Source organism: Aestuariibaculum sediminum, assembly GCF_014596945.1.
Taxonomy (GTDB): domain Bacteria; phylum Bacteroidota; class Bacteroidia; order Flavobacteriales; family Flavobacteriaceae; genus Aestuariibaculum; species Aestuariibaculum sediminum.
This window is the reverse complement of sequence record NZ_JACVXB010000001.1, coordinates 346029-403699: the sequence shown is the minus strand read 5'-3', so window position 1 is coordinate 403699 and position 57671 is coordinate 346029. Positions and strand designations below refer to the sequence as shown.

47 protein-coding genes and 1 tRNA gene (2 of these 48 cut by a window edge) are annotated in these 57671 nt (G+C 34.6%); 17 read left to right on the top strand and 31 right to left on the bottom strand.

Going from position 1 to position 57671, the window contains the following annotated elements; genetic code table 11:
* From ICJ83_RS01870 to ICJ83_RS01805, 14 genes are all read right to left on the bottom strand, one after another.
* Positions 1-154 carry the 5' portion of a YybH family protein gene (locus ICJ83_RS01870; RefSeq protein WP_188228655.1) on the bottom strand. It extends 278 nt beyond the left edge of the window, so only the first 154 of its 432 coding nucleotides appear in the window; it begins with the start codon at positions 152-154; the stop codon falls past the left edge of the window.
* A gap of 70 nt (positions 155-224) precedes the next feature.
* Positions 225-1325, bottom strand: a complete 1101-nt coding sequence (locus tag ICJ83_RS01865; RefSeq protein WP_188228654.1) for a DUF4407 domain-containing protein — start codon at positions 1323-1325, stop codon at positions 225-227.
* Between the two features lie 130 nt (positions 1326-1455).
* Positions 1456-3264, bottom strand: a complete 1809-nt coding sequence (locus tag ICJ83_RS01860; RefSeq protein ID WP_188228653.1) for a M56 family metallopeptidase — start codon at positions 3262-3264, stop codon at positions 1456-1458.
* 1 nt (position 3265) lies between these two features.
* The gene (locus tag ICJ83_RS01855) at positions 3266-3631 is read right to left on the bottom strand and encodes a BlaI/MecI/CopY family transcriptional regulator (protein ID WP_188228652.1); all 366 of its coding nucleotides are present in this window, start codon (positions 3629-3631) and stop codon (positions 3266-3268) included.
* Between the two features lie 219 nt (positions 3632-3850).
* On the bottom strand, positions 3851-5275 hold the full coding sequence (locus ICJ83_RS01850) for a T9SS type A sorting domain-containing protein (protein WP_188228651.1): 1425 nt from the start codon (positions 5273-5275) through the stop codon (positions 3851-3853).
* A gap of 32 nt (positions 5276-5307) precedes the next feature.
* Positions 5308-6453, bottom strand: coding sequence for a cytochrome-c peroxidase (locus ICJ83_RS01845; RefSeq protein ID WP_188228650.1), 1146 nt, complete (start codon positions 6451-6453; stop codon positions 5308-5310).
* 1 nt (position 6454) lies between these two features.
* Positions 6455-7933 carry a hypothetical protein gene (locus ICJ83_RS01840; protein ID WP_188228649.1) on the bottom strand — a complete coding sequence of 493 codons (1479 nt, stop codon included), beginning with the start codon at positions 7931-7933 and terminating at the stop codon, positions 6455-6457.
* Positions 7920-9428 carry a RagB/SusD family nutrient uptake outer membrane protein gene (locus ICJ83_RS01835; protein ID WP_223154565.1) on the bottom strand — a complete coding sequence of 503 codons (1509 nt, stop codon included), beginning with the start codon at positions 9426-9428 and terminating at the stop codon, positions 7920-7922. The genes ICJ83_RS01840 and ICJ83_RS01835 overlap by 14 nt, the downstream gene beginning before the upstream one ends.
* 4 nt (positions 9429-9432) lie before the next feature.
* A complete protein-coding gene (locus ICJ83_RS01830) occupies positions 9433-12768 on the bottom strand; it encodes a SusC/RagA family TonB-linked outer membrane protein (protein ID WP_188228647.1) in 3336 nt (1111 codons plus the stop codon).
* A gap of 22 nt (positions 12769-12790) precedes the next feature.
* The gene (locus ICJ83_RS01825; RefSeq protein ID WP_188228646.1) at positions 12791-13891 is read right to left on the bottom strand and encodes a FecR family protein; all 1101 of its coding nucleotides are present in this window, start codon (positions 13889-13891) and stop codon (positions 12791-12793) included.
* The gene (locus tag ICJ83_RS01820; RefSeq protein ID WP_188228645.1) at positions 13884-14327 is read right to left on the bottom strand and encodes a doxx family protein; all 444 of its coding nucleotides are present in this window, start codon (positions 14325-14327) and stop codon (positions 13884-13886) included. The genes ICJ83_RS01825 and ICJ83_RS01820 overlap by 8 nt, the downstream gene beginning before the upstream one ends.
* Positions 14328-14429: 102 nt before the next feature.
* Positions 14430-15029, bottom strand: a complete 600-nt coding sequence (locus ICJ83_RS01815; protein ID WP_188228644.1) for an RNA polymerase sigma-70 factor — start codon at positions 15027-15029, stop codon at positions 14430-14432.
* A 115-nt stretch (positions 15030-15144) separates the two neighbouring features.
* Positions 15145-16005: a DMT family transporter gene (locus tag ICJ83_RS01810; RefSeq protein ID WP_188228643.1), complete on the bottom strand. Its 861-nt coding sequence runs from the start codon at positions 16003-16005 to the stop codon at positions 15145-15147.
* A gap of 125 nt (positions 16006-16130) precedes the next feature.
* Positions 16131-17519: a dipeptidase gene (locus ICJ83_RS01805; RefSeq protein WP_188228642.1), complete on the bottom strand. Its 1389-nt coding sequence runs from the start codon at positions 17517-17519 to the stop codon at positions 16131-16133.
* A gap of 101 nt (positions 17520-17620) precedes the next feature.
* Here ICJ83_RS01805 and ICJ83_RS01800 point away from each other — a divergent pair.
* The 14 genes from ICJ83_RS01800 (at position 17621) to ICJ83_RS01735 (ending at position 30430) form a co-directional block, all read left to right on the top strand.
* Positions 17621-17702: transfer RNA gene (locus tag ICJ83_RS01800), tRNA-Leu, on the top strand.
* Positions 17703-17881: 179 nt separating this feature from the next.
* A complete protein-coding gene (locus tag ICJ83_RS01795; protein WP_188228641.1) occupies positions 17882-18208 on the top strand; it encodes a YtxH domain-containing protein in 327 nt (108 codons plus the stop codon).
* Position 18209: 1 nt separating this feature from the next.
* On the top strand, positions 18210-18575 hold the full coding sequence (locus ICJ83_RS01790; RefSeq protein ID WP_188228640.1) for a hypothetical protein: 366 nt from the start codon (positions 18210-18212) through the stop codon (positions 18573-18575).
* Positions 18565-18774: a hypothetical protein gene (locus ICJ83_RS01785; protein WP_188228639.1), complete on the top strand. Its 210-nt coding sequence runs from the start codon at positions 18565-18567 to the stop codon at positions 18772-18774. The genes ICJ83_RS01790 and ICJ83_RS01785 overlap by 11 nt, the downstream gene beginning before the upstream one ends.
* Positions 18775-18978: 204 nt before the next feature.
* Positions 18979-20610 carry a beta-N-acetylhexosaminidase gene (locus ICJ83_RS01780; RefSeq protein ID WP_188228638.1) on the top strand — a complete coding sequence of 544 codons (1632 nt, stop codon included), beginning with the start codon at positions 18979-18981 and terminating at the stop codon, positions 20608-20610.
* Positions 20611-20972: 362 nt separating this feature from the next.
* Positions 20973-21758 (top strand): gluconate 5-dehydrogenase, encoded by a 786-nt coding sequence (locus ICJ83_RS01775; protein ID WP_188228637.1) that lies wholly within the window; start codon positions 20973-20975, stop codon positions 21756-21758.
* Positions 21759-21772: 14 nt separating this feature from the next.
* Positions 21773-23173 (top strand): glucuronate isomerase, encoded by a 1401-nt coding sequence (gene uxaC, locus ICJ83_RS01770; RefSeq protein WP_188228636.1) that lies wholly within the window; start codon positions 21773-21775, stop codon positions 23171-23173.
* 102 nt (positions 23174-23275) lie between these two features.
* Positions 23276-24253: a TRAP transporter substrate-binding protein gene (locus tag ICJ83_RS01765; RefSeq protein ID WP_188228635.1), complete on the top strand. Its 978-nt coding sequence runs from the start codon at positions 23276-23278 to the stop codon at positions 24251-24253.
* A gap of 61 nt (positions 24254-24314) precedes the next feature.
* A complete protein-coding gene (locus tag ICJ83_RS01760) occupies positions 24315-24773 on the top strand; it encodes a TRAP transporter small permease (protein WP_188228634.1) in 459 nt (152 codons plus the stop codon).
* 6 nt (positions 24774-24779) lie between these two features.
* A complete protein-coding gene (locus tag ICJ83_RS01755) occupies positions 24780-26081 on the top strand; it encodes a TRAP transporter large permease (RefSeq protein WP_188228633.1) in 1302 nt (433 codons plus the stop codon).
* Positions 26082-26102: 21 nt separating this feature from the next.
* Positions 26103-27548, top strand: coding sequence for a tagaturonate reductase (locus ICJ83_RS01750; protein ID WP_188228632.1), 1446 nt, complete (start codon positions 26103-26105; stop codon positions 27546-27548).
* Positions 27549-27576: 28 nt separating this feature from the next.
* Positions 27577-29184 carry a UxaA family hydrolase gene (locus tag ICJ83_RS01745; protein ID WP_188228631.1) on the top strand — a complete coding sequence of 536 codons (1608 nt, stop codon included), beginning with the start codon at positions 27577-27579 and terminating at the stop codon, positions 29182-29184.
* Between the two features lie 435 nt (positions 29185-29619).
* Positions 29620-30051: a hypothetical protein gene (locus ICJ83_RS01740; protein ID WP_188228630.1), complete on the top strand. Its 432-nt coding sequence runs from the start codon at positions 29620-29622 to the stop codon at positions 30049-30051.
* Positions 30052-30220: 169 nt separating this feature from the next.
* Positions 30221-30430: a hypothetical protein gene (locus tag ICJ83_RS01735; RefSeq protein WP_188228629.1), complete on the top strand. Its 210-nt coding sequence runs from the start codon at positions 30221-30223 to the stop codon at positions 30428-30430.
* A gap of 81 nt (positions 30431-30511) precedes the next feature.
* On the opposite strand, the gene ICJ83_RS01730 is transcribed toward ICJ83_RS01735, so the two are convergent.
* Positions 30512-31546, bottom strand: coding sequence for a LacI family DNA-binding transcriptional regulator (locus tag ICJ83_RS01730; RefSeq protein ID WP_188228628.1), 1035 nt, complete (start codon positions 31544-31546; stop codon positions 30512-30514).
* Between the two features lie 625 nt (positions 31547-32171).
* Between ICJ83_RS01730 and pelA the strand changes: the two genes are divergently transcribed.
* Positions 32172-33788, top strand: coding sequence for a pectate lyase (pelA, locus tag ICJ83_RS01725; RefSeq protein WP_188228627.1), 1617 nt, complete (start codon positions 32172-32174; stop codon positions 33786-33788).
* A 49-nt stretch (positions 33789-33837) separates the two neighbouring features.
* Here the strand turns inward: pelA and ICJ83_RS01720 are convergent, their stop codons facing one another.
* From ICJ83_RS01720 to ICJ83_RS01645, 16 genes are all read right to left on the bottom strand, one after another.
* Positions 33838-34812: a pectinesterase family protein gene (locus tag ICJ83_RS01720; RefSeq protein ID WP_188228626.1), complete on the bottom strand. Its 975-nt coding sequence runs from the start codon at positions 34810-34812 to the stop codon at positions 33838-33840.
* A gap of 290 nt (positions 34813-35102) precedes the next feature.
* Positions 35103-35303 (bottom strand): hypothetical protein, encoded by a 201-nt coding sequence (locus tag ICJ83_RS01715; protein WP_317173256.1) that lies wholly within the window; start codon positions 35301-35303, stop codon positions 35103-35105.
* A 93-nt stretch (positions 35304-35396) separates the two neighbouring features.
* Positions 35397-36167, bottom strand: coding sequence for a rhamnogalacturonan acetylesterase (locus ICJ83_RS01710; RefSeq protein WP_188228624.1), 771 nt, complete (start codon positions 36165-36167; stop codon positions 35397-35399).
* The gene (locus ICJ83_RS01705; protein ID WP_188228623.1) at positions 36154-37125 is read right to left on the bottom strand and encodes an alpha/beta hydrolase; all 972 of its coding nucleotides are present in this window, start codon (positions 37123-37125) and stop codon (positions 36154-36156) included. The genes ICJ83_RS01710 and ICJ83_RS01705 overlap by 14 nt, the downstream gene beginning before the upstream one ends.
* Before the next feature lie 5 nt (positions 37126-37130).
* On the bottom strand, positions 37131-37976 hold the full coding sequence (locus tag ICJ83_RS01700) for a rhamnogalacturonan acetylesterase (protein ID WP_188228622.1): 846 nt from the start codon (positions 37974-37976) through the stop codon (positions 37131-37133).
* A 97-nt stretch (positions 37977-38073) separates the two neighbouring features.
* On the bottom strand, positions 38074-38211 hold the full coding sequence (locus ICJ83_RS01695) for a hypothetical protein (RefSeq protein ID WP_188228621.1): 138 nt from the start codon (positions 38209-38211) through the stop codon (positions 38074-38076).
* 23 nt (positions 38212-38234) lie between these two features.
* Positions 38235-39143: an alpha/beta hydrolase gene (locus ICJ83_RS01690; protein ID WP_188228620.1), complete on the bottom strand. Its 909-nt coding sequence runs from the start codon at positions 39141-39143 to the stop codon at positions 38235-38237.
* Positions 39144-39148: 5 nt separating this feature from the next.
* Positions 39149-40846: a glycoside hydrolase family 28 protein gene (locus tag ICJ83_RS01685; protein WP_188228619.1), complete on the bottom strand. Its 1698-nt coding sequence runs from the start codon at positions 40844-40846 to the stop codon at positions 39149-39151.
* Positions 40846-42474: a glycoside hydrolase family 43 protein gene (locus ICJ83_RS01680; RefSeq protein WP_188228618.1), complete on the bottom strand. Its 1629-nt coding sequence runs from the start codon at positions 42472-42474 to the stop codon at positions 40846-40848. The genes ICJ83_RS01685 and ICJ83_RS01680 overlap by 1 nt, the downstream gene beginning before the upstream one ends.
* 18 nt (positions 42475-42492) lie before the next feature.
* Positions 42493-43737, bottom strand: a complete 1245-nt coding sequence (locus tag ICJ83_RS01675; RefSeq protein WP_188228617.1) for a glycoside hydrolase family 88/105 protein — start codon at positions 43735-43737, stop codon at positions 42493-42495.
* A gap of 4 nt (positions 43738-43741) precedes the next feature.
* Complete coding sequence (locus ICJ83_RS01670; RefSeq protein ID WP_188228616.1) at positions 43742-44758, bottom strand: DUF4861 family protein; 1017 nt, start codon at positions 44756-44758, stop codon at positions 43742-43744.
* A gap of 22 nt (positions 44759-44780) precedes the next feature.
* Positions 44781-46217, bottom strand: a complete 1437-nt coding sequence (locus tag ICJ83_RS01665) for a glycoside hydrolase family 28 protein (protein ID WP_188228615.1) — start codon at positions 46215-46217, stop codon at positions 44781-44783.
* 113 nt (positions 46218-46330) lie between these two features.
* A complete protein-coding gene (locus ICJ83_RS01660) occupies positions 46331-48541 on the bottom strand; it encodes a pectinesterase family protein (protein WP_223154564.1) in 2211 nt (736 codons plus the stop codon).
* Positions 48542-48665: 124 nt separating this feature from the next.
* Positions 48666-50330, bottom strand: coding sequence for a DUF4957 domain-containing protein (locus tag ICJ83_RS01655; protein WP_188228613.1), 1665 nt, complete (start codon positions 50328-50330; stop codon positions 48666-48668).
* 12 nt (positions 50331-50342) lie between these two features.
* Positions 50343-52157, bottom strand: coding sequence for a RagB/SusD family nutrient uptake outer membrane protein (locus tag ICJ83_RS01650; RefSeq protein WP_188228612.1), 1815 nt, complete (start codon positions 52155-52157; stop codon positions 50343-50345).
* 13 nt (positions 52158-52170) lie between these two features.
* Positions 52171-55554, bottom strand: a complete 3384-nt coding sequence (locus tag ICJ83_RS01645; RefSeq protein ID WP_223154563.1) for a SusC/RagA family TonB-linked outer membrane protein — start codon at positions 55552-55554, stop codon at positions 52171-52173.
* Between the two features lie 478 nt (positions 55555-56032).
* Here ICJ83_RS01645 and ICJ83_RS01640 point away from each other — a divergent pair, with 478 nt between their 5' ends.
* Positions 56033-57037, top strand: a complete 1005-nt coding sequence (locus tag ICJ83_RS01640) for a pectinesterase family protein (RefSeq protein WP_188228611.1) — start codon at positions 56033-56035, stop codon at positions 57035-57037.
* Between the two features lie 62 nt (positions 57038-57099).
* A protein-coding gene (locus ICJ83_RS01635; RefSeq protein WP_223154562.1) for a rhamnogalacturonan acetylesterase crosses the window boundary here: on the top strand, positions 57100-57671 show its 5' portion. Its footprint extends 115 nt past the window's final position; only the first 572 of its 687 coding nucleotides appear in the window; its start codon is at positions 57100-57102; its stop codon lies beyond the right edge, outside the window.

The window sequence follows — 57671 nt, the reverse complement described above, 5'->3', positions numbered from 1 at the left end:
AACCTTCCATGTATTCATCGATGTTATTTTTAGACCAGGCCAAGCGCTGTGCTTTTAAAACCGACTGTATCTCTTTTATATCATCTTCAGTACTAGATTGAGCAAAGGTGTTAAGGGTGAAAGATAAAACAAGAAAAAGAATAAATTGCTTCATGATAAATTAAGTTGTGTATTCTTAGGGAATGATGTAAAAATACACAAACTCCATTTAATAATCGTGCTACTTATAATATATTCTTTTGATGATTAAAAAAAGTATCAGCCTGTAATTGTAATAGTTCCCGGGCTTTTTTACGTTTATAATTATATAGCTCGTCTTCGGTTTCTATATCTTTATATACTCGATCGTTTATGGCAAATTCGGTTTTTAATAGAGCCTCTCTCTGATTTTTATTTTGAAGCACATTTGTTTTGATGGCCGTTTCCTCGTTTTCTAATCTAAAATCGTAGGCGCTTTTTGGTGATAGTAGTTTTGCAAAAATAGGAGAGGTTTCAATGGCTAAAAAAAGTAAGAATATAAAAAATGAAGGGAGCCAAGGTAATTTTGATAATGCATTCACACGAGCCATGAGTCCATCAAAATCATTAATAATAGGTTGCGACGAGGTAACCTGATTGTTATAATCACTTTGAAGTTTTGAAATCTCGCTTTCAATAATATTTATTTTATCCTGGTTGTTTTGTTTTAGTTGTTGTAATTCCTCTAAAGCGGCATCATGTTTGTCACGCTTTTCTTTGTAAACAGGACCTTTGCCCAATAATTTTGTCCCTGCTGTTCCTTCGGCTTCCGAAATGTAAGTGTTGTAAAGCGCGTTAACTTCAGCTTCTTTTGTTGCAATTTCATTTTGCAGTTCGGTTATAGTTTGTCGTAAAGTTTCAATTTGTGGGGTAAACTGTTCGGCTATTTGATTCTTATTTGCGAGGGTATATTCATTTTTTTGTTCCAGTAAAACACGGTCAATTTCTTTCTCAAAAATCTTTAATTCTAATGGTTTCGAAATAACAACGGCAATAATAACAGCAAGAATAATTCGGGGTGTAGCTTGAATCATTTCATCGGCAAAATGGCCTGTTTTTTTTAGGGTCGATACAATGTAGCGATCCAGATTAAAAATGAGTAAACCCCAAATAAACCCGAAACCTACAGCGATAAAGGCATTGTCGAAAACGGTAAATAATGCATAACTTGCCGCAATAAAAGCCATTAAGGCTGTAAAGAATACAGTAGCACCTATGCCAGCATATTTGTTTTGTTCGCCCTTAGAGCAGTCGTTTAAAATATTGGTGTCTGCACCCGAGCAGATAATAAAAAATTGCTTTAACATACTAATCGATTTTTTGATTGATGATTGGTTATTAGAACGTTAAAACTCGGTTTTTGTTACATTTTTGAATAAAAAAAGACTTATAAGATATTGATTCTTATAAGTCTAAGTTGTGTTTTCGAGTGTTTATTTACTGTTTAATTTCTTTGGACAATGAGAGTCCAATTACTTTAGAGGCTTGTTTAGCTATTTTTGAATCTGTATTTGGGCTTTTTATAGGATATGGTTGTGAGTCAATTTTTTGCTCATCAGTCATTTTTGAATAAAGTTCAGTAATTTTTTTAATGTCTTTTAGTTTGAAGATACCTTCGGGATTGTCATTAATTTTTTTAGCTAAGCTATTGTAGTTTTTTAACTCTTCATCAGAAACCCCTTGTTTAGTTGCTAATTGATAATTAATTTTTACAATATTGTTATCTCTTAAGGTTTTTGTTACTTGATTAATAGTTTCTTTAGGCGTGTTTTTAAAAGTGTTTAGGTTAACAATTAATTGTTCTTTTTCTTCTTCTGTTAAGGCATTCATTAAGTTTAATAAAATGTCATTTAATGAATCTGGGTTAATACTGAAATAGTTTATGAGTATATTATTTTCTTCGGTTATAAGGATGTTAAGAATTCCTTGTTTTAAGCTATTTTGTTCGTCGTTTTTAATCTTGTAATATGATTCTGCTTTTCTTTTAGTTGTTGTTTTTTTAGGGATTGAAATCCCTTGGATTATTTCTCCTTTTTTTTTGGTAAAATGTAAAGAATCCGCTGTAAATATTATGCCTTTAAACGAATTCCCGTATTTGTCAGTTTCATTAAGCGTTATATAATTGGCTTTAACTTCTTTGATAAAAAGGTTTGCCTTTTCTACTTCTTTTTTAAGTTTATAGAGATAGGTGTTTGATAGTGTTCCTTCTGCTTGAATATAAACTAAAGGATTAGAACTCTTATGTTTTTTAATTGTCTCAAGTTTACTTGAAAGATTTTCAAGAAGTACAATTTTATCGTTGATACTAATAATCCTGTTCCTGTCTATATGTAATGTTATTTTATCTGTATCTGTCGTTTGTTCTGTAAATTGAGAATTAGTAGTTTTTTCGACTATAACTTTACTGCTAAAGCTAAAAATGAGAATTGCCAAAATGGGAAAAATCAATAAGTTTTTAAGCCAGATAGTTTTTTTTGATGTTTTTGTGTTCATAACTGTAAATCGTTTTTTAATTAATGAATAATTTATGGCATTTGCCAAAGTTGAATATGATGCATTTGATGAGAATGCTAACAACGTATTTTGATAAGTTGACAGGGATGAGCCGTGTTTTATAACGGCTTGATCTGCCAAAAATTCATGATTTAACTTAATCGCTTTTTTTATGATGTATACCAAAGGGTTAAACCAGAATGCTATTTGTAATATTTCTATAAATAAAATATCTATACTATGCTTTTGTTTGGCATGTGTTTGTTCGTGTATTATAACCTCCTTTGGGACTTCATTCAATTCATATTTCGTTTTATTAAAAAATATAAAATTGAAAAAGGTATGTGGTGGAGTATAATCGTTTAATAAAACATGAATGAAGCTTTTATCTTTATGTTTTATGTTGGTTTTAATTTTCTTGTATAGGTTGAATAAGCTATTTAAAAATCGTAAACAAAATATAAGAACTCCTAAAGCGTAAACACTCCATAGAATAATGGGCGTATAATTTGTTGAATTAGATGTTTCTTGTGCTTTAGTGTAAATGAAATTACTGTGGCTTTCTAAAGGCTCAATAGCGGGGATTTCTATGTATTCTGTATAGGTTATAAACGGAATGCCTATAGAAAGTAATATTACAACAATAAGATAGAAACGTTTAAAAGTATGAGCACTTGTGTTTTCTAAAAACAACTTGTAAAATGTGAGAAATACGGTAAGACAAACGCTGGATTTAAAGATAAGTAACCACATATTATTTCTTTTTGATTTCGCTGTCTATTAAAGCTTTTAACTCTTCTAATTCTTTTTTGCTAAGATTAGTTTCCTTTGTGAAAAAGGAGGCAAACTGCGAGGCGCTATCATTAAAAAAGTTTTTAATAAGGGCGTTTACATGTTTAGAAAAATAGTCTTTCTTTTTAACCAACGGATAATACTCTCTAGACTTTCCGTAAAGTTTATAAGCTATAAAGCCTTTGTCTGCCATCCGTTTTAACAAGGTGGCAATGGTTGTTGTGGCTGGTTTAGGCTCAGGATAAATATCTAATATATCCTTCATGAAAGCTTTCTCAAGTTTCCATAAGTAATTCATTAATTCTTCTTCAGTTTTTGTTAGTTTCATGTTCTACATGCTTAGAGTTTGCTCTACAAATGTAGATTAAATTATTTGATTCTACAAATGTAGAATGTTGTAATTTGTTTTTCAATAAATACTTTTAGATACAATTAAAGGTTTTCTAGCGCATATATCACAAGACCATATTAGTTCTATAAGTAACCTTGTTAAAACTAAAAAAGACTGCCTTTTAGCAGTCTTTTTGTTTTCTGGAAATACTTGAAATTATTTCACAACAATCTTTTTCGTTACAGAACTCAATTCCGTTTCAATTTTAAATAAATACATGCCACTTGTTAAATTAAAATTAATGGTGTCAGAATCTATTTTACCTTGTTTTAATGTTTTTCCTGATAGGTCTAAAATGCTATAATTTGCATTGATAAGATTTTTTGAAACTTTAATGAAATTTGAAGTTGGGTTTGGGTAAACACTTATTATTTCAGCTTCAGCTTTATTTGTTGAAAGGGTTGTTGGGTCTAGGCTGTAAAGTTCATTTCCAGTTGTTCCATTATCACCTTCAAAATACAGTTTACCATTTAAAACTACCAGTTCATCAATATCAACTATAGAACTACTAACTCTAGCGGTTGTAGTACCATCGGTTCTAAATAAATATTGTGTTGTTTCATTGGCAACCTCTCCTGCATAGTATAGATAATTTCCAATTGCAGCATAATCAGAAGGGTCATGATCATTATCGCTTGTTCCATTTGTACCACCGGTAATTTGACTTACGTTAGATAAAGTATTGGTTGAAGGTGAATATTTATATAATTGATCTCCAGCGCCAGCGTCACCTTCAAAATATAAGTCTCCGTTCCAAGCGAAAAAGCTTGATACATTAGTTACCGAAGAAGCTGCAGATACTGCAATTGTATTAGCAGTTGTTCCATCTGTTTTCCATACATTACCTAAGGCTTCAAAATATAATTCGTTGCCCAAAACTGTGAAATTACTAATACTAGAATCTGTACTAGCTCCATCAATATCTTTAACTAACGTAAACATATCTGTACTTGGGTCATATTGATATAATTCTCTTCCAATATTTGGCTCATCAACAGAATAGTCCATGTATAGAAATAATTTGTTGTTGAATACTGTAAAAGTAGCACCAACAATAGCTTCAATACCACTACCTAAATTTGCAGATTTAGTTTGATTTGAACCATCGAATTCATATAGGCTATTTCCGTCTAGTGTGTTAACATAGTATATAATTCCATTAAGCTCAGTCGGGTTAAATACAAAGCCTCCTCCTGTAGCGTTCGTCCCAGTTTCAGAACCATCAGATTCAAATAATACGTTTCCCGCACCTGAATTAGCACTGAAATACATAGTGCCGTTTAGAGAGAAAAAATTTCCGGGCGAAGATGAGCTTGATCCAGATCTCAAATCCTTTACAAAAGTAGTTCCAGTTTCAGTTCCGTCTGTAACCCAAAGTTCTCGACCTAAATCTAAGCCACCAGGTGTATTTGAACCGTTCGAATCATCGGCCCCAAAGTATATTTTTCCATTATATACGAATAAGTTGTTGGGGCTTGAGCTTGAAGATCCACTATCATTAATTTCTTTTATTAGTGTTATTTGAGCGTTTATAGTCATTGAGATTATAATGCTGAAAATTGTTAGTAGTTTTGTTTTCATAATTTTAAAATTTTTGAGAGTTTATTAATTAATTAAGGTAGTTCTGGTATAATTATTCTTCCGCGAGAAGAACTTAATGTTTGCATAAAAGCGATTAAGGCTTCTATTTCTGTTTTATTTAAATCAAGTCTTTGCAGTATTGGCGAGGTTGTTGGAATTAACGAATCGCGCGGTGTTCCAAGATATTTTTTTTGAATAGGAGCCGGGTTACCTAAGTTGTACAATTCAACGACATCCAGCAAACTTGGGAAATGCCCATGGTGCATCCAAGGGCCGGTTCTGTTAACTTCACGTAATGTCGGTGTTCTAAATTTACCTATATCTTCTATGTTTTTTGTTACATTATAGCGACCAAAATCTTCATGTTTTGTTCCGAATAACGTTTGCCCATCGTTATGGAATTGATTATCGCTAAAATATGGTGTGTTGTGGCAGTTAATGCATCGCGCCTTTGTTCTAAACAAATGAAGCCCTAAAACTTCCTGATTAGTTAGTTTTGTTGAATCGCCTTCAACAAATTTGTCGAAACGGGTTTTATAACTATTTACTGTACGTTCAAAAGTAGCAATAGCGAATTGTATACGTTTTAGTGAAATAGAATCATTGCCAAAAGCTTCTTTAAATAAGGGTTTGTAGCCTTCAATTTGTGCAATTTTATCGACGGCTATCCCTAGATTTTCATTCATTTCTACCGGATCTTTTATAGGAAATTGCGCTTGGTCTTCTAGGCTGGAAGCGCGACCATCCCAGAATAATTCATGAGCAAATCCGGAGTTTAATATGGTCATAGAGTTTCTGGCGCCTGTTTGTCTGTCATGACCAAATGCTCGTGTTGAATTATCAGTCCAAGCTAATTCCGGATTATGACATGAAGCACATGCAATTTGTCCGCTAACAGAAAGACGAGGGTCGAAAAACAATGTCTTACCCAATTTTTCTTTTTCTTTCGAGTAGGGGTTGTTTTCGGGAAATGTAACTTTTGGTAAAGCCCCAATATCTTGAAATTTAGATTTTTCGATTAAACTATCAAGGTTTGGTTCAGGCCATTTGCTTTGATCTCCACTGGAATAAATGGCTTTTAAATGGGTAATATTTGTGTATTTATCGTCCTGTTTACTTTCAGATTTACAGGCAGAAAGAATAATTAGAACAGCTAATGATAAAAGTTTGGTTTTCATGTTATAATTCATATTCTTTTAAACAGTTTGTGGTAGTTATATTTTCTGGATCGGTGTAAGAATTGTTGTTGTATATTCGATATTCAGCAGTAACCGTACCGCCTAGTAAATCTTGATTGGTTAGGTTTAATTGTAGAACGATTTCAAATAAACCTGTCGCTATTTGCTCGTAAGTTCCATTTCCTGAGATTGCAAATTCGTAACTTACACCATCTCGACTTCCAATAGTTAGGTATTGAGGAATAATTAAAACGTTTCCTTTGGTTTTACTTTCTCCATTTTCAGGATAAAACTCTAAAGCAGGACTTATGTTAAAACCTGGAGAGTTTAAGAAATCTGAAGATTCATTTCCAAACCATCGTTTCAAATTAAATGAGTTGGTTGTCCTACCGGCATTAGGGCTATTAAATCCAATTTGAAACGCATGATGGTAAATATCGTCTGAAGGATCGGTAGTGCCCATATCGTCGTATAAAATAGCATTGGGATCTGTAGATTCAACTACAATTGGGTATGTGAAAGCATTAAAACTGGACCACTGACAAATACCATCGTCGTTAAAATCATTCCAGACTTCACCATAAGTTCTGTAGAAAGGATCTGATAGATCGTAAAAATTAGCAGCAGGATTTGCATCAACATTTCTATCAGTTTTTATAGGTTTTACAATTTGTAACTTGCTGGTGCCATTTAGTGCATAAAGTTCGGTCTCCACTAACGAAATTAAAGATTCGTAATAGACATCATCATTGTTAATTGACTCGTTCAGTGTAACTCTATAAGAGATATATGCTTTGTTAGAATCGTATTCAATAGGTTCTATAGAATATTTAAAGCCGTTAAGAAATTCAAAAATAGGTGTGCTCTCTATTTCAGATTGAATAAATCCGTTGGAGAATAAAACTTTAAAATCTATAGTTTCACCTGCTTCACCAGTAATTACTTCTCTGTTATTTTCAAGTCTATATTCTGTAATAATTTCGGCAAAATCTATTGAAAAAGAGTCGTTTTTAAATTCAGAATTAAAATTTCCGATGTGTATGGAAGGTTCTGAAACACTTTCTAAATTGAATGTTATTGTTTCGTTGTTGATAATTCTTTCATTAAAATTAACGTAAATAGTATCGGTTAATTTATTGGCATTAAAGGTTAGCGTGTTGTTTGCTGGTGTTACAGATAATACTGTGTTGTTTGCATTTAAAGAATGGCTAAAAGTTACGTTAACCTGTTCGTTTATATTTAAAGTTGAAAGGGCCACAGGAATTTTTAAAGTTTTTAATGATGTAACCGTATGTTGGTCTTTTGGAATTAAATTTCCTGAGACGGCAGGGTATTCTAAGGGGCTGTTGTTACTGTTTACCAAAAAGTTAAACCTTACATAAGGATTTACAGCAATAATTTTATCATTTTCGTCTGTAGAGCAGCCCAAAAAGCTTATTAGCCCTAAAACACATAATATTAAATATTTAGTACGATTCATTTTGTTTTAAATTTGAGTTTAGGTTTAGGTTGTTTAACGGTATTGGTAAAATGAGTTTTGGAGATGGGTAACTTAAATTACACACCGTTGAGTAGCAGCCTTGATTTCTAATAATATCTTTGTGGTTTCTTCTTAAATCGAAAAACAAGTGACCTTCAAAACAAAGTTCTTTTCTTCGCTCTAATAAAATTGCATCTTCGAGATTATTAGTGTTTTCTAACAAGGAAGCATTTGCTCTGGATCTAATGGTGTTTATATCGTTTTTAGCTTCTTCAAATTTTTCATTGTTTAAATAAGCTTCTGCGCGAATTAGGTACATTTCACTTAGTCTAAAAGCTATATAGCCAGCATTATCTTGATATTTGTTAGTAAAATAGTATGGTAAATCATCATAATCTCTTTCTCCATTAACCATGCCGCTAAAGGTTTCAATATCGAAACTTTGAAAAAGTTGAATCCGTAAATCATCTGGTTCAAAAAGGTTTAATAAATCTTGTGAACTAACATATCTGCTGTACTGTAATGTGTTTTCTTTCGCATCATAAAAATATCCGTAATATTGGTACATTCCTGCAGAAACGTCATCTTCGTTGTCTCTTGGTGGCGAAAATTCAAGTAGCATTTCGGAGAGTGGCGCATTGGGTTCTTTCCATTCAGAGATATATTCGCTTTTCGGGGTTAGTATTTTACCTGAATTGCTAATAACATCATTAGCCATTTTAAAAGCATTATCCCAATCGTTTTTATATAAATATACTCTGGCAAGTAAAGCTTTTGTGGCATACTCGGTAAAGTATGAGGTTGCAGGACCTTTGCCTAATGCATTCTCTGGAGTATATAATTCAATGGCCTCTAGTAAATCGGTTTCAATAAATTTATAGGTGTTTGAAAGCGTTTCTCTGCTAGGGTAGTTTATTTCTCCATTCGTAAGGGTTTTAGTATTGTAAACAATACCTAAATGGCTGGCATCGTTGGTGAAGTCGTAATTTTGACAATAAATTAAACTTAACAGAAAATGTGTGTAACCACGAATACTCAGTGCTTCGGCAATTATCTGATTTTTTTCGGTTTGAGAAGCATCTGGAACTTCATTGATAAATTCTAATATTAAATTTACCTGATTAATAATATCGTAGCTATTATTGTAGAAAGAACTAAAATCGCTATTATTAGACTGATCCTGAAAGTTGTAGGTGTTTTCTATTTGATTTGGAGTAGAGATTTCTCCCTTAATGCTATTTGCCTGGCTAGGCGTAAAAGTAAGGTTTCCACCTTGGTAATCGGCATATAGGCCAAAATTGGCCGAACGAACAAGTCCTTCGATGTCTTTGTAAATACCAGTTAAAGCTTCTTGAACTCCTGCTTTGCTGGATAATTGTTCGTTAATAGATACTTGTGCTCCTGGCTCTTGTTCTAAAAAATCGCTGCATCCGCAGGTGCTAAATACAATAATTAGAACAAGACCATTTAAAAATATATATTTTAGTTGTTTCATAAGTTTAAAATTTAGCGTTAATACCAAGAGAAATTGTTCTTGCCTGTGGGTATTTAAAGCGGAATTCACGAATTCCATTTAATCCTTCAGGACTTTTCTCTTTATACCAATACAGTACATTCGAGATATCTGCAAAGAGATTAAGCGTGTCTAAAAAAGTAATGTCATTTACAGGGACATTATAATTTAAGTTGATATTAGAAATTTTTAAATACGAAGCATCGTAAAGAAACTTACTTGAATTAGGCAATAAAGGATTGTTATTTGTTACTAGAGGTTGGGTAGCTATATCGCCTGGTTCTCTCCAATAATCGTAGGCGTTAACCGACATATTTCTATTTGATGAAATTCGGTATTGTGAAATTAATTCGTCTTCAACTAAAAAGCTTCCCCCAAGCTGGTAAGAGCCTCTAATACTTAGATTAAGACCTTTATATGAAAAAGTATTACTAAACCCTCCGTACACGTCAGATTGGCGGTCGCCAATAGGAACCCAATCTGAAGCAGAAAATAGACTGTTGTACATTGCGGCATCATAAATTTGGTTATTTACTTCAACAAGTTCACGTCCTGTTGCAGGGTCTATTCCAGCATAATTTAATCCCCAGATAATTGAGGTGCTGTACCCAATTTTTTGGGCTAAGGCTTGTTGAGCAAGTGAGAAGTCATCACCCAAGCCTTCTAAATGCGTAACTTTGTTTTTTAAGGTGGCAATATTAAATGAGGTACGCCATTTAAAGGCTTTATTAAACCATTTAATATTAGTAGAAAACTCTATACCCTTGTTGTACATGTTTGCTGCATTCATTTGCATGGAATTATAGCCGGTTTCAGAGGGTAAGTCTCTACTGGTAATTAAATCGCTTATTGCATCGTAAAAATAGTTTAGATTAAGGGTAACGTTTTTGAAAATGGTGGCTTCTAAACCTGTATCAAATTTTGTGTTTCTTTCCCACCCCAGATTCGGGTTGGTTGGTGTTGAGGTATTGGCGTAATCTAAACCATTATATCCATTTTCGTTGGTAGCATATAATCCTTTAGACCTATACGACCCTATTCTTGAATTTCCTGAGGTACCGTAACTTACTTTTAGTTTTAAAAAATCTAACCAATTATTCGAGTTTAAAAAGTTTTCGTTGGTTAAAATCCAAGCAACACCTAGTCCGCCATTATAGGCTACATCGGTATCCGATCCAAATACAGAACTTTGGTCACGTCTAATGTTTCCTAATACAAAATAGCGTTTTTTATAGTTGTAATTAATTTGGGAGAATAAGGATACTCTGGAATTATAATTTATATCATCACGATAAGTTTGTAAATTAAGGGTGTCGTCATCCTCTGTTTCTGGGTCGTCATCTTGAATAGCATCTGTAACGGCGTTTACAATATTAGGATTTACAAACCCTGCGCCAGATGCGTAGTCAAAATTTGCTTTTTCTTCAGAAATTTCAAAACCTAAAATGCCGTCTAAATTATGTGCTTCGTTAAAGTTTTTTTGAAAGGACAATTGACCGTTCCAATTCCACTTTGAACTGTTACGTTTATTAATGACTCTACGTCCCCATCTTTTGTAGGATTCTCCATTTAATATGAAGTTTCCACTAGGTCTGCCACTTTCGTTTGCGCCAGAAAAATAGCGATCTTGTTCTTTGTCTTTATAGTCTAAACCAAATAGGGTTGTAAAGGTAAATACATCACTTAATTGGTACTTGGCATTGATACTTCCAATTAAACCATAACTGTTGGCTATATTTCTATTTTGTTCAATCGCAGCTAAAGGGTTTCCTAAACCAATAACACCTGTTAAGGCATAATTTCCAGTTTCATCGTAAACAGGGAGGGTTGGGGCAAAAGCATAATTATAATAAATGTTTGGCGCTTCTTTTTTAATAAAACTTGGATTTAACGATGCTGAAATACTAAGTTTATTGAGGTTGTAGCCTAAATTTACACCCAAATTTAATTGGTTGGTATTGTTTCCTAATTGAGGTTCATCTATTTTTAAATAACTTAAATTAGTACGAAAAGTTAATTTATCATTCCCTCCAGAAACATTAATTCCGTATTTGTTGTAAATACCTGTGCCATTTAATAAATCAAACCAATCGGTATCTATACCGTTATAACCACTAGGTGTACCTCCAGTATTTTTTAAATATTCATTTCTTAAGTCGCTGTATTGTTTACCATTTAAATATTTAATTTGGTTAATAGCATTAGAAACCCCTAATTGGGAAGTGAAACCAAATTTAGTACGCCCTGATTTTCCTTTTTTTGTAGTAATGATAATAACACCGTTGGCACCATCGGCACCGTAAATACTAACGGCAGCAGCATCTTTTAAAACGTTAATACTCTCTATGGTTTCAGGGGCAATTTGAGCCAGAGGGTTTGATAAATTTTCAGAGAAGGTTCCGCTTCCATCAAAAAAATCGCTATCAATACCAACTTCTTCGGCCATTATTACGCCATCTATAATAATTAACGGTTGGGTTGATGTTCCTAAAATTGAATTTCCGAGAGGGGTTAAACTACCCTGACCTCGAATATTTATTTTTACAGGACCTCCAACTCCTGAAGTATTTTCTACCAAGACACCTGCAATTTGTCCTTCAATCATTTTATCAATACTCTCTGAAGCTTGCTCTACAGCGATGTCTTTTGCATATAATGTACTGATGCTGCCTACAACTTCTTCACGAAGTTTTTCTGTGCCATATGAAGAGGTAATAACCACTTCGGTTAGTTGGCTAATATCTTCTTCAAGTTTAAAAATGAATTCAGTTTTGTTTCCTATTAATAAGGATTGAGATTTCATGCCGAGATAAGATGCTTCAAGCTCCATGCTTTCTATGTCGTCTCCTTTAATTGTATAAACAAAGTTTCCGTCTATATCTGTTACAGCACCAATACTTTTCCCCTTAATTAATACTGTAGCGCCAGCTAGTGGGAAGTTGTCGGAGTTAGTTAGTACTTTTCCTTTAATTAATCGGCTGTTATTAACCGTGGGTTTATTCTTTTTATCGGTTAATAAAACCTGATTGCTATTTATAGCATAGGCTATATCTTCATCTTTAAATAAAGAATTAAGCACATCGATAAGGGGTGTTTTGGTAACATTTACACTGTATGTTTTTGATACATCAATTTTGTTGGAGTTGTAGATAAATCTATATCCGGTTTGTTGTTCAATAGATTGAATTATTGTACTTAAAGGTTTTTTAGAAACATTGAGTGTAACCGTTTTGTTTTGCGAAAAACTTAAACAGCTAAACAAATAAATGCTCAATAAAAACAACCATTTGGTAAGGTGTATTTGTTTTAGTTTGATTGTCATTAGTTTCAAAATTATATATCAGTTAGTCTTTAATTCTTATTGTGTTTTTGTCTATTATATATTCAAAAGGTGTATCCAGTTGTAGTAAAGCAAACAAACTTTCTACACTAGATTCTTTAACGTTAATGGTACCTGTAAAATCCTGATTCGCTAACGAAGTGTTTTCGTTAATTATATTTATGTTATAGGCCCGTTCAAGTTTTTTGCTTAATGAACTAAAAGGCATATTGTTGAAAATAATTTCATCGTTTAACCATGCGATATAATCCGAGGTTTTTACTGTTTTTAAAGAGAATTGGTTTGTTTTCTTGTTCCAAACAGCCTGTTGATTTGGTTCTAGTATTTTGTAAATGTTAGAATTGCTGGATGAGGAAATTTTAACAGAGCCTTCTAATAGCTCGCTATGCGAATAATTATCGTCTGAATATGTGCTAAGATTGAATTTTGTGCCTAACACTTCAATATTAACATTTTCTGAATGCACTATAAATGGACTTTCTTTGTTTTTAGTAACTTCAAAGAAGGCTTCCCCCGTTAAATAAACGTCTCTATTTCGAGAAGCAATAAATTTTTCAGGAAATTTGAAGGTTGTACCTGCGTTAAGGTGAACAATACTGCTGTCTGATAAAATTATTTTAAATGTTTTACCATAAGGGATTTTAATAGTGTTATATTTTAATTCTTTTGTATTTGTATCATTGTTGAAAATAATTTCATTTTCGTTTTGTTTACCTATGATAATGCCATCTTCCTTTATGAACGTATTATTTTTACTGTACTTAATTTGTTTTACTTCACCATTACTAAGTTCAATAGTAATATCGTTGTTTAGTTTTTCTTTTGGAGAATTTAAAATAGCGTTACCAGTTACGAGTGCTATGACTAATATTGCAGCGTACTTCCAGTAATTTCTAAATCGGGATTTTTCCTTAAGTTTATTTTGCTTAATTATTTTGTAGGCTTCTTCCTTTCTATAATTAGAACCCGCGGTTAACACCCAGGCGGATTTAATTGCTATAAACTGCTTTTTATGGTCAGAAGAACTGTCAATCCAATCAAATAATTGAGTTATTTCTTCTTCTGAAGCTTTATTATTTAGGTATTTGTATATTAAACTAGTCATTGTTAACGTATTGTTTGTTTAGTAAAAGGCTAACAAGCACACTTAAAATGATAATATTTTTTATTATGTATTGGCCCAATAACGTAAAAGAAAAGGGCGTGCTGTTAAATACAAGTTCGGGGAATATGAAAAAGGTGGAAAATGTTAACGATAAATGGATGAGAGCTAAAAAAATAGCTAACTTAGGTTTGTAATTAAGGATAAATAATACACCTATAGAAGATTCCCAGATCGCGAGTAACTGATACGATATATTCTCTGGAATAAGCCCCAACAACAAAACATTTATGGTGCTTTTAGCTATGTCCTCGGCAGGACTGAATTCAGGTAAAAACTTTAGTATACCAAAAATAAAAAAAATAGAACCAATAGATAAGGTGATAAGGCGATTGCCAAAATTCGGAGACAAAGACCTTATTGTGGTAGTTTTTTTCATTGTTAAGTGTTAGTAGTTAGTTATAAAAGCCACAAAAAAAATGAAGCTCTTATAGTTTGTACACTTATGTTTTTAAAAACCCTACGTTTTTTTTTGATTTTCTTAATTGGAAAGAATTATAGAAATTAAAACACTTGGGAAATAGGGAGATAAGTTTGTTTTTAGAGCTTTTAAAGCTTTCGTCATGTGAGACTCTACAGTTTTTAAACTAACGTCTAATTCGTGGGCAATTTCTTTGTTTTTTTTATTCTCAAATCGTTTCTTGATAAAAATTTCTTTTGTCTTTTTAGGTAAATTTTCAATCGATTCATGAATGATTTGCTCGAGCTCAGAAAAATCCATACTATCAAAATCAAAGGAATTTAAAACTTCTTGATTTAAGAGCGATTCACGTTTGTTTAAAGTTTCGTTTTTGTATTTTTCTCTAATTTTTTTACTCCGTAAAAGGTTTAAACATTTGCTTTTAGCATAAGTATATAAAAAAGAATTAATACCTGTAGGTAGGTTAATTTTCGACCTGTTAATCCAAAGGTTTAGGAAGGCCTCTTGTGTTATATTTTTTGATTCCTCTTCGTCATAAATAAATTGCATACAAAACCCAACAATGTTTCCATAATATTTATTGAAAAAATATTCAAAGGCTAAATCATCCCCTTTTTTGAAAGATTTAAAAATTAAAATTTCGTTGGCTTGTGTGCTCATTTATGTTAAAATATGCTATTAAGATATTTAACTTTAATATATGCAATAAGTATTAGTAATAGTTGCTAAAATTAAGGTTTTTATGTTAAATTATATGGTTTTTTAATATTGTATATTAGTTGTTTCTGGAACGTATACTTTCTATAATAACAGTTGCCAAAATAAGTGAGCCTCCTAAAAAAGTATTTAATGTAGGTATTTCATTTAAAAAGAAGAAAGCAATAATAATTCCGAATATAGGTTGTACACTGTTAATAATACTAGCTGTACTAACTGTAAAGTGTTTCAAGCTGTTTACCAGTAAAGTGTGTCCCAGGGTGGTGGTAACAAGCCCTAAAAATATTATGTAAGGGAATTGCGATTGAAGCCCGGCGCTATCAAAATAAAACAAGGTTGGAGTTAGCGTTAAAGACACTACTAATGATTGGTAAAACATAACGCTAGAGCCATTGTATTTGGTCGTTAGTTTTTTAGTCAAAATATTTCTTAAACTATAAAACACTGCCGATAATAATCCAAATAAGACACCTTTAACTTGCGAACTTTCTAAATTAAATTCGGGGGCTAAAATGTATATGCCTAAAAGGACCAAAATACCGAGAATGATATAAAATGGGTCGAATTTGGTTTTGATTAAAAGGGGTTCTAAAAATGCTGTTAAAACTGGGAAGGTAAATAGCGATAACATACCCAATGCTACATTAGATAATTGTAATGCTAAAAAATAAGTAATCCAATGCGCACCCAGAAGTATTCCGGTTACAACAATCGTCCCTTTGTCAGATGTTGAGGTTATTTTTAGGTTGTATTTTTTATATATGTTAAAAGCTAGTAATGCTGCACCAGCCAGGATACAGCGCCACCAGATGGTAATCGGAATGGGTAAATCTATAAAGCGACCTAAAGCCCCCGAAGTACTTATAAAAAAGGTAGCAAGCGTAAGTTGAATGAGGTGGTTAGTGTGCTGGTTTTTCATTACCGAGAATATGTGTTAGCGATTGAAGCGGCATCCTTTTTTTGCTTTTATAAACAAAAAAAGATATAGCGTAAAGCGCGCCCAAAGACACTTGTTTTCAAGTGCCTTTGGGAACACCCTGAATATTACTTAGATAATTCAGTAAAATACTTATAAAATAACGGGATAGTTTCAATCCCTTTTAAGTAATTAAAAACTCCAAAATGCTCGTTAGGCGAGTGGATGGCGTCGCTATCTAAACCGAAGCCCATTAATATGATTTTACTTTTTAGTTCCTCTTCAAATAAGGCGACAATAGGAATGCTTCCGCCACTGCGCTGCGGAATTGGTTGTTTGCCAAAGGTATCATTGTAAGCTTTTGCCGCAGCCTGATAGCCAATACTATCGATTGGGGTAACATAACCTTGCCCGCCGTGGTGAGGAGTTACTTTTACTTTAACCCCTTTTGGAGCGATACTTTCAAAATGTGTTTTAAAAAGTTGGGTAATGTTTTGCCAATCCTGATTTGGAACTAAACGCATTGAAATTTTTGCATAAGCTTTACTGGCAATTACAGTTTTTGCGCCTTCGCCTGTGTAGCCTCCCCAGATGCCATTTACGTCTAGTGTTGGACGAATGGAATTTCGTTCGTTAGTGGTATATCCTGTTTCGCCGTAAACATCTTCTATATTCAATGCTTTTTTATAATCCTCTAAATTGAAGGGGGCTTTGGCCATTTCCGCACGCTCCTCTTTAGAAAGTTCTTCAACATTATCGTAAAACCCCGGAATGGTAATGTGATTATTTTCGTCTTGTAGCGAGGCAATCATTTTAGTTAGCACATTAATCGGGTTGGCTACAGCGCCGCCGTACAATCCGGAATGTAAATCGCGGTTCGGTCCTGTAACTTCTACTTCCACGTAGCTTAGTCCGCGTAATCCTGTTGTAATAGATGGTATGTCCTTAGCAATCATACCCGTATCGGAAATAAGAATAACATCGTTGCTAAGTTTTTCACGGTTTTCTTTAACAAAATCTGTTAGGTTAACACTACCTACTTCCTCTTCACCTTCAATCATAAATTTTACGTTACAAGGCAATTGGTTAGTCGATGTCATAAACTCAAGAGCCTTAACATGCATGTACATTTGTCCTTTATCGTCGCAGGCGCCACGTGCAAAAATAGCACCTTCGGGATGCAATTCTGTTTTTTTAATTACAGGTTCGAAAGGAGCAGAGTCCCACAGTTCCAGTGGATCAGCGGGTTGTACATCGTAATGTCCGTAAACGAGAACAGTAGGTAAGTTTTTATCAATTATTTTTTCGCCATAAACAATAGGATATCCTTTGGTTGGACAAATTTCTACAGTATCACAACCTGCGTTTTTAAGATGGTCTTTAACGGCTTCGGCAGTTTTTAAAACATCATTTTTATAAGCAGAATCTGCACTTATCGAAGGTATTTTTAGTAATTCTATTAGCTCTGATAGAAATCGGTCTTTATTTTTCTCTATATAAGATGTGTTGTTATTCATTGGGTTATGGATATTTTGGGTCAAAAGTATAAAAAAAAGTGTGTTTTTTTTGGGTTGGGCGTTTGCAATTTCAAAATCTTGTTTATATTTGCAATCCCTTTGCGGGCGTGGTGGAATTGGTAGACACGCTAGACTTAGGATCTAGTGCCGCGAGGTGTGGGAGTTCGAGTCTCCCCGCCCGCACAACAAAGGACAAGCTTCTCAATAATTTGAGGAGCTTTTTTTATTTTTATAACTCCGCTTGCAGCAATCTTTTCTTGGTTAATTTGGTAAGAATTAAAAAAACAATTCAGCAATATAAAGGATTACCTGCTTAAATTTTCCTAATTTTATGTAAATGATAATTTTAAATAACATAAAATATGGGAAAAGATAGTAGAACCATTTTAGGTCTATTGGCCGGAACAGCTATTGGTACTGTAATAGGGATTTTATTTGCTCCCGATAAAGGTACAGTTACGAGAAAAAAGATTGCCGATGAAGCTCAAAACTTAAAAGATAGTGTTTCAGATAATATAGAACACACTGGAGAAAACATTTCGAACGCAGTAAAACAAAAGCGAGCCTCGTTAGAAGAAGAGCTGGAGCACTTAATGTCTAACACAAGCTATAAGGCAGAGGATGTAATTACTTCGCTGGAAAAAAAGTTAGCCGATTTAAAAGCTAAAAATAAAAAGTATCAAAAATAATATGAGGATTTTAGATGTGTTAAATGAAAAATCTCAGGAGGCTTTACAGTATGGGGATGATTATTTAAAATCTACCGAAAAGTTTATTAAACTAAAGGTTTTTGAACAGTTGTCTTTAACTATAAGTCTGTTAGTTAAGTTTTTAATTATTGCAGGACTTGGCTTTTTAGGTTTGTCTTTTTTTGCTGTTTCTGGCGCTTTAGCTTTAGGTAATGTACTTAATAGTTTGCCGTTAGCCTGTCTCATAATAGGAGCAAGTTTAATGTTCTTGATGATTTTAATTTATGTATTTCGAAAAAGCATAGACAATAATGTGATAGGTAAATTATCAAACAATTTTTTTAATTCAGAAAACGATGAGTCCTAAATATAACAATATAGAACAAATACGTTACGATTTAAAAGTGCATTCACTTGAGCGTCAAATAGCAATGGAAAAGTTAAAGCAATCTGGGCATGCAATCAAAGAAGTAGCTAATTTTCCAACACATGTTGTATCATCTGTTTTGTCATCAAAATATGTTAAGGCTTTGGCGTTAATAAGATTATTGAGAAAGATATTTTAAATCTTAATTTAATTGATTTTTGAATGATTTAGTCTTAAAATATGATTACTAATGAATTAGAAATGTAAGACTGTAATTTTAAAAGAATCCAATCATTTTGTTTGCTTTTTCTCATGTAAAAAGGACTAATTTCAAAGACGTAGATTGTTTAAAAATATGTATGTTTGTGTTCGAACACATCTTAATATTAAAACCAAAACAATTATGTTACTGATTACCCGATACTTACTGTGTCTTATGCTTTTTTCAGTTTTTAGCTGTTCTGAAAAAAATAAAACGTTTACAGCTTCAGAAATTTCGTTATTACCAAAACCCACCGAATTAACACTAGGGATAGAGTCATTCGCAATTGAAGATGGCATTGATATTGCCTACGAGAATGATGATCAAAAGGCGGCTGCAGAAATTTTAAAAGATGGATGGCAGAAAAAGACGGGATACGAATTAGAATTGACAGAGAGTAGTCGTGCTGAAATTGTTTTTAAAACAGATAAAAATTTAAAATCAGAGGCTTACAAATTAGTTGTTACACCTAAGCAAATTACAATTACTTCTGGTAGCAAATCAGGGGCATTTTATGCTGTACAAACCATCAACCAATTATTGGCTGAGGAATTATATGCAGAAAAAAATACTGTTAAATGGTTAATTCCTTCTGTAGAAATAAATGATAGTCCGCGTTTTAAATGGCGTGCCTATATGTTAGATGATTCAAGATATTTTCATGGTGAAGAATTTGTAAAACAAATGCTGGATCAAATGGCTTCGATGAAAATGAATATTTTACATTGGCATTTGGTTGATGATGCCGGTTGGAGACTTGAAATAAAAAAATACCCACTACTTACCGAGGTAGGGGCTTTCAGAAAAGATTCTGAAATAGGCACATGGAAAAGTGGAAAAACTTCGGGTGAGCCACATGGTGGGTTTTATACTCAAGAGCAAATAAAAGATATAGTGGCTTACGCTGCCGATAGGAATATTACAATTGTGCCGGAGTTTGAAATGCCTGGGCATTCAAGTGCGGCCATTGCCTCGTATACATGGTTAGGAACTAAAGGAGAAGATATAGATGTGCCTGTAAAATTCGGGCGTCATTACGATAATTATGATGTTACCAAGCCTGAGGTTATTCAGTTTGTAAAAGATGTATTGTTAGAAATATTTGAGTTGTTTCCTTCGGAAGTTATTCATATTGGAGGAGATGAAGTGCCTTATGAAGTTTGGGAGACTGCGCCACATGTTCAAAAATATATGAAGGAGAATAATATTCCTACACCTGCCGATTTACAAATTCATTTTGTGAACAATATTTCTCAGTTTATGCAAAAACATGGAAGAAGAATGATGGGCTGGAACGAAATTATGGGTAAAAAACTACACTTCGATTTCGAAGAGAAGAAAGACGATAAAGAAGCAGAAACTGAACTAGCTAAAAATGTGATTGTACATTTCTGGAAAGGTGATATTAATTTGCTAACCGAAGCGGCAAGTAAAGGCTATGGCATTGTAAATTCTTGGCATAAGTTTACGTATTTAGATTATAAGTATAAAGGAATACCAGTAGAAAAAGCCTATAATTTTAATCCGATTCCTGAAGGTTTGGATGAAAAGTACCATGAAAATATTTATGGACTTGGTTGTCAGATGTGGAGTGAATGGACACCAACTAACGATGATGTGGAGTATCAAACGTTCCCTAGAATTGCAGCCTATGCCGAAGTAGGATGGACGACCCAAGAGAATAAAGATTTTGATAGCTTTAAAATTGCTTTAAGTAAGAAGCAAAAAGAGTGGGATTCTTTAGGAATAAATTACTATAAATTAAAAAGCTAATTTGTAAAAAGCTTCTTCAAAAAACCTGCTAGCATTTTTTCTAGCAGGTTTTTTTTGCTTCAATAATTACTAATCAATAAATTAAATATTATTTATTAAAGTGGTTTGCTATTAATTTAGCTACTTATCAATATTGCTTTAATTTTAATAGACTTTCTTGAATACTCCTGAAAATAATTCTTTTTTTTAAGGAATTTATTAAATTTTGGGTAGTTTAAAATTAAATTAATTACATTTGCGTAATCGATTGCCTAAATAAAATTAGGTTAAACGTTTAACTAAATTGAAAAAGGCTTTGTTTTTAAGGGTTTAAAAGTTTAATTTCACACCATAACTGTTTAAAAACGAATTATACTAATAGAATGAATTTATTTAATTTACAAGGAAAAAGAGCACTTATAACTGGTGGAACACATGGATTGGGTATGGCTATGGCAGAAGGTTTAGCAAGTGCTGGAGCCGAGTTGGTTATAACTGGTACAACACCCGCTAAAATGGAAGACGCTCTAAATCATTATAAAAATCAGGGGTTCAAGGCAAGCGGTTATTTGTTTGATGTAACTAATGAAGTTGAGGCTAGAAAAAACATGGATGTTATTGCTAAAGAAATTGGAGATATCCATATTCTTGTTAACAATGCTGGTATTATAAAAAGAGAGTTAGCCATTACCATGCCAGTAGAAGATTTTCGCCGTGTGGTGGATGTCGATTTAGTAGGTCCATTTATTATGTCGCAATTAGTAGCCAAACAAATGATAGAGCGAGGTGAAGGAAAGATTATAAATATTTGTTCCATGATGAGTGAGCTTGGTCGCAATAGTGTGTCGGCTTATGCAGCAGCAAAAGGCGGACTAAAAATGTTAACGCAAAACCTGGCTACAGAATGGGCAAAACACAACATTCAAGTGAATGGTATTGGTCCAGGATATTTTGCAACCAGTCAAACAGCTCCTATTCGAGTAGACGGACATCCTTTTAATGAGTTTATTATAAATAGAACGCCTGCTGCGCGTTGGGGAGACCCAGAAGATTTAGCAGGTGCCGCAATATTTTTAGCATCAAAGGCGAGTGATTTTGTTAATGGCCAAGTCGTTTATGTTGACGGCGGTATTTTAGCAACAATCGGGAAACCATCCAACGAAGATTAATATTTACAACTAAAATGAATACACCTTTTATTCACGACAACTTTTTATTAGAAAATAAATACGCTGAAGAATTATATCATACCTATTCGAAAAATCAGCCTATTATCGATTATCATAATCATTTGCCACCACAACAAATTGCAGATGATGTAACATTCAATAACATTACTAATGTTTGGATAAACGGCGATCATTACAAATGGAGAGCTATGCGTACATTAGGTGTAAATGAAACATATATTACAGGTGAGGCTTCCGATAAAGATAAGTTTTTAAACTGGGCAAAAACAGTGCCATACACTATGCGAAATCCTTTATATCACTGGACGCATTTAGAGCTAAAAAGGTACTTTGGTATAACGGATTTGCTTAATGAAAAAACAGCTGAAAGCGTATGGAATCAAACGCAGGAACAATTAACATCTGGAGAGTATTCCTGTAGACAACTTCTAACAAAAGTTAATGCAGAGGTGGTTTGTACTACTGAAGATCCTATTGATACCTTGGAGCATCACCAGGCGCTGGCAAAATCAAATTATAACGTAAAAGTAAGTACGGCTTTTCGGCCTGATAAAGCTATTTTAATAAACGCTGAAGACTATAATGCATATATAGATGCGCTTGGAGAATCGGCTGAGGTATCTATAAATTCATATAATGACCTATTAAGTGCTTTACGTAAACGCATCGAATATTTTAACGCTAACGGATGCTCCTTGTGCGATCATGGCCTGGATCAAATTTATTTTGAACCATATACAGAAAGTGAAGTAACTGCCATATTTGCAAAAAAACGTAAAGGAAAAGGATTGTCTCATGAAGAAGCTTTAAAATTCCAAAGTGCGGTTTTAGTGTATTTATGTGAAACCTACCATGAATTTGGGTGGGTACAACAATTTCATCTTGGAGCATTAAGAAATAACAACGCTCGTATGCATCGCATTTTAGGACCAGATACAGGATGGGATTCTATTGGAGATTATCCGCAAGCCCAAAAATTATCAGCGTTTTTAAATGCTTTAGATAGCAAAGACAAATTAACAAAAACCATTATTTACAATTTAAATCCTGCCGATAATGAAGTTATGGCTACTATGATTGGGAATTTTAATGATGGTAGTGTTAAAGGTAAGGTGCAGTTTGGTTCAGGATGGTGGTTTTTAGATCAAAAAGATGGTATGACCAAACAATTAAATGCGTTGTCTAACATGGGGCTGGTTAGTTGCTTTGTAGGTATGCTCACAGATTCAAGAAGTTTCTTGTCTTTTCCAAGACATGAGTATTTCCGAAGGATTTTATGTAATCTTTTGGGAGATGAAATTAAACGTGGTGAATTACCGAACGACATGGAATGGATTGGTAAAATAGTAGCCGATATTAGTTATTTTAACGCAAAAGAATATTTTAAGTTTTAACCAAATTAACAAATCCGTGATGCTTTATGATGCATGCGGATTTGTTAAACGATATAACCAACTAATAAACCGCTAAACAAAATAGAAAATATTAAAAATAAGATGATTAAACATTTAAAGTTGGTTTCGCTTCTTCTTGTTACATTACTTGTAAGCTGCGGCGAAATAAGTTCAACCAGAACCATAAAAATAGCGCACGGACTCGATGTAAAACATTCGGTGCATAAAGCGATGGTTGAAATGGGTAAAGATTTAGAACAACGCTCAGGAGGTAAAATGAAACTCGAAATTTACCCTAGTCAACAGTTGGGGACCGAACGTGAAAATTTAGAGCTTCTGCAAATAGGAAGTTTAGATATGACCAAAGTATCTGTGGGCGTTATGGAAAATTTTGCACCTAAAATGAAGGTTTTTGGTGTGCCGTTTTTATTCCGAGACCGACAACATTCCTTTGATGTTTTAGATAGTGAAATTGGAAAGGAAATTTTAGATGATGGCGAAAAATATTGGTTAAAAGGTTTAGCTTATTACGATGCAGGAAGTCGCAGTTTCTACACTAAAGATCGGCCTGTTCATACTCCAGACGACCTAAAAGGTCTTAAACTTAGAGTTATGGAAAGTGTAACTGCCATAGATATGGTAAAAGCATTAGGAGGCTCTCCAACCCCTATTTCATGGGGTGAATTATATACTTCGCTACAACAAGGTGTTGTAGATGGTGCTGAAAATAATCCGCCTAGTTTCTACTTATCCAGACATTACGAAGTTTGTAAATACTATTCATTAGATGAGCATACAGTATTACCAGATGTTTTAGTGATTGGTACAAATACCTGGAACAAGTTAACGAAGCAAGAGAAGGATTGGCTGCAAGCTTCAGTTCAAAAATCGGTGGCTTATCAACGTAAACTATGGGCAGAGGCAGAAGAAGAAGCTTTGACCGAGGTTCAGAAGGCGGGTGTAGAGGTGATAAGACCGGATAAATCCTTGTTTAAAGCAAAGGTTAGTAGTATGTACGACAGCTATAAGGATGATGAAATTATAAGTTCATTAATCGAAAAAATCCAACAAACCAAATAAAACTGTTTAGAGAACACATTCTTTGTGTTTACGCTAAGCTTTTAACAATAAACTATAATACATGAAAGTTCGAGAAAAAATTGACAACATACTTGGCAAGGCCCTGGTAGTAATTATGTCGGTCATGGTAATTAATGTACTATGGCAGGTATTTACACGATTTGTAATGGGTGCTCCGAGTTCTTTTACCGACGAATTAGCCAGATATTTAATGATATGGATTGGTGTTTTAGGTGCCGCATATGTGTCTGGACGTAATATGCATGTTGCTATAGATGTATTACCATCTAGAGCCAGTGGCGAGATGCAAAAGAAAATTTTAAAATTGGTGTATGTTATCATCATTATATTTTCATTTTTAGCCTTGGTTGTTGGTGGTTTTAGGTTGGTTTACATTAGCTATTTGTTAGGGCAAAGTTCACCAGCATTACAAATACCATTAGCATTGGTATACTTGGTGATTCCAATAAGTGGGATTTTAATCATTTTTTACAAAACCTCAGATCTTTTAAAAAAGTAACACATTATGGAATATATACCAGTACTCGTTTTAGTAATTAGTTTTTTATTTCTATTAGGTATCGGAACGCCTGTTGCATGGAGTATTGCTATTTCGGCATTATTAACCATGTTAGTAAGTATTTCACCATTAGCCGCATTTACAACGGTCTCGCAACGTATGGGAACGGGACTCGATAGCTTTGCTCTTTTGGCCATACCATTTTTTGTTCTCTCAGGGCAGTTAATGAATAAAGGTGGGATTGCGCATCGGCTTATAGCCTTTGCGAAAACGCTAGTAGGATCACTTCCGGGAGGACTCGCTTTAATTAATGTTATAGGTGCTATGTTAATGGGGGCTATTGCAGGGTCTGCAATGGCATCGGCATCTGCGATGGGTAGTATTTTAGGTCCTGAAATGGAAAAGGAGGGCTATTCGAAAGAATTTGGTGCCGCTGTTAATATAACATCGGCTACAACAGGTTTAATAATTCCACCTAGTAATGTGCTTATTGTATATTCATTGGCCAGTGGAGGGGTTTCTATTGCAGCCTTATTCTTGGCTGGGTACATACCAGGTATTTTAACAGGATTGTTTTTGATGCTTGTTGCTATGTTTTGGGCTAAAAAGAAAAAATATAAGTTAGGCGAGCGAAGTAAATTTAAAGATGTTGTTAAAACTTTTGTCGATGCAGTGCCTAGTTTATTTCTTTTAGTAGTGGTAATTGGGGGTATTGTATCTGGTATTTTCACAGCCACAGAAGCCTCGGCTATTGCGGTGCTATATACGTTGGTTTTAGGTTTCGTTTATAAAGAAATTACGATGCAATCGTTACCACAAATTTTACTCGAGTCGTCGGCAACAACGGCCATAGTTATGTTGTTAATTGGTGCATCTATGAGTATGTCTTGGGTCATGTCTTACGAAAATATTCCGCAAAGTATTAGTTCGGTTTTATTAGGTATAAGTGAGAATGAGATCATCATCCTATTAATAATAAATTTACTACTGTTATTCGTTGGGATATTTATGGATATGACTCCGGCTGTATTAATATTTACACCCATTTTCTTACCTGTGGTAACGGAGTTAGGTATGAATCCGATTCACTTCGGAATTATTATGGTACTAAATTTATGTATAGGTTTATGTACCCCACCGGTAGGATCCGTATTATTTGTTGGCGTGGGTGTTGCCAACACAACCATCGAAAAAGTTATAAAACCATTATTACCATTATTTTTAGCCATGGTGTTAGCGCTATTTTTAGTGACCTATTTTCCCGAGCTAAGTTTATGGTTACCAAGAGTGTTTGGGTTAATAGATTAATATGCTGCTAAATAAGAAACAATGAAAAAATTAAATAGAGAAAATGTAGGTTTACAAGCCAAGCGTCCAATAAAAGTGGTTCAATTTGGCGAAGGTAATTTTTTAAGAGCTTTTGTTGGTTATGCGATACAAGAGTTAAATAAAAAGGCCGATTTTAATGCAGGTATTGCTGTGGTGCAACCAATAGATCGAGGTTTAGTAAAGATGCTAAACGATCAGGATGGTTTATACACCCTTTTTATGAAAGGGGTTAAAAAAGGCGAAGAGATTCAGCAAATAGAATTAATTGATAATATTGTTAAAGGAGTAGACCCTTATGCGAACTTCCAGGAGTATTTGAGTTTAGCAAAAGAAGAAAGCTTGGAGTTTATTATTTCGAATACAACCGAAGCAGGTATTGCTTACGTTGAAAGTGATACAGCCGAAATGCAGCCGCCAAGTTCATTTCCTGCGAAACTAACCTTATTGTTACATGAGAGGTATAAGCATTTTAATGGTGCTGCCAATAAGGGGTTAACAATAATACCGTGCGAGTTGATTAATCATAATTCCGAAACCTTAAAAGAAATTATATTACGTTATGTAATCGATTGGAATTTGGGCGAAGAGTTTAAAAACTGGATTTTAGAGTGTAATAATTTCCATAGTACCTTGGTAGATAGAATTGTTCCCGGATATCCAAAAGATGAAATTGAAGCTTACAATGCGCAACTAGATTATGCCGATAATTTAATTGTTGCAGCCGAAGTATTTTTACTTTGGGTTATTGAAGGAGGCGAAGATTTAAAAGCCAAATTACCTTTCGATAAAACCGATTTAGATGTTAAGATTGTAGACGATATGCAACCATATCGCACTCGAAAAGTTCGTATTTTAAATGGAGCACATACGGCGATGGTACCGTTTTCTTATCTCTACGGAAACAGAACTGTAAAAGAATCAGTCGATAACGATTTTACGGGTAAATTTATAAATGAGGCGGTTTTCAATGAAATTATTGACACTTTGGAAATGGACCGCACTGAATTAAACAACTTCGCTGAAGAGATTTTCGATCGATTTAGAAATCCGTTTATCATTCATAATTTATCAAGTATTGCGTTAAATTCCATTTCAAAATTTAAGGTGCGTGTATTACCAAGTTTATTAGAATATATCAATATACACAGTAAAGTGCCTGCTAACTTAACCTTTGCTTTTGCAGCATTGTTGCGTTTTTATAAAGGCACTTGGAATGGGGAGGTTTTACCTGTACAGGATAGTGACGATATTGTAGCTAAATTTGCTGAAATCTGGAAATCTGATGATTACTCAAAAGTCGCTAAACAAGCCTTATCTGTAGTTGAATTTTGGGGAACTGATTTAACACAAATTGAGAATTTAACAAATGCCATAGCTTCAGCATTAGAAGCAATAGATGCTAACGGCATTGAAACTGGGTATAAAAATTACAGCTCGAAACTTTAAGTTTTAACGCATTTAATAAATTTTAACCATGCAGAAGAAAATAATTAAAGTAAATGCACCAGACAATGTAGCTGTTGCCTTGGTTGATTTAAAAGCAGGTGAAGTCATTTCGTTTGAAGGCGAAGATATTAAAGTGCTTTCCAATACCCGATCTAAACATAAAATAGCTTTACAGAAATTTGAAGACGGTGATCGTATTATCATGTATAGTGTTTTGGTTGGATCGGCAAATGGTGTGATTGAAAAAGGGGATGTATTAACCACCGAAAATGTAAAACACCAAAGTGAAAAAGTTTCGGGGAGAACCGAAACTATAAAATGGACAGCACCGAATATTGATAAATGGAAAGACAAAACATTTATGGGTTACCACCGTGAAGACGGTCAGGTAGGTACAGAAAACGTCTGGTTGTTTTTTCCATTGGTATTTTGTGAAAACCGAAATATTGAAATTTTAAAAGATATTTTTGAGCGTGAATTATTAAAGCAGAAGGTGAATCCTCATCAAATGTTATTACGTTCTTTGGTTAGCGGGCAAGATGAAACTTCCGTAGCAGAAACGTCAGCCGATGTGTTTGAAAATATAGATGTCAAATTCATTACGCATCCAGGAGGCTGTGGCGGGATTCGTCAGGACTCCGAAAGTTTGGCGAAGTTGCTTGCGGGTTATGTTAATAATCCAAACGTGGCTGGTTGTACGGTGTTGAGTTTGGGCTGTCAGAACCTTCAAATAAGTGTGTTTAAATCAGCTTTAGATAAAATTAACCCGAATCTTAACAAACCTGTTTTAATTTACGAACAACAACAAATGGGCACGGTAGACGAGATGTTAACGGCCATTGTAAAAGATTCGTTTAAAGCTATAAAAGAAGCTAATAAAATTGAACGTAAGCCGGCTCCATTATCAAAATTAAGAGTGGGGTTAGAGTGCGGGGGCTCCGATGGTTTTTCAGGTATTTCTGCCAATCCAACCTTAGGAGCGGTATCCGATTTATTGGCTGCCTTAGGCGGAACAGCCGTTTTAGCCGAATTCCCAGAATTATGCGGGGTAGAGCAGGAACTGGTTAACCGATGTGTAGACGATGCCGATGGCGAAAAGTTTTTACAACTTATGAAAGCTTACGAAAAATCGGTGGTCGATGCGGGTTCAGGATTTGATATGAATCCGTCACCAGGAAATATTAAAGACGGCTTAATTACTGACGCTATGAAATCGGCCGGAGCGGCCAAAAAGGGAGGGACTTCTCCAATAAAAGATGTGTTAGATTACGGCGAGTACATCTCCAAACCTGGATTAAATTTATTATGTACTCCAGGAAATGATGTAGAAAGTACCACCGGTTTGGTTGGCTCTGGTGCAAATGTGGTGTTATTCACAACAGGATTGGGTACGCCTACTGGAAATCCAATCGCTCCTATTATTAAGGTATCGTCGAATACCGAGTTAAAAGAAAAAATGCCGGATATTATCGATATTGAAACCGGAGCTGTTATTCGAGGTGAAAAAACCATTGATGAAATGGCCGACGATATGCTCGATTTCATAATAGAAGTGGCAAGTGGCAGAATTCAAACGAAAGCCAAATTATTAAATCAAAACGATTTTATTCCTTGGCGAAGAGGGGTATCGTTGTAGAAGTAGTACAAGATATAAATAAAATAAAAGGGTCGTTAGAATGGTATTATTCTGGCGACCTTTTTTTATGATGGTATGGAATTTAAAATAGGGATGTGTTTTTTATATATAATGTATTAAAATTCAATTGGTTTTAAAAATATCGCAATAAATTAACCCATTTTGTTAGGTTATTGCGGGTGTTTTTTTTTTTTTTTTACACCTAATATTAATCAAATTAACCCTAATTTATGAAGAATAACCTATTTGTTTTGTCGCTTGGTTCTGCGATACATTATTTCTGTTCTACAGCCTTTTATATACTAGGCATATCGATTTTAAACTTCAAATTTTAAGGCGTTCGCAAATGCATTATCTAACAATATAACAACATACCCAGATAAAGATTGGTTTGAGTTTGGAAAGCAATGGAATTAACTAAAAGAAAAATGTAATATGAAAAATATAATAATACTAACAATACTAATAAGTTTTAATATTCAAGCACAAAGTAGACCTACTGGAGCAGAATTGTTTATTAAAGAAAATTTTTCAAAAGTAGAAGTCGTTTCAAAAAATGAAATATGTCTTACTATGAAAGAAGGTGTTATTAGGTGGATTTTGACCAAAGAAAAATATAATGGGCTTTATAGTAGAGAAACCGAACCAAATGAAGTGTTTTGTTTAAAGAAAAATGAAAAATTACAATTTTTAACTAAACACACAATTGTTACGCTATATCACAAAGCGGAAGATGATTGGTATTTAATTGGAGAAGATATTAGTCAAGGACGACATAAAAAGAAAGAATATATAAAAACGCGTTTAACAATTAAAAAGGATAAAAGCATTGAATATGTAGAAGAATTTAATGCCAATAAAACATAGAATACCTATGAGAAAAATGATAATCGCAATAATCCTATCAATCCCTTTTTTTGTAAGCGGACAAGAAAAACAAGAAGAAACAATTTTAATAAATAGTTTAAAAAACATTTTTTAATCCATTCACATAAAAGATTATGAGTCGACGAAACTGATGATTAATGAAGAAAAAATGAAAGAGACGGTTAGACATTCTTCCGATTTAAGGAAACTAATAACATTGGAGAGAAAAATGAATTATAAGGAATTAAAGGGAAATGTATTTATAGATACCTTAAATAATCATTATAGTATTTCGACTGATGCTTCAACCGGATATATGTTAGATTTTGAATTTGAAAAAGTAAAAGGGAAATACATTTTAATTGGTGTACATCCCTAAACCACGCATATATTGAAAGAAACGTCATTCAAAATGCAATTCGAAATTTCATCCTGTTTCAGAATAAAATACTAAATAAAACTAATGCTTTACCGGTGTTCGAAGCGACGATTTTCTAACAATAAGTTCTGGTGTTAAAACTACTTGTTTTTCAGATGTAACCCGTTTGTCGCTATTCACTTCTTCAAGAAATACCTGAGCGGTAAGTCTGCCCATTTCAATAGGCGACTGGTCTACCGATGTAATAGACAATTCCATGAAACGTGTAAAAGGCTCGTTACTAAAACCTACAACACTAATATCTTCTGGTATATTTAACCCGTGTTCTTTTATTTCCTGAATGGCACCTAAAGCGGTAAAATCACTAGAAGAAAAAATGGCATCTGGTCGGTGTTCTAATTCCAGTAATTGTTTCATTATTTTTCGACCTTCAAGGACCTTACTTTGGGTTTCAATAACCAGACTTTCATCAAATTCCAAACCACTGTCTAAAATAGCCTGTTTGTATCCTAAATATCTGTTTTTAAATATTAAGATTGACCTGTCGTTTGATAAATGCGCAATGCGTTTATATCCTTGATCGATTAAGTGTTTGGTAGCTTCATAAGCTCCTTTAAAATCATCGATGGTTACAGAACTAATACCTTTAATATCCTTCTTTCTATCAAAGAAAATTAATGGTACGTTTTTCTTTATAAGGGCATCAAAATTATCATCATTTGCATTTTGTGCCTGAGAAATTGACATTAAAACACCGTCAACCTGAGCGTTTAACAAGGAGTTTATATTTTCGGTTTCCAGTGATTTCTGGTCGTGCGTCTGGCAAATAATAACGTGATAGCCTTTAGGATATAATTCTTCTTCTATGCCACGAATAACCGAGGCAAAAAAGTTACTGTCAATTCGAGGTACAATTACTCCGACATTGTAACTTTTACCACTTTTTAGAGCCTGAGCCAGTCTGTTTTGCTCATAATTCATTTCTTTAGCAGTTTCTTCAACCAATTTACGGGTTGCTTCACTTATTTTAGAATTTCCATTTAATGCTCTGGAAACTGTGGCAGCTGTGATATTGAGTTTTTTTGCAATATCATAAATGGTGGTTTTTTTTTTCATGCACTTATTGGTTGAGTTGGTAAAAATACACTAAATATCGTGTAATGTGGTGATTTTGATCTGCAGTAGTAACAGTTTATAGTTGAACAAATACTCAATTAAAGAGTATTCTTTTATTTTCACTCAGGATTTCAAAAACTAAGTTTTTAACTGATTAGGTTTTAGAATGTTCATATCGCTTGTTAGTTAGTTGATTATGTTGCAATATATACATTTTTTTAGTTATAATGTAATCGATTGTAAATTTCATTTAGTTTAAAAGTTTCTATTGTAGAAATTTATCAGCAAATTTAAATTTAATACCTCTAATAATGGTTATTTATGAATTTTTATGAGTAGGGATTTCAGCTGAAGCTATAAAATAGAAGAAGCTAATTGGTCAAAAAAATAATGAATTATATGCAGAGTTAAATGTGTTTTTTTATGGTTCATTACTATCCATGTTAAATTTTGAGATTCTAAGAATTGAGGCTAGGAATTATTGAAATTTGATTTTCGAGCGTTTTTTTATAGGTTATTTGAAAATTTTTAGTTAAAAATGTTTTATTACTAACTTTTATTATTTAATATTGTGTAATCGATTGCATATTTCGATAAAATACTAAACTAAATAAACCACATATTAATGAAAAAACTAAAAGGACTTTTAGTGTTGTTTTTAGGGTTCTTTACCCTAAATGCATGTAGTAGTGACAGCGAAGCTATAGATGAGGATAAAACGATACTTGTATCTTCTATTGTTATTAATGGTAGCGACATTACTGATGGTCAAACCAAACAATTTACTCCTGTAGTACTACCTAATAATGCAACAGATCGAACTGTGACTTGGTCGGTGTCTGATGAATCAATCGCATTAATCTCCGAAAAAGGTATTCTAACTCCACTTGAAAATGGTACTGTTCAAATTACTGCGACGGCAAATGATAAATCAGGTTTGTCAGCACAAAAAACAATTAAAATTTCTGGAGTGGCAGGTCCTGTTGTTCTGGTTGAAAGCTTAACTATTTCAGGAAGTGATATAACCGATGGTCAAGCGAAGCAATTTTCAGTTTCGGTGTTGCCAAATGATGCTACAAATAAGGTGGTTGTTTGGTCAGTTTCTGATACCTCAATAGCAGAGATTAATTCAGAAGGATTACTTACCCCTAAGAAAAATGGAACAGTAACTGTTATTTCTACTTCAACGGATGGAAGTGGTGTTAAGGGGGAATTAAGTGTTGCTATCTCAGGAATAGTTCTAACTAGTTTAAAAGCTGAAAATGTATTGCTCTGGCAGCGTAGTAATGGAGGTTGGCCTAAATACCATAATGACTTTTCAGGATATGACAGAGCTCAAACCGAGTCTGAAAAAATTGAGGCAGAAAACACTAAGAACAATACAGACACCACAATTGATAATGAACATACAATTGGAGAAATAAGAATTTTGTTGAGTGCATATAAAGCCACCAATAATACGGCATATCTAGATGCAGCAGTTAAGGGCATTGATTTTATATTTGAAATGCAATACGACAATGGAGGTTGGCCTCAATATTATCCTTTAAGAAATAATTACAGTCGTCATATTACTTATAACGATAATGCTATGGGGAATGTGATGAATTTAATGCGTGATATTTTCTTAAAGAAGAATAATTTAGAATTGATAGATGAAAGTTATATTGTTAAAGCAGAGACAGCTTTCAATAAGGGTATAGATGTTATTTTACAAACTCAGGTTGTTATTAATGGAATTAAAACGGCTTGGTGCGCTCAGCATGATGAAGTGACATTAAAACCAAGAATGGCCAGATCTTATGAGTTGGCTTCTAATAGCGGGTCAGAATCAGTTGGAATTGTAAGATTACTGATGACTTTAGATAACCCATCAACTGGTGTTATCGATGCCGTGAAAAGTGCGGTAGCTTGGTTTGAATCTGTTAAAATTGTTGGTTATGCTCTGCAAGAAGTAAATGGAGACAAGGTTTTAGTAGAATCGCCAGGAAATGTAATGTGGGCAAGATTTTACACTTTAGACGATTATACAGGAGACCAATATGAGTCATTATTTAATGCATTTAACCCCAATGAACCATTTTTCTGCAGCAGAGATACAGACCCAGAAGGTGGAGGTCCTAGAAAAACAATTGCAGAAATATCAAGCGAAAGAAGAAATGGATATTCTTGGTATGGTAGCTGGCCTAAGAATTTAATAAGTACAGAGTATAGTGCATGGAAAGCCAAGCACGGGATTTAAGTTTTGTTTGAGTTAGTCGAAAAAAGGTCGCTTTGTAAAGCGGCTTTTTTTATTCGAATTCCCAAGGATTACAGGTGTTAAAAATAGTTTTTACTGTATAATTTGATGCTTCTTTTTCATCTAATTGATGAGACCAGGAAACGCGGTTTTTGGCATTACCTCCGGCTCCGTAGCATTGGTACTCTGCAAAAAACGCCGTTTTTTCGTTTTCAGGATTTCCCCAGTTATGCCAGCCTTCAGGCCTTATAGCTTCAGGTAATTTACATCTCACAAAAACCGATTTTGCATAATAGCGCCAAGGTCGACCTAAATATAACTTAGTTACATTTTTAGAAGTCGTTATTTTGCAATCTAAAAACACAAAACCATATGCTTTGTCTTTTGGTGTATTAGGAGCCGTAATATAGGAGTCTGATTTACAGTGAATGGTACAGTTTTTAAAAACAGCTGTTGCCGGTCCAAAAATAAAATCGGTGGTGCCTTCAATATAGCAATCTTCAAAAAGTTGCCTGGAATATTCGCCTCCATGGTAAATGGTATCTTGGTTGCCTATAAACTTACAGTTTTTAAATAAGGCTTTATCTGCATCAACATGCAGGGCAACCGCTTGACCTATGGTACCTGCTGAATTTTCAAACGTTATGTTTTCTGCTTTAAATCGGTTGCCAGAAATTTTTGCAGTATAAGAATTAAAAGTGCCTATATGTTTTCCTCTACCAGCATAATCATTAAAAGTAATGATGGTTTTATCGACATCTTCCCCTATAAAACTTACATCCACGTTAAAACGAGGTAGCTCTATTTTTTCGATGTAAACTCCGTTTTTAATGTATAATGTTATCGGTTTTAGCGGAAAAACACGCATAGCATCAATGGCATCCTGTATATACTTGTAATCACCACTACCGTCTTTGGCTACTACAAAATCATATTTATATTTATCCGGGTTTGAGGTTTGCGCAAATACGTTATGAGCGGTAATAATTAAGCAAAAAAGTAAAAATGATGTAATTGAATTTTTCATGAAAATTGATGGTTACGATTGAAAGACTTTAGTTAGAAAGTTATCCATATAATTAACTGTTTGATTAACCCAGGGATTGAACAACCAAAAGGTCTGAATTTTTTATCAAACTTATGAACTTCGGTGTAAAAATTCCAATTTTAAATAATAGCAAGTAATTCGTCTTATCAGGCATGAAAACGTGGAAATCCACTGTTTATAAGCATAATGGGGCATGAATTTTCATTTGCCCAGAAAATACTCGAAGCATCTTTCCAAATTTCCTTTTTTTCGTAAAATGAGCTTCCCAACTATGTAACATCTGGAGTGTCTGCTTTTCGATTAAAATTTAAAGAGACAGGAGCCATAAAGTCAACAACCCCATCTATATCTATAATGGCTTGTACATTACTAGAAAATCCATTGTTACCGTGATTGTCTTCTTTTTCTCTTACACTATTGGTTAAACCCACAAGTATAGCCAGTTCACCAAAGGCAGAGTATCCTAAAATAGCAATTTACTTCGGGTTAATGTAGTATTGCTTTGCATGTGCACTCACCCATCGAATAGTGCTTTTTATATTGAAAACCGCTTAATTACTTCTTTAAGGTTTTATTATATGATTGGCGAGTTCTAATTCTTGTTCCATAATACCTTGCAGCACCAACTCAGCCATTTTTCTGGCACCAAAACCTGTAAAATGCGTGTTGTCTGGATTACCTTTAGGAAAGCGAAAATACTCTTTTGGTTTAAAGTACATATATAAATATCTTGAGCATTCAGGCCCCATTTTATTTAATAACTCACGACTTTTGGTGTCTAAGTCTATCATTGGAATATTTAAGGTTTCAGAGACTTCTTTTAATGCATTTAAATACGGTTCATGACATTCTAAAGCTTCTCCTTCAGAGTTAAAAATCCAACGCGTTACAGGACTTATAAGCACAGGAATGGCATATTTTAATCGGGCTTCGTTTATGTATTTGGTGATATACTGTTTGTATTGGTCAGGTGTGGTTTTGCGGTCTGGGTGATCTTTAGAATTCTGGGCATCGTTATGACCAAATTGAATGAAGACATAATCTCCTGCCTGTAAAGAATCTAAAATTGGTTGCCAGCGATTTTCTTTAATAAACGATCTCGAACTTCGCCCGCCTTTCGCATGGTTTTTAATTTGAACAGTTTTTTCGAAAAAATATTCAAACGGCATACCCCAACCCATTTGCGGGAAGCGATTTTCATCATATAAGCACATCGTAGAATCACCCACCAAATAAATTGTTGTTGGTTTATTTTGTGCATTTATAATTAAGTTGAATGTAAAGAACAAAATGGTTAAAGCTTTTGTTTTTGTAATTAGTTTATTTGTTTTCATGTTTTAAAACCTTATTTAAAAAGTTAACGGTATAGTTTAGTGTAGTTTCAAACCAGGGATGAGCCAACCAAAAAGAGTGCGGACTTCCTTCCAGCGTATGTGTTTTATTGTAGATCATATGCTGGTTTAAAATAGAAATCATGTCGTCTCGTCCTGCGTGAAATCTGGCATAAGAGCTGTTAATGAAAAGTGTAGGAGGTGTATTGCTGCATACATATTCTAGAGGCGAAGCTTCTTTCCATATTTTGAAGTTTTCATCTTTTTCTCCATCTAACCAGATACCTGCCATAGACGTCTTACCAGGTTTTGATTCTGCTGCGGCTTCAGGATGGATGAAAGATACAATACCGTCAATGTTTACTATAGCTTGGACTTCATTTGAAATTTTATGATGTGTTGAATACAAAGTTGAATTTGGAGTGACTCCAACTAGGGTAGCTAATTGTGCTCCTGCCGATGCTCCCAATACAGCAATTTTTTCTGGGTTGATGTTATACTTTTTGGCATGCTTTTTAATCCAGATAATGGCATCTTTTATATCGTTAACAGCTGCTGGGTAGGTGGCTTCAAACCCTAATCTGTAAGCTATAGGTACGCCAACATAACCATGCAATGCCAGATGTTGTCCCATAATGCGCTGATTTTCTTTATGACCTACAAGCCAACCACCACCATGAATAAGTAATACAGCAGGGTAGCTGTCTTTTTTGTCATCAAATTTAGGGGTGTAAATATCTAATTTTAGATTGGAGGTATTTGTTTTTTTATAAATAAGATCCTCGTGATATTTTATTTTATTGGACGCTACACGTTGAATAGGTTTAATATCGGGGTAATTCTTTTTTAATTTCTCATAAGTGTTCTCAATGGTATAAGGTTTGTAGTCGTCTTTAGTTTGGGCATATGAAATAGAAACAAATAAAAACAATATGGAACTGATAAAATGAATAGATTTCATGAGGCTTATTGTTTAAGCGTTAAATTAATTTCTTTTAAACCTTCAAACACTAATCGTGCAACTTCTATGCCGCCTTTAGTTTGAAAGTGAGTGTTGTCATCAGATCCGTTGGGGTAAGCTTCATATTTTGACTTTGGCAGATTCATAAAGTAGTTTTGACTCACAAAATCTTTTCCTTTATTAGAGAAAAGCATTCTTGATTTTAGATTCAGATCGATTAAATAAACCTCCATGTCTTTGGCTATTTCTTTTACAGCTTGGTCGTATTCGCCATGAACATTTTCTAAGTTACCATCTTTCCATGGGTAGTTTCTGGCAACAGGGGTTAAGATGATTGGTATGGCTCCCTTTTGTCTTGTTTGGTTTATAAATAATCGTAAAAATTCTTTATAACCTTCAATATTTACATAGCGTTCGGGCTTGGTTAGTGCTGCATCGTTATGCCCAAATTGCATCATAACAATATCATTCTTCTTTAAATTTTCATTGACCGAGCGCCAACGCCCTTCCTGAAAAAACGTTCGGGTACTGCGACCACCTTTAGCTCGATCATCAACTAAAGCGCTATCGGTTTTTATTAAGTTATTTACTAAATATAAGCTATCTGAAGTTAAAAACGGCTGAAATACCTGTCCCCAGCCAGTAAGTGGGTATCGGGTTTTCATATAGTCCTTTCCTTTTTCGTAATCACCGGTGTAATCGGCCATTGTAGAATCACCAATCAAGTAAATGGTAGTGATTGCTGTTTTTGTTTTACCATTTGATGCCTCTGTTTTATCAGATTCGCGACAAGCTGTTAGTAAAAGGAAACAAAGTATAAGTGTTGTATAATTAAATATTGTTTTTTGCATAATCTTATTTTTTAGCATTAAACTTCTATATTTTGTCTTGTTCTATGTTAATATCGTAAAGCTTATACGAGAGCAGTTGTAATGATTTCAATTTTGCCTAACCTGACACACTTGGAGTTTTAAACGCCCGATTTTGATAAAATGCATTTGTGTTTTTGCCGAAATCTTTTGTAAGTGTTTCCTCCTGTTTTTCTACCAAAGCTTTTACTGTTCTTAGTCTTAAATTACCACTCAAGTTTGATTTAATTTTAACGATGGTTACTTTATAAATTTCATTTCTTTTAACCATTTAGTTGAAATAGTTTTCCATTCATCGGTTAGATTAGAGGCATTATAAACCCCTATTTTATGTCCTCCTTTTGGGAAAATATGTAATGAGCCTTCAACATTATGTTTTAACATAGCTTCGTAAAATAGAATACTATTCATGGGATTTACTGCTTCATCATTTTGTGCATGAAATAAGATGGTTGGCGGCGTATTGGCGGTTACCTGATGTTCGTTAGAATAATTATGAATGTTTTCCTGGGTACAATGGTTACCTAAAAAATTGATTTTACTGCCTTCATGAGTAAATTTACCCAACGTGATAACAGGTGATACCAAAATCATATAATTAGGAAGGATTTGTTCGTTGTCCAAGTCATCACCAATCATTGAATAATCTTCATTATGAGTTGCTATGGTTGATGCCAAATGTCCTCCTGCCGATGAACCAAAAACACCAACGTTATCTTTATCTAAATTCCATTCTTTGGCATTATGGCGAATAATTTTCATGGCGCGTTGCGCATCTTGAACTGGGCCTTGTTCACTAACAATTAGGTCGGGTGAATTCGGTAAACGATAGAGTAATACAAAGGCTGTGATGCCTTGAGTATTATACCACTTCGCCAGTTGAATACCACCTAAATTATAAGTGAGTTTTTGGTAACCACCAGAAGGTAAAATTAAAATGCCGCTACCATTCTGTTCTTCTTTTGGAGGAAAAAATGAAAGCAATTTAGGTTCTGCAATTTGGGTAATGCGTTCACGTTCTTCTATATGCTCTAATGTTAAACCTTTAGAGTTTGGCATTTTACCTTTTGGCCAGATATTCATGCTTTCTTGCGCATCAATCATACAACTCAATAATAAAACACTATAAAAAAACATTCTTTTCATCATTCTAATTATTTTAGTTTTACAGCTTTTTTGTTGACTTCTTTGCCTTGAAGTATTTGCTGTGTAGGGTTCGTAATATCTTTTTTGTTAAACTGAATTTTTTCAGTTTTATTTCCTAATATTTTTATGGCTGATTGACTTTCTGAAAATGATAAATCTTCTACGTTTACATTTTTACTGTTGTAGATGGTTAGTGCGTAATCCTTAGAAGCATTTACAGTAACATTGGTTAATGTAATACCATTGGCATCTATAATCGTAATGCCTTTTTTAGTTTCAAAAATGGCATTTTCAAGAGATACATTTTTTAAATTCATTTCAGGTAAGCCCATTAAAAACACTGCGGTTTCGGAGTCTACAACATTAATATTTTTCATAAATATATTTCTGAATGAAGGCGTTTCTTCGGTTACAGCAACCATATTTTCATCGCGCTTTTCGTCATCCGCATTTTGGTCTTCTTCAAGAACAGGAGAGTTACCGCTATAAAACATATTAAAACGGATGGCTTCTGTTGGAATATGAATCATATCAATATTGGAGATGTAAATATTTTCTACAGTACCACCACGACCACGCGTACTTTTAAATCGTAAGCCGACATCGGTTCCTAAAAATGTGCAATTAGATACATGCACATTTTTAACACCACCAGACATTTCACTACCAATTACGAAACCACCATGGGCATGGTAAACCATATTATTTTTAACGATAACATTTTCTGTTGGCATACCACGTTCCCGACCGTCTTTATCTTTTCCTGATTTAAAGCAAATGGCATCGTCGCCAACATCAAAGGTGTTATTGTAGATTAAAACATTTTTACAGGATTCTAGATCTAAACCGTCACCGTTTTGAGAATACCACGGATTTCGAACTTTTAAGTTTCTAATAATTAATTCTTCGCTCATTAACGGATGAATGTTCCATGCCGGCGAATTTTGAAATGTCGGTCCGTCAAGGAGGATACGTTTACTATTTACCAAACTTACCATCACTGGGCGTAAATAATCTTTTATAGATTGAAATTCGGCATCGTTTATTAAATCCGGAACGTTGAAGTTTGTTGTGCCTTCATAGCCTTTTCGAGCGCCTTCCGACGGAAACCAGATGCGCTTATCTTTTGAAAGAACACCTCCGGAATTTATAAGTCTTTTCCATTGACCATCCGTCATTTTTGATTTTTTTACAGGACGCCATGCATCACCACCTCCATCAATTATACCTTCGCCAGTAATCGCAATATTTTCAACATTGTCTGCTGTAATGGGGGAGATGCATCTTACGGTTTCAAGACCTTCAAAACTAGTTTTTACCAGAGGGAAATCGTTAAAATCTTTACTAAACAGTATAACCGCTCCAGATTCTAGATGCAGATTAACATTGCTTTTAAAAATAATCGGCCCGGTTAGCCAAATGCCTCTGGGTACCATTATAGCGCCACCACCTTTTGAATTAACATCGAACATGGCTTTTTTAAAAGCTTCTGTGTTTTTCGTAATCCCATCGTTAATAGCTCCAAAATTTGTGATGCTTACCTTGTAGTTGGGAAATTTTGTAGTACTTACGTGTGGCATATTAAATTCAATGCCGTCATAAATATTTTGTTCAGTAATTGTATTTATCTGTTGTGCTTTTAAAAATGAAGCACAAAAAAGGGTTAAACAAATTAACCCTTTTTTAGCTATTGAAAATTGTATCATTATTTTGAAATTTTAAAATAATCTACATCGGCATACCCGCCGCGTTTTGCTTCTTGCGTACTTACACTAAATAGGCCAATTTTAGCGCCTATCCATTTTCCTTCTCTCGCATTGAAAGACTTTCCAATTTTTTTGAATTTTTTGCCATTTTCAGAATAATAAAATTGACATGTGCTATTTGGACTTGATACCTCAACTTTAAAATATATAGAATTGGATTTGATACGATTTTGGGCGTTAACCTTTTCCTCGCCACCTTTAATAGCATTTGTGGCTTCGGTTTGTTTTATGAAAAATCCTTTGTCGTCGTTCGAAATACTAAGCGTTGCATAGTCCATTCCCATAATAATCAAACCTGCTGTTTTACCGCTTTTTGCTTCTTCAGGTTGTAGCGTAATTTTGGTTTCAGCCGTGAAATCTGGAGCAGGAAATTTTTGAAGTAATAAATTAGGAACCATCCATAAATTGGTTTCGTTTTCAGGAATTTTAATGGAGAACAATCGTAAATAATCATTCCCTGGTAATTTGGCATGCCAAACCACATTATTGTTGGCACTCCATTGCCATTGTAAGCCGATACTGAATCCTGTGAAGTCATCAGTTTCAACAGGGGTTTCTATAGGATAGGTTTTTCCAACGTTAGGTTTTGTGTGAGTCATTACAGGTTCGCCAATACCATTACTGTCTAAATCTTTACCCATAACTGGCCAATCGTTTTCCCAGTACATGGGTTGCAAATGAACAATGCGGCCTATTGGTCCCACATCTTGAAAATGATAAAACCAAGACTCTCCAAGAGGGGTTTCAACCCAAGCACCTTGATGAGGTCCATTTATTTTTGTTTTTCCTTGTTCTAAAACAACTTTTTCTTGGTAGGGACCATAAATGTTTTTAGAGCGCAATACCAATTGCCATCCGGTAGCAACCCCGCCCGCAGGGGCAAAAATATAGTAATAGCCGTTACGTTTGTAAAATTTAGAACCTTCAACCGTTGGATGGTTTTCATGACCATCGAACACGTGAATTCCGGGGTCTAAAACTTTGGTGCCTTCCGAGTTCATTTTATTTACAGAAAGTAAACTTTTTACACCAGCGCGACTGCCTGCGTAAGCGTGTACCAGATACGCATCGCCATTATCGTCGAATAGGGGACAAGGGTCTATTAACCCTTTGCCTTCCATAACTAAAACTGGATCGTCCCATTTTCCGTAAGGATCTTTGGTTTTAACCATGTAAATTCCGAAATCGGGATCACCCCAGTAAATATAAATTTCACCTTTGTGATAACGGATAGCAGGCGCCCAAACGCCATTTCCATGTTGTGGAATATTAAAGGTGTCTAAGGGAACCTGAAGTGGTAAGGCATGGTTTATGAGTTTCCAGTTTACCATATCTTTGGAATGTAAAATTGGTAAACCAGGCGCTGCGTTAAAGCTGGAAGCGGTCATGAAATAATCGTCACCAACTCTAACTACATCAGGATCTGAATAATCAGAATATATAATTGGATTTTTATAGGTGCCATCACCATTATCGGCAACCCAAACCTCCGAAACATATGGTTTCCCGGTTTGTGCGACCAGTAGTGATGAACAAAATATAGAAAGTACAATTATGGGTAGTTTCATTAAATTCAGTTTAGTATTTTATTTATTTAGCTCTAAGCTGGCCATAATAAAAGGACCAGTACCCTTTGGGTCGTTTGAACGGATGTCTTCACCAATGTAATATTCAAAAGAGCCGTCGCGATAAGGATTTCCGCCTAGTCCTGCAACAGCACAACATTGATTTAAATTTACCACACCGTTTGCTTCAACAGTAACTAAATTTTCTAAAAGTGCGTTGTAGGCTTTTTTAGCTATACCTAAATATTTTTCAGGTAAGTACCCGTTGTTAACACCTTTAGCGAAGGTGTAGGTAAACATTGAAGTTCCCGTAGCTTCTAAATAGTTTCCTTCTCTGTCTCCTTGATCGAGCACTTGCCACCATAAGCCAGATTCATCCTGCACCTTAGTAACAGCTTCAGCATATTGGTTTAAGTATTTAATGATTTTTTCATATCCTGGATGATTTTTGGGTAAAAAGTCTAACACGTCAACCATGGCCATACCGTACCATCCCATGCCACGAGACCAGAAATGTTGAGAATTTCCTGTTTCTTTGTTAGCCCATTTTTGTTCTTTACTTTCATCCCAACCGTGGTATAAAAGTCCGGTTTTTTCATCACGACTATGCTTCTGAATTAAATCGAATTGAAGGACAATATGGTTGTATATTTTTTCTTTTTTGGCTTCATCCTGAATATAATCTTTAGCATATTTTGCGTGGAATGGTTCGGCCATATAAAGTCCGTCTAACCACATTTGATACGGATAGATTTTTTTATGCCAGTAACCACCATCGGACGTTGTTGGTTGCGATTCTAACTGGTTATTTAAAGTTTGCATGGCCTTTAAGAAGCGCTCTTCTTTAGTAATAGGGTAGAGGAACAGTAAAACATCGCCAGATTTAATCATGTCCAGATTTTGTTTTTCAAGACTGTAAGTATCGATGGTTCCTGTGCTGTCGATTAAAGTATTGGCATAGGCGTAAATATAATCGAAGTATTCTTGTTTTTGAGTTTTTTCGAATACACGAGAACAGGCTCCTAGTACTAACCCTGGCGTGTAGCTCCATTTAGGTTTTTCACGAAAGTCAAGTAAAGTAGGGTCTGGAAAGCGTTCCATTTCTGAAAGCATCATGCGTTCGGACCATTTAAGATCTTCAGGAACAACCTTTTCAACGGTCGTTGTGGGTTCTTTTTGGATGTTTTCTTTTTTTGCGTCTTTACAAGAGGTGGCCGATAAGCCTAAGGCTAATGTAAAAAGAGCAATGTATTTTATTGTTTTCATACTGTTATTTAATAGAATTTGTAGCGTTTAGCGCCGCTAATTTGCTATCTAAATCTTTTACAAAATCGACTTCTGTTTTAATTCCGTTTTGCTCTTGTTCCCAAGCTCCTAAAAAGTAATAGGTTATCGTGTCGGTTGTTGGTTTAAAGATAACTAAGTGTTCGTAGTCACCTTTTTTCTGTTCGGCAACTTCATCTAGTTTATAAAATAAAGCCATGCCTAATTTATCGGCAGGATGTGCCAGAGTTTGAACACCATAAGTTGCGATATAGCCCCAGTTATTTCCTTCTTTTTTATGAAAAGCAACATCGTGGTCTACAATTCCCGTGCATAAACCATCGATTGCTTTAGACGGTGTTAGTTCGGCCTTAGTAAAGCGGTCTTCAGGATAAATAGTTAATCTTGAATTTAAATCTATAATATCGTTACCAGACGCCCATCCTGTATATGTAATATGAACAGAAGAGCCATTTTCCGAATTTGTTATATTTGCTTTAGTATCGTTTACCTTTTGAAAACGAACCACAGTGTCGGCGACAACACGACCGTAACCTCCAATTCCCATCGATTTTCCTGCTTTTAGGATATCTTGTCCCCAAGGCGCATCTTCATGATAAGAATCAAATCCATCTTGCCCCACATATGGAAGAACCAGCGAATCAACCTTTTTTCCAAAAATATCGATAGCATTACGCCAGTCTAAATACAAACGGTAGCCTATCTGACTATTTTCCCAACCCGGGCCCTCGTAGCGTATATACCAGGAATGATCGGTGTGTTCTTTTGGAACCTGTAGATTGTCTACATTTTTAAAAGAAGTGCCGCCATTAAATTCTTTATGGCCTCGGGGGCCATCCATCCAGGTTCCTCCCTGAGCAATGGATATTTCGGCATAGGTTTTTGGTTGACTAGGCGTTTCGTTAGTCGCTTTAATGTTATCTTGACTAGGAACACTAGATTTTTTGTCCTTACAGGCTATTAAACTTAGGAGAGTGATGGATAGAATTGCAAGTTTTTTCATGATAGATAAACGTTTTCTTTAGTTAATAAGATTCTCCATTAATGGTCGTGTTTTCAAATTGTATAGGTTCTGAAAATTCTACTGAAAGCGGCGTTTTAGCTTTTTTAATATGAACATTCTTAAGCGTTACATTTTTTATAATGGCTTCCTCACGCCCTTTAATTAAAATACCATATTTTCCACTATTTTCCACGTTTATATTTTCTAAATAGATGTTATCTATTTTTGGAATATATTCACCTTCTTGATTGTCATATATGCCGTAATGCAGGTTGATTTTTAAGGCAGCTTCTTTTACTTGCCCCACAGTAATATCTTTCACAAATAGGTTTTCAACAAATCCACCTCTCAAAGTATTAGTTTTTATGCGGATGGCACGGTCTAAATGCGGACTATCCATTTGACAATTTCTTGCATAAACATTACGAACACCAGCTGAAATTTCGCTACCTAATACGACACCACCATGACCGTCTTTCATATTACAGTTTTCAATAACAATATTTTCACTTGGTATATTTACTCGTCTTCCGTCGTTATTTCTACCTGCTTTAATGGCGATACAATCGTCGCCAGTATCGAATGTACAGTTTGTAATATGTACGTTTTTCGTGTATTCTGGATCACATCCATCGTTGTTTGGACCATGGCTACTTACCGTAACACCATCAACCCGAACATAATTACATTTTAAAGGATGAATAACCCAAAATGGTGCGTTGGTAATTGTTACACCCTGCAACAATACATTTTCACATTCAAAGGGCTCAAAAAATGTAGGACGAATTTGGTGGCCTTTACCAAATACCCGTTCTTCAACTGATGTTTGTAACTCGTTCATTTTGCGTAAAGTAGGTAAATTGATGGAATCGTGTTGTTTAGGTGCTCCTTCAACCCAGCCATAATCGTCTTTACCACACCAAGGCCACCAATTACTATTGCTAGCTTGACCGTCGAGTATTCCTTTTCCGGTTACGGCAATATTATGCTGTTTGTAAGCTCGAATAAGTGGTGAGTAGTTCATGAGTTCTACACCTTCATATGAAGTATGAACTACAGGTAAATAATCGTCATGATTTGTTGAAAAAAGGACATTAGCTCCGGTTTCTAGATGTAAGTTTACATTACTTTTCAAAATAATAGGACCTGTTAAAAAATCGCCAGCAGGAATTATTACTTTTCCGCCACCCACTGCACTGCAACTATCAATTGCTTTGTTTATGGCTTCTGAATTTAATGTTGAACCATCTGCAACAGCGCCAAATTCTAATATATTAAATTCACGGTCCGGGAATTCGAGAGGATTAATACTTTTAATAATGTTATCGGCAGCAGCAAAAAGATCATATTGTGCTTTTTCTTCCTGTTTAGGTTTTTCTTTACACGCATTAAACGTTAAAGAAACTAATGAAAGGGATATTAAAGCGTAACGCCTTAGTTGATTATGAGTAGTTTTCATATAATTTTAATTTAGTTGTAATCGATTGCTAAAAATACTAAAGAAGTCTTGTTTGACATAATTTAAAAGAGATTATGATATGTTAAAACTAGTGATTTTGTTTCGTTAAGCTGTTATAATTTAGGATCCCAGTTGTCCGTCCCGTTTAATACAGTTCTCAATGTATACGATTCGGCTTCTTTTTTAGCTAATGTTTTAGCCCACTTTACACGTTGTTTGGATGTTCCTGGTCCTGTTGTACCATATTCGGCATAAAAGGTCGTTTGTTCAGCTTGTGGTTTATTCCAGTTATGCCAGCCTTCTGGTTTTATAAGGCTATCCATGTAACAGTCAATCCAAACGGTTTTGGCATAATCACGCCAAGGCCTTCCTAAATAGAAGGTGTTCTCTTTTGCACTTCCAGTTATCTTACAGTTTTTAAACACAAAACCAAATACTGTATCTTTACCGGTTGAAGCAGCCGTAACATAACCGGATTTTTTACAATAGATTTCGCAATTTTCAAAATAAGATGTAGACCATCCGAAAATGAAATCAACCGTACCCTCGATGTAACAGTTTTTATAGTATTGTCGACTATTGTTTCCATGGCAATACAGTGTATCCTGGTTTCCTAAAAATCTACAGTTGTTGAAAATAATTTTATCTCCATCAACGCGAACAGCTACAGCTTGGCCCACAGGGCCCGCACTATTTTCAAATGTGATATTTTCAGCTTTAAAGTTATCGCCAAAAATGAAAAATGAGGAAGAACCGGTTGTGCCCATTTCCTCTCCAAATTTATTGTGTTTTTGGGCGAAATCATCATAAGTTAAAATGGTTTTAAACTTATCTTCTCCCACAAATGTGATGTTGGTTTTTGAAGCAGGTAAAACGAGTTTTTCTTTGTAAATTCCATTTTTTATGAAGATTTTAGTTTCGTTTTTTCTGAAATCGGGTACAGCGTTAATGGCTTCCTGAACAGAAGTAAAATCGCCACTACCATTTATGTCAATGATAAAATGGTAGGTTTCTCCGTTGTCAGTTTTTGTGCATAACCAAGGCTGCGCTAAAGTATTTGCATAAACTTCGATATTGGTAAAATTTTTATCAAGTGAAAAATGGTTGCTATCGTTTAAGTTAGGGTTTAATTTATGTTCTTTTTCCCAATCATCGGGCATGCCGTCTTTGTCGGTATCGGTTTTTGGAGTTGTAGATTTTAATGCAGGCCATCCGCCAACATCGTTTTGCGAATCGATAATACCGTTCTTATAATTAGTAAGACCCATAAGTGTGTTTTGCACTATTCTGGTATCTACAGCATCTCTTGATAGACTTGCGCCAGCTTCTTTTAAAACTTTTTCGTAAGCATCTGTTGGACTTTGAGTTGAAATATTATTTGAAATATGAACTTCAGAATCTCGTTTTGTTTCCTGTAAGTTATCACATTGAACACCACCATCCCAGTTGTTACTTGAAATAGTTTCAAAACCTTCCACATAGTTCCCATCAATATAAAATGTGCCGTAAGGCTTGTAAGGTTCTAAAATTCTGTTTTTGATTGATTGTTTTGTTGCTGGCCCAGATTTAAAGTAATTATTAACCATGTTGTATGTGCCTTTTTCTCCGCCGTAAATACTATTGCTTCCCCAATTGTAAATGACGTTATTTCTGAAGTCTACAAATTCGTTTTTTGAATTTTCGGTAGTTGAAGAGCCACTAAACCTTGGGTTTCTACTATTGTTTGAAGCAATTAAGTTGTGATGAAAAGACACATTTACACCACCCCAAATACCTCCGTAACCATGAGCACCTTTATGATGCACTGAATTATTTAATGCTTCGGAAATAATGCAATATTGTAAAGTAAAATTAGAATTGTTGTAAAAAGAAGCATTTTCGTCGGTTGCCCAGCTGATGGAGCAATGGTCTATTATAACGTTGTTGGAACCTCTGCAACCTAAAGCGTCGCCTTCAACTTTATGAAGATCTCCCATTCTAAATCTCAAATAACGCAAAATAACATTATCGGCCTTGATGGTAAACGGATATCCTTTTATCGTAATACCATCGCCAGGAGCTGTTTGTCCTAAAATGGTTAAATTGGGGTTATTAACATCGATATTTGATTTTAGTTCGATCGTACCTGAAACGGCAAAAACAATAATTCGAGCACCATGCTTTGTAATACCTTTTCTTAAACTTCCTTCACCTTCGTCATTTAAATTAGTAACCGTATAAACTATGCCTCCTCTTCCGCCACTCGCGTATCTACCAAAGCCTTCAGCGCTTGGAAAGGCTAACTTCTGAGCGTGGGACAGCAGTGTTGTACAAAGAATGATCATTATAAAGAGGTGGGTTTTATAGAACATGTTTAAAGTAACATTAGTAAAAAAAAGTGGATATCTCAAAGTATTACAACTTATTGAATATCCACTTTAGTATAAAATTAAAAATAATTTATTTTAATTACAATTTAGTACGCCATCTTGGGTCGCCTGCTGTATATTGTCCAGCAAACCCTTTGTCTTTAAAGTTAAAATCATTGTTTTGTGGGTCTACCCACAAATCATCTTGCGTACCAGAATAATTCGATTCTAAATTTGGTATTTCACGGCCTGTAGACCAAGTAAGATCTGAGGTGGTAAAGCTGTTCCCAACTGTAAAGTTGGTATCCGGTAAACCTTGATAAACACCGCTAGAGGTATAGGTTGTGGCCGTTCCTGTTTCATCCCATGCATGCCCAAAAATTGAATTTTGAATAGAAATACCATTAGTAACGTTATTATTACCATCTCCACCTCTAAAGCGGAAATAATTATTGAAATTAGCAAATGTACAGCTTTCAATAGTTAAAGACTCACAGTTATTTCTTGTTTGGATAAGCCATCCCACTTTATTAAAAGTACTATTAATTAAATTAAAGTTGTTTACTGTTGCTGTTTGAGGAGTACCTGGGTTAGTGTCGCAGGTTAGAAGGCCATAACCACCAATACTGTCTATAACACTATTTCTTATTTCATAAGTATCTACCAGAGCATTTGTTCCTCTTAGTCTGAAAACACCTCTTAATGTTCCAATTGTACAATTATCGAAAAGTAATTCGTTAACGTTAGTGTCACCGCTAGAAGGGTTAAAGACATAATCGCCTCCATAATCTTCTCCTCGAATTTCAACGTCAATGAATCTGATATAATCAATATTAGATCCAGAAGCAATATTCCAGTTACCTGTTGTGAAAAGTTTGGCCTTTTGCTCACCAAAACCATAAGCGGCTCTGATGGTTATTGATTTATCTAATGGAGTAGATGGTAAATCATAAGTAACCCCTCTTTTAAGAAGAATAGTTGCTCCATCAGGGGCCGATGCCACGGCGTCTTTTACAGCTGATGCACTTTCATTATCTCTAATATCTATTAAATTCGGAATACTAGAATAGTCTGGTTCTGCAACACGGGTCGTAAAATTAACCCAGCCTCTTAATTGAGTACCGCTGTAAATAGCAATTTGATATTCAGATTCTGGTTCTAATCCTTCAACAAAACCTTCACCTGCTAAAAATTGTTCATTACTAACAGGAGCTTCAGGTAATAAAGGCGTCGTAAGTCTAAGGTCATCTGCAGCAAAAACTTTAATACCGGTAATCGCGTCACCAAGTGGCTCCCAAGTAACTCTTGCGGCAACATCTGTAACATCATAACTTGATGGGCTAAATAGAATTGAAGGGAAAGTTTCTGTTCTTACTCCACCTAAATCTGAAATTTTACTATCGTATTGCGGATCGGCCTCATGGGCAGTAGCTCTTACTTGGTAAATGGTATTCCAAAATAATTCTTCGCCTGCATTGTTGGCATTGATTTCTACATAATTAGTGTCTGAAAGTATCGTATATTCAATAGTAGCAAAAGTATCTCTACTAACTTCTAAAGTATATCCTACTGCAGACTTTAGTTTTCCCATATTAACGATTATGGAATTACCTTCAGCGAAAAGAGGTTCGTTTAAAACAGGGCGGAATAACCTTGTTTTTTCATAGTTTTGATCATCGTCCTTATCACAAGCATTAAACATGCTTACTATGAGACATAAAAACAGAATTGTTTTTATGTTAAATATGTTATTATGATTTTTCATATCAATTTCTTTTTAATTAAAGTTAAAGCCATATTGACCTCTGTTGCTAAGCAATCCTTTACTGTTTATAACAGCACTAGTTGGTGTTGGGAAAATATATCGCGCTACACCAGCTTTAGGACCGTTAATATGGTTTTCATAATCTCTTAATATCCATTCTTGATAAGTAGTTTCATCGCTATGTAAACCTGATAAGAATGATTGTCTATTCCATGTTTCATCTGGAGCAGCTAAGATTTTGTTATCTGGGTTTAGAACCACAAATTCTCCATCTTCAACTTTCCAGTACATATAATCTGGTCCTGTTCCTGTACCGTCAAAGGCCTCATCAGCCAATTTTTTCAGACCTTCAACTGTTTCTTCCATTTTTTGAGAATATAAATTCCAACGAATCAACTCATATTTACGAATCATTTCGCCCCCGAATTCCCAAGCACGTTCATCAACGATAGCATTAAAAAAGTCTTGTTTAGAAGCAGAGATTTGAGCTACATAGTTGTCAACTTTGGTGCTCCAGTCAGCGGCATCAAAAGCTCTTCTACGGATTCTTTTAAAAGCATCTTGAGCCTCGGCTGTAGGACCATTTAATTCGTTTTCAGCTTCAGCAAACATTAGCAGAACATCGGCATAACGCATCATAGGCCAGTTTATAGCTGTTCCTTTTGCTGTATTTTGCCCTGGAGGTTCAGGTAAGAACCATCGACTCCATTTACCTTGTGAGATATTTAGACCAACATGTTCGTATTCAGCATCGGTGTTAATTCTCCATAAACCACATGTTACATCTCTACGTTTATCTTTACTATCAAACGACATGTAGTATGTTGCTGGCATTGACATATAGTTGTTTCCAGAACCATAACTATGTTTAGCAGTGGCACCACCTTGAACAGTTATACCTATATTCCAACCCACGTCACCTCCACCTTGTGGGAAAGGAACTTCAAAAAGAATGTCACTATCTTCAGTAGGAACAATAAATTGACATTGATTCATGAATATTTTTCTGAAATCCGATGGTAATTGACGGTCTTTTAAATCGATTAGCTTCTTAGAGTAGTCTCTGGCTATTTTATAATAATCGAGGTAATCACTGTCTCTAACCATGTTTAACTCAGGAGTCAAATAGTATCCACCGCGTTGCAGGGCTAAACGTGCAATCATACCTAAAGTGTACTCACGATTTACTTGTTCAATGCCATGTCTTGTTTGACTTTGCCATTTCATGTTCTCCTCAACGGATATTAAGTTTTCTATTTCTCCTGAAAGAATTTCATTTCTGTGTGTTCTTGGTAAGTCAAAATTATCACCGGCTCGAGGCGCTTTAGTTACGTACGGTACATCGCCAAAATAGTATGCCAACATACTGTACCAGTAAGCTCTTAATGTGTAAGCTTCCCCTAATAAATTATAAAATTCATCTTTTATAGTAACATCGGCGTTTTCTAAGTTACCACTATTGTTAATTCCTTCTATTGCAATGTTTGCATCTCTGATGGCTTGATAAGCATAAGTCCATACAATATCTAAATCGCGATTAGAAGGTTGTGCATCCAGATTCCAAATTTGGTATCGATCAGAAGCACTAGTCCATCCTGACTGTCTTTCTATATCAGTGTTTCCTGTCATGTTATTAGACAGTCTAGATCTAAATGCATCTTGGTTAAAGTATTGGTAAACTGCATTAACACCAGATCTAGCGTCATCTACATTTGAATAAACGTAATTTAAATCGGTCGTAGAAATAGATTCTGGTTCTAGAAAATCTTTTTCACAAGAGGCTATTAAAAAAGCAGGAATAATAGCCAATAAATATTTAAGTTTCATATCAATTAATTTTTTAAAAGGTTATGTTAACTCCAAAAGTATATGAACGAGACCTTGGATATGAAGATCTGTCTAATCCTAAAATAAAAGGATTACTATTTACGCTAACTTCTGGATCATAACCAGAATATTTGGTCCAAAGAGCTAAGTTCCTACCTGTTGCAAAAACTCTAAATTTAGACATCCCAAGTTTAGAGATAAGTTTGTCCGGTAGGCTATACCCTAATGTAACGTTGTTCAACCTAAGGTATGATCCGTCTTCAATAGCCCAACTGTGAACTACAGCCTGAGCAATACCATGGCTGGCGTGCGACCAGATGGTTTTGCCTTGGTTTAATTCTCTCAATTGTTCTAAGTCGGTTACTATACCACCTGGTGTTCCAGTGTATGAACCATCAATATCTAAATAGGTAAATCTATTGTCCAAACTCATTGTTTCTAATAGGTTACCGTTTGTTATCCTTCTTAGTTGGTTATATTGAATTTTACCCGTGTTGTAAACATCATTTCCAACTTGATAGTTAAAGAACGCCGATAGGTCAAATCCTTTAAATCTTGCGCTTAAACCAAATCCACCTTGAAAATCAGGAACAGCATTACCTATCACTTTTCGATCTTCGTCAGTAATTTGATTGTCTACCTCATATTGTTTTTGACCGTTTCCGTCTAAAATAGGATCTCCATTATCATCAACAACTAGTTGAGGTAAATCTTTTAATTTTAAGCTACCAGGTCTTAACTCACCACCTACAGTACCCGAAGCGTCGGCGATACCGTCTTTAAGTATGTACTCGCCATTTGTTTGATCAAGTGGTAAGAAATCATCAACGCTGTAAAAACCATCGGTAACAAAACCATAGATATTCCCCATTTTTCCACCAACCTCGACTTGGTAATCATTAATGTTTCTTAGGTCAGTACTAGCCCAATTTGAGCGATAAAACTGTTCAGGTGTTCCTTCTAATTTGTCAACAGTAAATGTGTTTCTACCAATATTAAAATTAGCACTTAATGTGAAATCGGGTTTATCTATAATAACAGAGTTTACACCTAATTCAAATCCGCGATTGGACGTGTTTCCTATATTATCCCATTGTGTGCTAAAACCTGAGTTAGTACTTATATTTTTTTGTAGAAGTAAATCTCTGGTTTCATTCATATAGTAGTCAAAGCTACCACTTAGGGCACTATTAAATAATGAGAAATCTAGACCGTAGTTAGCGGTTGCTGTTGTTTCCCATCTTAAATCTGGATTATAAAGGGTAGAGCTTGCCGGTTTGTAAAACAGGTCTCCGGTAGAATTATCAAATCCTGGACCTCTGAATGTTTCAGTTTCAAAAAGAAATGATGTTACACCATCAGGAACACCATCATTACCAGTCTCACCATATGATACTCTTAATTTAAGTTCTCTTATAAAATCGACATTTTTTAAAAAATCTTCTTGTTCAAGTTTCCAACCGAATGCCATGGCTGGGAAAATACCTAAATTATTTTTCCCTTGAAACCTGCTGGATTGATCAGCTCTAGCCGTAAGAGTAAATATGTAAGTATCTTTTAATCTAAAATCGAAACGACCAAATACCGATTTTCTATTGGTTTCAATAGACTCTCTACTGGTTACTCTAGTATTTCCTTTAGCAATTTGAAGGTTAGCAAAGAGTTCTTCAGGAGTAATTGATTCCCTGAAACCTTCCGCACGAACAAAATTTTCATGTCCACTAGCAGAAGAGAATTCTTGTCCAATAAGAGCATCTAATGCCCACAAATCGGTAGTTTTTTTATAATTTAAAGTATTAACTAATCGATAATTTAGTCCTTCTCTTAAGGTTTGCTGCCCAATAGAGCCAAGTCCACCACTGTTAAAAACTTCACCTGTTAAAGGCCCCCAAAATCGTTTGTCATCTCTGAATGATTTTTCGTGTTGAAATGAAGATTTAGCGGTTAGGTTATCGGTAATTTGCCAATTTAATGCTACTTGGTTAAAATAAGATCTGTCAATTCGTTTACGCCAATCTTGCTTTATAACTTCTCTAGGATCTAAAAGACTTAGTAAAAATTGTTGATAATCGTCGTCATCGTTAACCTGAGTAAGGTCTATGTCTAGTTCGTCGGCAATACCATTAACAGGTCTAGTCTGAACAGCTTCTTTAATACTTACTGATCCGCTAGAGGTTCCATTTCCATCTTTAATTCTGTTGGTCATTCTGGTATTAAAGTCAATAGACAATCTGTCAGAAATCTTTTGATTTACTTTGAAATTTAAATTTGTTCTAGAAAAACCAGAGCCATAAAGTAAACCTTCATCATCATTATGAGAAATACTAAAATTCATTTTAGTCATTTCTGTACCACCATTGATACTAAGGTTGTGATATTGGGAAAGGGTAGTTCCTCCAAACAACTCATCTTGCCAGTTAGTAGCTTTTTTTTGTTTGTAAAGCTCTAAATCATCATATTTTCCGAAATACTTTTCAAATCGATCTATGTCGGTCTGACCTCTTAAGGCAGCATATTCGTAATTGGCTAGGACAAACTCATAAGGATCCAAAACCTCGTATTTTCTGTCCTGAGGTAATTCGTTAAATTGTAAATAGTTGTTGTACGTAATGGTTGTTTTTCCTGCAACAGGATTTTTTGTAGTTACAACAATAACACCGTTAGATGCTCTTGCTCCATAAATAGCCGTTGCTGCAGCATCTTTTAACACATCGATACTTGCAATGTCATTTACAGGGATATCATTTAAGCTTGAACCAATAAATCCATCTATTATAATTAATGGTTCGTTACTTTGTGAAATTGATGTACCACCTCTTACTCTTATTCGTATATCCGCACCTGGTTCTCCATCAGTAGTGGTTACGTTAACCCCAGGTAATCGACCAGCAATAGCCTCTGCGGCGCTAGATATTGGGATGTTAGATAGCTCTTTACTGCCAATACTAGCAGTAGCACCTGTCATATCCGCTTTTTTAACTTTACCGTATCCATAATCTACGATTACAATTTCGTCAAGTTGGCTAACATCAACCTGTAAAGTAATATTTATTGTAGATTGATTATTTACAGCTATCTCTTGCGATTTGTAACCAACGTATGAGAAAATCAGTGTGGCATCTGAAGCTACATCATTTAATGAAAAGTTGCCATCAAAATCTGTTGAGGTTCCGTTTGAGGTGCCTTTCACAATTACGGTAACGCCTGGAAGAGGACCTCCTAATTCTCCTCCATCGGTAACCGTACCCGATACCGAAATGGACTGACCGTAGATTAATCCAGTAAAAAGCAAAAATACTCCCATAAACAAATCTAATTTTGCTTTGTTTCGTGGGGGTGTTTTCTTTCTTGTCTTCAACAAGAAAACTTGATGTTCAATAATAGAATAGTTTGTCATTGTAAATTGTTTAATTGTTTTATTTTTTTAGTACAGTTTTAGCATGATAAGTACAGTTATACAATCATAGTGAAGAATGTTTTTCGCATTTTAATAGTGGTGTTTTAGTTGGTTATAATTAGTTTAACTAAGTCGATTACCATTTTTTTGGTTAAAAAAAATAAATTTCTATTATACTTAACTCATGTCTGTGATGAGCTTTGATTGAAATTTAATGTAATCGATTGTCCAAATATAATTATTATTTTAATTCTAGCAAATAATTATTGATTATTTAATTTACTCATCTGCATATTGTTATATGTGTAAATAACGTTTGGTATTGCTATGAATTTAATAAGATTGCCTGTTAGGCATCAATAATGAAGACAATCGATTACAAAGATAGCGTGATGTTTTAATAGTCTAATCAACTTATTTTTATAAATTGCAGCCCTGTTTTATCAAAATTTGATTAGAGAAAATAAATAATAAAAAGATGTTTAGTTTAATTTTTTACTTGTTTTTTGTTTTTGCACCAAACGGTTATCACATAAATTATAATGAATGTAAAGAATCAAATTACGATTTAAAAAAAACTGTTAAAGACAGTTACAATATTGTTGTAGCTAAAGACGGAACAGGTGATTTTACAACCATTCAGGAAGCTATAAATTCAGCCAAGGCCTTTCCTTATCAACGTGTTTTTATTAATGTAAAAAACGGAGTTTATAAAGAAAAGGTACATGTTTATTCATGGAATACTAATGTTTCCATATTGGGTGAAAGTAAGGAGAAAACTATTATTGAGTTTGATGATTATTTTGATAAGGTGAACCTGGGTAGAAACAGCACCTTTCACACGTCTACATTACTCGTAGAAGGTAACGATTTCATTGCAAAAAATATAACGGTTAAAAATACAGCGGGACCTGTTGGGCAAGCCATTGCTTTATCGGTTAATGCTAATAGATGTTATTTTGAAAACTGTGAATTCATTGGAAATCAAGATACAGTTTATACAGCCGGCGAAGGTTTTAAACAATATTTTAAAAATTGTAGGGTTGAAGGAACAACAGACTTTATTTTTGGTGAGGCTACGGTATTGTTTGAAAATTGCGACATTCATAGTAAATCAAATTCATATATAACCGCTGCCTCCACACCTCAGGGGATGAATTTCGGATACGTGTTTAAAAATTGTAAACTAACCGCCGATAGTTCGGTTACAGAAGTTTATTTAGGTCGCCCTTGGCGATTATATGCCAAAACCGTTTTTATAAATTGTTTTATGGGAGAACATATAAATGCAGAAGGGTGGCACAATTGGAATAAACCAGAGGCCGAAAAGGAAAGTTTTTACGCAGAAAATAACTGTAGTGGTCCAGGATTTAAACCTAATAGTAGAGTGACTTGGTCCCACCAGCTAAAAAACTCACAGGTAAAAAAATATTCAAAAGAAAACATCTTAAAATCAACATCGAAATGGTATCAAGATTTATAATGAATGGGAAAGTACTTTTAAATTCTATCATGTTTTTCATACTGTTACTATCTACTAGTTGTATGGCTCAAAAAACAACCATTTACATGATTGGGGATTCTACCATGGCGAACAAGAAAAATCCCGAAACAAACCCAGAACATGGTTGGGGGCAGGTTTTGCCTGAGTATGTAATGGATAATGTTGAAGTGGATAACAGAGCTGTAAATGGGAGAAGTAGCCGCAGTTTTTTAACAGAGGGGCGATGGGATTCTGTTTTAGAAACTTTAAAAAAGGGCGATTATGTGTTTATTCAGTTTGGTCATAATGATCAAAAAGTTAAATCACCAGATCGATTTACTAATCCGCATACGGCCTACCGAAACAATTTAATACAATACATCAAGGAAACGAGGGGTAAAGGTGCTGTGCCGATTTTATTTTCTTCGATCGTTCGACGACATTTTAATGAGGAAGGTAGTTTAGTCGATACACATGGCGAATACCCGGTAGAAGCGCGTTTAGTAGCATTAGAGTTTGAGGTTCCATTTATCGATTTACAATACTTAACTGAGAAACTTGAAGAATCCTATGGAGTTGAAGGTTCTAAAAAATTGCATCTTCATTTTGAACCAGGAGAACATCCGTATTATGA

What these genes read in the sequence shown, in the direction of transcription:
- ICJ83_RS01790 (WP_188228640.1), top strand. Translation starts at nt 18,210, where the DNA reads ATGAGGATTTTAGATGTGTTAAATGAAAAATCTCAGGAGGCTTTACAG.
- ICJ83_RS01685 (WP_188228619.1), bottom strand. Translation starts at nt 40,846, where the DNA reads ATGATACAATTTTCAATAGCTAAAAAAGGGTTAATTTGTTTAACCCTT.
- ICJ83_RS01860 (WP_188228653.1), bottom strand. Translation starts at nt 3,264, where the DNA reads ATGTGGTTACTTATCTTTAAATCCAGCGTTTGTCTTACCGTATTTCTC.
- ICJ83_RS01855 (WP_188228652.1), bottom strand. Translation starts at nt 3,631, where the DNA reads ATGAAACTAACAAAAACTGAAGAAGAATTAATGAATTACTTATGGAAA.
- ICJ83_RS01765 (WP_188228635.1), top strand. Translation starts at nt 23,276, where the DNA reads ATGATTAAACATTTAAAGTTGGTTTCGCTTCTTCTTGTTACATTACTT.
- ICJ83_RS01840 (WP_188228649.1), bottom strand. Translation starts at nt 7,933, where the DNA reads ATGAATCGTACTAAATATTTAATATTATGTGTTTTAGGGCTAATAAGC.
- ICJ83_RS01640 (WP_188228611.1), top strand. Translation starts at nt 56,033, where the DNA reads ATGTTTAGTTTAATTTTTTACTTGTTTTTTGTTTTTGCACCAAACGGT.
- ICJ83_RS01780 (WP_188228638.1), top strand. Translation starts at nt 18,979, where the DNA reads ATGTTACTGATTACCCGATACTTACTGTGTCTTATGCTTTTTTCAGTT.
- ICJ83_RS01645 (WP_223154563.1), bottom strand. Translation starts at nt 55,554, where the DNA reads ATGACAAACTATTCTATTATTGAACATCAAGTTTTCTTGTTGAAGACA.
- ICJ83_RS01775 (WP_188228637.1), top strand. Translation starts at nt 20,973, where the DNA reads ATGAATTTATTTAATTTACAAGGAAAAAGAGCACTTATAACTGGTGGA.
- ICJ83_RS01710 (WP_188228624.1), bottom strand. Translation starts at nt 36,167, where the DNA reads ATGAAAACAAATAAACTAATTACAAAAACAAAAGCTTTAACCATTTTG.
- ICJ83_RS01690 (WP_188228620.1), bottom strand. Translation starts at nt 39,143, where the DNA reads ATGATGAAAAGAATGTTTTTTTATAGTGTTTTATTATTGAGTTGTATG.
- pelA (WP_188228627.1), top strand. Translation starts at nt 32,172, where the DNA reads ATGAAAAAACTAAAAGGACTTTTAGTGTTGTTTTTAGGGTTCTTTACC.
- ICJ83_RS01785 (WP_188228639.1), top strand. Translation starts at nt 18,565, where the DNA reads ATGAGTCCTAAATATAACAATATAGAACAAATACGTTACGATTTAAAA.
- ICJ83_RS01680 (WP_188228618.1), bottom strand. Translation starts at nt 42,474, where the DNA reads ATGAAACTACCCATAATTGTACTTTCTATATTTTGTTCATCACTACTG.
- ICJ83_RS01845 (WP_188228650.1), bottom strand. Translation starts at nt 6,453, where the DNA reads ATGAAAACCAAACTTTTATCATTAGCTGTTCTAATTATTCTTTCTGCC.
- ICJ83_RS01760 (WP_188228634.1), top strand. Translation starts at nt 24,315, where the DNA reads ATGAAAGTTCGAGAAAAAATTGACAACATACTTGGCAAGGCCCTGGTA.
- ICJ83_RS01700 (WP_188228622.1), bottom strand. Translation starts at nt 37,976, where the DNA reads ATGCAAAAAACAATATTTAATTATACAACACTTATACTTTGTTTCCTT.
- ICJ83_RS01735 (WP_188228629.1), top strand. Translation starts at nt 30,221, where the DNA reads ATGAAAGAGACGGTTAGACATTCTTCCGATTTAAGGAAACTAATAACA.
- ICJ83_RS01815 (WP_188228644.1), bottom strand. Translation starts at nt 15,029, where the DNA reads ATGAGCACACAAGCCAACGAAATTTTAATTTTTAAATCTTTCAAAAAA.
- ICJ83_RS01675 (WP_188228617.1), bottom strand. Translation starts at nt 43,737, where the DNA reads ATGAAAACAATAAAATACATTGCTCTTTTTACATTAGCCTTAGGCTTA.
- ICJ83_RS01670 (WP_188228616.1), bottom strand. Translation starts at nt 44,758, where the DNA reads ATGAAAAAACTTGCAATTCTATCCATCACTCTCCTAAGTTTAATAGCC.
- ICJ83_RS01665 (WP_188228615.1), bottom strand. Translation starts at nt 46,217, where the DNA reads ATGAAAACTACTCATAATCAACTAAGGCGTTACGCTTTAATATCCCTT.
- ICJ83_RS01850 (WP_188228651.1), bottom strand. Translation starts at nt 5,275, where the DNA reads ATGAAAACAAAACTACTAACAATTTTCAGCATTATAATCTCAATGACT.
- ICJ83_RS01655 (WP_188228613.1), bottom strand. Translation starts at nt 50,330, where the DNA reads ATGAAAAATCATAATAACATATTTAACATAAAAACAATTCTGTTTTTA.
- ICJ83_RS01805 (WP_188228642.1), bottom strand. Translation starts at nt 17,519, where the DNA reads ATGAATAACAACACATCTTATATAGAGAAAAATAAAGACCGATTTCTA.
- ICJ83_RS01830 (WP_188228647.1), bottom strand. Translation starts at nt 12,768, where the DNA reads ATGACAATCAAACTAAAACAAATACACCTTACCAAATGGTTGTTTTTA.
- ICJ83_RS01865 (WP_188228654.1), bottom strand. Translation starts at nt 1,325, where the DNA reads ATGTTAAAGCAATTTTTTATTATCTGCTCGGGTGCAGACACCAATATT.
- uxaC (WP_188228636.1), top strand. Translation starts at nt 21,773, where the DNA reads ATGAATACACCTTTTATTCACGACAACTTTTTATTAGAAAATAAATAC.
- ICJ83_RS01755 (WP_188228633.1), top strand. Translation starts at nt 24,780, where the DNA reads ATGGAATATATACCAGTACTCGTTTTAGTAATTAGTTTTTTATTTCTA.
- ICJ83_RS01660 (WP_223154564.1), bottom strand. Translation starts at nt 48,541, where the DNA reads ATGATCATTCTTTGTACAACACTGCTGTCCCACGCTCAGAAGTTAGCC.
- ICJ83_RS01795 (WP_188228641.1), top strand. Translation starts at nt 17,882, where the DNA reads ATGGGAAAAGATAGTAGAACCATTTTAGGTCTATTGGCCGGAACAGCT.
- ICJ83_RS01745 (WP_188228631.1), top strand. Translation starts at nt 27,577, where the DNA reads ATGCAGAAGAAAATAATTAAAGTAAATGCACCAGACAATGTAGCTGTT.
- ICJ83_RS01835 (WP_223154565.1), bottom strand. Translation starts at nt 9,428, where the DNA reads ATGAAACAACTAAAATATATATTTTTAAATGGTCTTGTTCTAATTATT.
- ICJ83_RS01650 (WP_188228612.1), bottom strand. Translation starts at nt 52,157, where the DNA reads ATGAAACTTAAATATTTATTGGCTATTATTCCTGCTTTTTTAATAGCC.
- ICJ83_RS01720 (WP_188228626.1), bottom strand. Translation starts at nt 34,812, where the DNA reads ATGAAAAATTCAATTACATCATTTTTACTTTTTTGCTTAATTATTACC.
- ICJ83_RS01730 (WP_188228628.1), bottom strand. Translation starts at nt 31,546, where the DNA reads ATGAAAAAAAAAACCACCATTTATGATATTGCAAAAAAACTCAATATC.
- ICJ83_RS01705 (WP_188228623.1), bottom strand. Translation starts at nt 37,125, where the DNA reads ATGAAATCTATTCATTTTATCAGTTCCATATTGTTTTTATTTGTTTCT.
- ICJ83_RS01740 (WP_188228630.1), top strand. Translation starts at nt 29,620, where the DNA reads ATGAAAAATATAATAATACTAACAATACTAATAAGTTTTAATATTCAA.
- ICJ83_RS01825 (WP_188228646.1), bottom strand. Translation starts at nt 13,891, where the DNA reads ATGACTAGTTTAATATACAAATACCTAAATAATAAAGCTTCAGAAGAA.
- ICJ83_RS01810 (WP_188228643.1), bottom strand. Translation starts at nt 16,005, where the DNA reads ATGAAAAACCAGCACACTAACCACCTCATTCAACTTACGCTTGCTACC.
- ICJ83_RS01750 (WP_188228632.1), top strand. Translation starts at nt 26,103, where the DNA reads ATGAAAAAATTAAATAGAGAAAATGTAGGTTTACAAGCCAAGCGTCCA.
- ICJ83_RS01820 (WP_188228645.1), bottom strand. Translation starts at nt 14,327, where the DNA reads ATGAAAAAAACTACCACAATAAGGTCTTTGTCTCCGAATTTTGGCAAT.